At 48.5% G+C, this 47,170-nt stretch carries 43 protein-coding genes and 1 pseudogene (1 of these 44 running past the window's edge); 11 read left to right on the top strand and 33 right to left on the bottom strand.

Annotated features, from left to right (window positions below):
• Nucleotides 1-746: 746 nt before the first annotated feature.
• Nucleotides 747-4,064: a DUF4573 domain-containing protein gene (locus tag K3G25_RS16300; RefSeq protein WP_269770612.1), complete on the top strand. Its 3,318-nt coding sequence runs from the start codon at nucleotides 747-749 to the stop codon at nucleotides 4,062-4,064.
• On the opposite strand, the pseudogene K3G25_RS16295 reads toward K3G25_RS16300, so the two are convergent.
• The 5 genes and pseudogenes from K3G25_RS16295 to K3G25_RS16275 all read right to left on the bottom strand — a co-directional run.
• Nucleotides 4,022-4,402: pseudogene (locus K3G25_RS16295) on the bottom strand (NTTRR-F1 domain); the annotation flags it as partial. The gene K3G25_RS16300 and the pseudogene K3G25_RS16295 sit on opposite strands and share 43 nt — an antisense overlap.
• A gap of 114 nt (nucleotides 4,403-4,516) precedes the next feature.
• On the bottom strand, nucleotides 4,517-5,215 hold the full coding sequence (locus K3G25_RS16290; protein ID WP_029973709.1) for a hypothetical protein: 699 nt from the start codon (nucleotides 5,213-5,215) through the stop codon (nucleotides 4,517-4,519).
• A gap of 105 nt (nucleotides 5,216-5,320) precedes the next feature.
• Nucleotides 5,321-6,757 carry an anion permease gene (locus K3G25_RS16285; RefSeq protein ID WP_007408966.1) on the bottom strand — a complete coding sequence of 479 codons (1,437 nt, stop codon included), beginning with the start codon at nucleotides 6,755-6,757 and terminating at the stop codon, nucleotides 5,321-5,323.
• A gap of 124 nt (nucleotides 6,758-6,881) precedes the next feature.
• Nucleotides 6,882-8,147 (bottom strand): pectate lyase, encoded by a 1,266-nt coding sequence (locus K3G25_RS16280; protein ID WP_053285232.1) that lies wholly within the window; start codon nucleotides 8,145-8,147, stop codon nucleotides 6,882-6,884.
• 163 nt (nucleotides 8,148-8,310) lie between these two features.
• Nucleotides 8,311-8,658, bottom strand: coding sequence for a YflT domain-containing protein (locus K3G25_RS16275; RefSeq protein WP_003155650.1), 348 nt, complete (start codon nucleotides 8,656-8,658; stop codon nucleotides 8,311-8,313).
• A 191-nt stretch (nucleotides 8,659-8,849) separates the two neighbouring features.
• On the opposite strand from K3G25_RS16275, the gene K3G25_RS16270 reads away from it, so the two are divergent.
• Both K3G25_RS16270 and K3G25_RS16265 read left to right on the top strand, forming a co-directional pair.
• Nucleotides 8,850-9,200 carry a DUF3212 family protein gene (locus K3G25_RS16270; protein WP_007610002.1) on the top strand — a complete coding sequence of 117 codons (351 nt, stop codon included), beginning with the start codon at nucleotides 8,850-8,852 and terminating at the stop codon, nucleotides 9,198-9,200.
• 127 nt (nucleotides 9,201-9,327) lie between these two features.
• Nucleotides 9,328-10,347 carry an NADP-dependent oxidoreductase gene (locus tag K3G25_RS16265; RefSeq protein ID WP_021495142.1) on the top strand — a complete coding sequence of 340 codons (1,020 nt, stop codon included), beginning with the start codon at nucleotides 9,328-9,330 and terminating at the stop codon, nucleotides 10,345-10,347.
• A gap of 54 nt (nucleotides 10,348-10,401) precedes the next feature.
• Here K3G25_RS16265 and K3G25_RS16260 read toward each other — a convergent pair whose 3' ends face one another.
• Together K3G25_RS16260 and K3G25_RS16255 are read right to left on the bottom strand one after the other, a co-directional pair.
• Entirely contained in the window at nucleotides 10,402-10,848 is a 447-nt protein-coding gene (locus K3G25_RS16260) for a GNAT family N-acetyltransferase (RefSeq protein WP_029973713.1), read from the bottom strand.
• Between the two features lie 71 nt (nucleotides 10,849-10,919).
• Nucleotides 10,920-12,050, bottom strand: coding sequence for a DEAD/DEAH box helicase (locus K3G25_RS16255; RefSeq protein ID WP_021495144.1), 1,131 nt, complete (start codon nucleotides 12,048-12,050; stop codon nucleotides 10,920-10,922).
• A 171-nt stretch (nucleotides 12,051-12,221) separates the two neighbouring features.
• Here K3G25_RS16255 and K3G25_RS16250 point away from each other — a divergent pair, with 171 nt between their 5' ends.
• A complete protein-coding gene (locus K3G25_RS16250) occupies nucleotides 12,222-13,778 on the top strand; it encodes an ABC-F family ATP-binding cassette domain-containing protein (RefSeq protein WP_012117051.1) in 1,557 nt (518 codons plus the stop codon).
• Between the two features lie 43 nt (nucleotides 13,779-13,821).
• Here K3G25_RS16250 and K3G25_RS16245 read toward each other — a convergent pair whose 3' ends face one another.
• From K3G25_RS16245 to K3G25_RS16235, 3 genes are all read right to left on the bottom strand, one after another.
• Nucleotides 13,822-15,006 (bottom strand): MFS transporter, encoded by a 1,185-nt coding sequence (locus K3G25_RS16245; RefSeq protein WP_007408959.1) that lies wholly within the window; start codon nucleotides 15,004-15,006, stop codon nucleotides 13,822-13,824.
• 63 nt (nucleotides 15,007-15,069) lie between these two features.
• On the bottom strand, nucleotides 15,070-15,492 hold the full coding sequence (locus K3G25_RS16240) for a MerR family transcriptional regulator (RefSeq protein ID WP_012117050.1): 423 nt from the start codon (nucleotides 15,490-15,492) through the stop codon (nucleotides 15,070-15,072).
• Between the two features lie 191 nt (nucleotides 15,493-15,683).
• Nucleotides 15,684-17,573 (bottom strand): ABC-F family ATP-binding cassette domain-containing protein, encoded by a 1,890-nt coding sequence (locus tag K3G25_RS16235; RefSeq protein WP_014417160.1) that lies wholly within the window; start codon nucleotides 17,571-17,573, stop codon nucleotides 15,684-15,686.
• 158 nt (nucleotides 17,574-17,731) lie between these two features.
• On the opposite strand from K3G25_RS16235, the gene K3G25_RS16230 reads away from it, so the two are divergent.
• Nucleotides 17,732-18,799 carry a tetratricopeptide repeat-containing glycosyltransferase family 2 protein gene (locus tag K3G25_RS16230; protein WP_232489407.1) on the top strand — a complete coding sequence of 356 codons (1,068 nt, stop codon included), beginning with the start codon at nucleotides 17,732-17,734 and terminating at the stop codon, nucleotides 18,797-18,799.
• A gap of 47 nt (nucleotides 18,800-18,846) precedes the next feature.
• On the opposite strand, the gene K3G25_RS16225 is transcribed toward K3G25_RS16230, so the two are convergent.
• The 3 genes from K3G25_RS16225 to K3G25_RS16215 form a co-directional block, all read right to left on the bottom strand.
• Nucleotides 18,847-19,746: an SDR family oxidoreductase gene (locus K3G25_RS16225; RefSeq protein WP_029973716.1), complete on the bottom strand. Its 900-nt coding sequence runs from the start codon at nucleotides 19,744-19,746 to the stop codon at nucleotides 18,847-18,849.
• A gap of 128 nt (nucleotides 19,747-19,874) precedes the next feature.
• Nucleotides 19,875-20,279 (bottom strand): methyl-accepting chemotaxis protein, encoded by a 405-nt coding sequence (locus K3G25_RS20905; RefSeq protein WP_369719111.1) that lies wholly within the window; start codon nucleotides 20,277-20,279, stop codon nucleotides 19,875-19,877.
• A 465-nt stretch (nucleotides 20,280-20,744) separates the two neighbouring features.
• The gene (locus K3G25_RS16215; RefSeq protein WP_007408954.1) at nucleotides 20,745-22,202 is read right to left on the bottom strand and encodes a benzaldehyde dehydrogenase; all 1,458 of its coding nucleotides are present in this window, start codon (nucleotides 22,200-22,202) and stop codon (nucleotides 20,745-20,747) included.
• 244 nt (nucleotides 22,203-22,446) lie between these two features.
• On the opposite strand from K3G25_RS16215, the gene K3G25_RS16210 reads away from it, so the two are divergent.
• Both K3G25_RS16210 and K3G25_RS16205 read left to right on the top strand, forming a co-directional pair.
• Entirely contained in the window at nucleotides 22,447-23,832 is a 1,386-nt protein-coding gene (locus tag K3G25_RS16210) for a branched-chain amino acid transporter BcaP (protein ID WP_014417155.1), read from the top strand.
• Between the two features lie 117 nt (nucleotides 23,833-23,949).
• Nucleotides 23,950-25,179, top strand: a complete 1,230-nt coding sequence (locus K3G25_RS16205; RefSeq protein WP_014417154.1) for an MFS transporter — start codon at nucleotides 23,950-23,952, stop codon at nucleotides 25,177-25,179.
• A 29-nt stretch (nucleotides 25,180-25,208) separates the two neighbouring features.
• Here the strand turns inward: K3G25_RS16205 and K3G25_RS16200 are convergent, their stop codons facing one another.
• The 11 genes from K3G25_RS16200 to K3G25_RS16150 all read right to left on the bottom strand — a co-directional run bounded on the left by K3G25_RS16200 (nucleotide 25,209) and on the right by K3G25_RS16150 (nucleotide 38,945).
• Complete coding sequence (locus K3G25_RS16200) at nucleotides 25,209-26,147, bottom strand: putative nucleotide-diphospho-sugar transferase (protein ID WP_014417153.1); 939 nt, start codon at nucleotides 26,145-26,147, stop codon at nucleotides 25,209-25,211.
• Nucleotides 26,148-26,162: 15 nt separating this feature from the next.
• Nucleotides 26,163-27,323 (bottom strand): glycosyltransferase family 2 protein, encoded by a 1,161-nt coding sequence (locus K3G25_RS16195; RefSeq protein ID WP_232489406.1) that lies wholly within the window; start codon nucleotides 27,321-27,323, stop codon nucleotides 26,163-26,165.
• A gap of 28 nt (nucleotides 27,324-27,351) precedes the next feature.
• Nucleotides 27,352-28,263 (bottom strand): putative nucleotide-diphospho-sugar transferase, encoded by a 912-nt coding sequence (locus tag K3G25_RS16190; protein ID WP_014417151.1) that lies wholly within the window; start codon nucleotides 28,261-28,263, stop codon nucleotides 27,352-27,354.
• Between the two features lie 24 nt (nucleotides 28,264-28,287).
• Nucleotides 28,288-29,256: a GDP-mannose 4,6-dehydratase gene (locus K3G25_RS16185; RefSeq protein WP_012117042.1), complete on the bottom strand. Its 969-nt coding sequence runs from the start codon at nucleotides 29,254-29,256 to the stop codon at nucleotides 28,288-28,290.
• A 6-nt stretch (nucleotides 29,257-29,262) separates the two neighbouring features.
• Nucleotides 29,263-30,027: a glucose-1-phosphate cytidylyltransferase gene (gene rfbF / locus K3G25_RS16180; protein ID WP_014417150.1), complete on the bottom strand. Its 765-nt coding sequence runs from the start codon at nucleotides 30,025-30,027 to the stop codon at nucleotides 29,263-29,265.
• 215 nt (nucleotides 30,028-30,242) lie between these two features.
• A complete protein-coding gene (locus K3G25_RS16175; protein ID WP_014417149.1) occupies nucleotides 30,243-32,171 on the bottom strand; it encodes a lipoteichoic acid synthase in 1,929 nt (642 codons plus the stop codon).
• 757 nt (nucleotides 32,172-32,928) lie between these two features.
• On the bottom strand, nucleotides 32,929-33,669 hold the full coding sequence (locus tag K3G25_RS16170; RefSeq protein ID WP_095061168.1) for an ABC transporter permease: 741 nt from the start codon (nucleotides 33,667-33,669) through the stop codon (nucleotides 32,929-32,931).
• Between the two features lie 14 nt (nucleotides 33,670-33,683).
• Entirely contained in the window at nucleotides 33,684-34,574 is an 891-nt protein-coding gene (locus K3G25_RS16165) for an ABC transporter ATP-binding protein (protein WP_095061170.1), read from the bottom strand.
• The gene (locus K3G25_RS16160; RefSeq protein WP_014417146.1) at nucleotides 34,575-34,886 is read right to left on the bottom strand and encodes a winged helix-turn-helix domain-containing protein; all 312 of its coding nucleotides are present in this window, start codon (nucleotides 34,884-34,886) and stop codon (nucleotides 34,575-34,577) included.
• Nucleotides 34,879-35,472, bottom strand: a complete 594-nt coding sequence (locus K3G25_RS16155) for a hypothetical protein (protein ID WP_014417145.1) — start codon at nucleotides 35,470-35,472, stop codon at nucleotides 34,879-34,881. Before K3G25_RS16155 ends, K3G25_RS16160 begins: the two co-directional genes overlap by 8 nt.
• A 290-nt stretch (nucleotides 35,473-35,762) precedes the next feature.
• Entirely contained in the window at nucleotides 35,763-38,945 is a 3,183-nt protein-coding gene (locus K3G25_RS16150; RefSeq protein ID WP_232489405.1) for a bifunctional cytochrome P450/NADPH--P450 reductase, read from the bottom strand.
• Between the two features lie 164 nt (nucleotides 38,946-39,109).
• Between K3G25_RS16150 and K3G25_RS16145 the strand changes: the two genes are divergently transcribed.
• The gene (locus K3G25_RS16145; RefSeq protein ID WP_017419072.1) at nucleotides 39,110-40,180 is read left to right on the top strand and encodes a DUF3900 domain-containing protein; all 1,071 of its coding nucleotides are present in this window, start codon (nucleotides 39,110-39,112) and stop codon (nucleotides 40,178-40,180) included.
• 36 nt (nucleotides 40,181-40,216) lie between these two features.
• Here K3G25_RS16145 and K3G25_RS16140 read toward each other — a convergent pair whose 3' ends face one another.
• Nucleotides 40,217-41,338, bottom strand: coding sequence for an FAD-dependent oxidoreductase (locus tag K3G25_RS16140; RefSeq protein ID WP_100261636.1), 1,122 nt, complete (start codon nucleotides 41,336-41,338; stop codon nucleotides 40,217-40,219).
• 150 nt (nucleotides 41,339-41,488) lie between these two features.
• On the opposite strand from K3G25_RS16140, the gene K3G25_RS16135 reads away from it, so the two are divergent.
• Nucleotides 41,489-42,001 (top strand): MarR family winged helix-turn-helix transcriptional regulator, encoded by a 513-nt coding sequence (locus tag K3G25_RS16135; RefSeq protein WP_017419070.1) that lies wholly within the window; start codon nucleotides 41,489-41,491, stop codon nucleotides 41,999-42,001.
• Nucleotides 42,002-42,039: 38 nt separating this feature from the next.
• Here K3G25_RS16135 and K3G25_RS16130 read toward each other — a convergent pair whose 3' ends face one another.
• The 4 genes from K3G25_RS16130 to K3G25_RS16115 all read right to left on the bottom strand — a co-directional run bounded on the left by K3G25_RS16130 (nucleotide 42,040) and on the right by K3G25_RS16115 (nucleotide 44,458).
• On the bottom strand, nucleotides 42,040-42,684 hold the full coding sequence (locus K3G25_RS16130) for a Bax inhibitor-1/YccA family protein (RefSeq protein ID WP_012117028.1): 645 nt from the start codon (nucleotides 42,682-42,684) through the stop codon (nucleotides 42,040-42,042).
• Between the two features lie 90 nt (nucleotides 42,685-42,774).
• Nucleotides 42,775-43,077 (bottom strand): FMN riboswitch-binding regulator RibR, encoded by a 303-nt coding sequence (locus K3G25_RS16125; RefSeq protein ID WP_232489404.1) that lies wholly within the window; start codon nucleotides 43,075-43,077, stop codon nucleotides 42,775-42,777.
• A 29-nt stretch (nucleotides 43,078-43,106) separates the two neighbouring features.
• Nucleotides 43,107-43,280, bottom strand: coding sequence for a YezD family protein (locus K3G25_RS16120; RefSeq protein ID WP_003155693.1), 174 nt, complete (start codon nucleotides 43,278-43,280; stop codon nucleotides 43,107-43,109).
• 311 nt (nucleotides 43,281-43,591) lie between these two features.
• A complete protein-coding gene (locus K3G25_RS16115; RefSeq protein WP_014417142.1) occupies nucleotides 43,592-44,458 on the bottom strand; it encodes an STAS domain-containing protein in 867 nt (288 codons plus the stop codon).
• Between the two features lie 160 nt (nucleotides 44,459-44,618).
• Here K3G25_RS16115 and K3G25_RS16110 point away from each other — a divergent pair, with 160 nt between their 5' ends.
• Nucleotides 44,619-44,981 (top strand): VOC family protein, encoded by a 363-nt coding sequence (locus tag K3G25_RS16110; protein ID WP_007408938.1) that lies wholly within the window; start codon nucleotides 44,619-44,621, stop codon nucleotides 44,979-44,981.
• Between the two features lie 84 nt (nucleotides 44,982-45,065).
• Nucleotides 45,066-45,392, top strand: coding sequence for a heme-degrading oxygenase HmoA (hmoA, locus tag K3G25_RS16105; protein WP_003155696.1), 327 nt, complete (start codon nucleotides 45,066-45,068; stop codon nucleotides 45,390-45,392).
• 32 nt (nucleotides 45,393-45,424) lie between these two features.
• On the opposite strand, the gene K3G25_RS16100 is transcribed toward hmoA, so the two are convergent.
• The 4 genes from K3G25_RS16100 to cotJC all read right to left on the bottom strand — a co-directional run.
• Nucleotides 45,425-46,114, bottom strand: a complete 690-nt coding sequence (locus K3G25_RS16100; protein WP_017419063.1) for a YetF domain-containing protein — start codon at nucleotides 46,112-46,114, stop codon at nucleotides 45,425-45,427.
• Between the two features lie 113 nt (nucleotides 46,115-46,227).
• On the bottom strand, nucleotides 46,228-46,506 hold the full coding sequence (locus tag K3G25_RS16095; RefSeq protein ID WP_017419062.1) for a YesK-like family protein: 279 nt from the start codon (nucleotides 46,504-46,506) through the stop codon (nucleotides 46,228-46,230).
• 30 nt (nucleotides 46,507-46,536) lie between these two features.
• Nucleotides 46,537-47,070, bottom strand: a complete 534-nt coding sequence (locus tag K3G25_RS16090; protein WP_095061184.1) for a GNAT family N-acetyltransferase — start codon at nucleotides 47,068-47,070, stop codon at nucleotides 46,537-46,539.
• 88 nt (nucleotides 47,071-47,158) lie between these two features.
• Nucleotides 47,159-47,170: the 3' end of a spore coat protein CotJC gene (gene cotJC / locus K3G25_RS16085; protein ID WP_003155700.1), read on the bottom strand. 558 nt of this gene lie beyond the right edge of the window; only the last 12 of its 570 coding nucleotides appear in the window; its start codon lies beyond the right edge, outside the window; it ends in the stop codon at nucleotides 47,159-47,161.

Here is a 47,170-nt window from a genome sequence, read left to right as displayed (position 1 = left end):
CTCCAGTCGGCCCTGTTGCTCCAGTCGGCCCTGTTGCTCCAGTCGGCCCTGTTGCTCCAGTCGAGCCGGTTGGTCCCGTTACTCCTGCTGGGCCGGTTTCTCCAGTAGCTCCGGTTTCCCCGGTCGAGCCAGTTTCTCCGGTTTCGCCAGTAACTCCAGTTGGACCGGTTGGGCCTGTTGGACCCGTGATTCCGGTTGCGCCTGTTTCTCCCGTCACCCCTGTTACTCCTGTTGGACCCGTTTCTCCCGTTGAACCTGTTACTCCAGTTGGGCCGGTTTCTCCGGTTGGACCCGTTACACCTGTTGGCCCTGATGCGCCGGTTAGGCCAATTTCTCCAGTTGCACCGGTTACACCAGTTACTCCTGTTACACCAGTTACTCCTGTTGGGCCAGTTACACCGGTTGCGCCTGTTTCTCCCGTTGAACCGGTTACACCAGTCGAGCCGGTTGTTCCTGTTACTCCGGTTGAACCCGTTGCGCCTGTTATCCCCGTTACCCCAGTTGGGCCGGTTGCTCCAGTTTCTCCTGTCGATCCTGTTGCTCCAGTCGCCCCTGTTACTCCCGTCGCTCCAGTTTCTCCTGTTGAACCAGTTACACCAGTTGAGCCGGTTTCTCCGGTAGAACCAGTTACACCAGTTGAGCCCGTGACCCCAGTCGGGCCAGTAACTCCTGTTGCCCCTGTTACTCCGGTTATACCAGTTGGGCCGGTTGAGCCGGTTGAACCTGCTACCCCAGTTGCTCCGGTTATGCCAGTGGCGCCCGTTGCGCCGGTTGTTCCTGTTGACCCGGTTGCTCCTGTTGGGCCGGTTGAGCCCGTAGTTCCGGTTATTCCTGTTGCTCCTGTTATCCCCGTTGCTCCAGTCACTCCGGTATCCCCGGTCGAGCCAGTTTCTCCGGTTGCGCCAGTTACACCAGTTGAGCCCGTGACCCCAGTCGGGCCAGTAACTCCTGTTGCCCCTGTTACTCCGGTCTCTCCTGTTGCTCCTGTTGTTCCTGTTGCACCGGTTTCTCCGGTTACTCCCGTCGCCCCGGTTACTCCAGTTGAACCCGTTTCTCCGGTTGATCCTGTTACACCCGTTACCCCAGTCGCTCCTGTCGATCCCATTGCACCCGTTGCGCCGGTTTCTCCTGTTGGTCCTTCTGGGCCGATTGCCCCAGTCACTCCCGTTGAACCCGTTTCTCCTGTTGATCCTGTTGCTCCAGTTACTCCCGTTGCTCCAGTTACTCCCGTTGCTCCGGTTTCTCCTGTTACACCTGTTGATCCCGTTACACCAGTTGGACCCGTTACACCAGTTGGACCCGTTACTCCTGCTGGGCCGGTTTCCCCGGTCGAGCCAGTTTCTCCGGTTGCGCCAATTACTCCAGTTGGACCGGTTGGACCAGTTTCTCCCGTTGCTCCGGTTACTCCTGTTGCCCCAGTTGGGCCGGTTGCTCCGATTGAACCTGTTGCTCCGGTTGGACCGGTCTCTCCCGTTGGGCCGATTTCTCCAGTTACACCGGTTGCGCCGGTTTCTCCCGTTGGGCCGATTTCTCCAGTTACCCCGGTTGACCCGGTTGACCCAGTTCCTCCTGTTGGGCCGATTGCCCCCGTTGCGCCGGTTTCTCCTGTTGGTCCTTCTGGGCCGATTGCCCCAGTCACTCCCGTTGAACCCGTTTCTCCTGTTGATCCTGTTGCTCCAGTTACTCCCGTTGCTCCGGTTGCCCCTGTTGCTCCAGTTACACCAGTCAAGCCGGTTGGGCCTGTTATTCCTGTTATTCCTGTTGCTCCGGTTGAACCGGATGCACCCGTCGCCCCGGTTTCTCCTGTTGGACCCGTTGAGCCAGTCGCTCCAGTCGCCCCGGTTTCTCCCGTTGAACCAGTTGGGCCTGTAGCACCAGTCGAGCCGGTTTCTCCCGTCGCTCCAGTTTCTCCGGTTGATCCTGTTACACCCGTTACCCCAGTCGCTCCTGTCGATCCCATTGCACCCGTTGGGCCGGTGGCTCCTGTTGGCCCAGTTACACCGGTCGCCCCGGTTTCTCCCGTTGAACCCGTTTCTCCTGTCGATCCTGTTGATCCGGTTACACCAGTTGAGCCCGTGACCCCAGTCGGGCCAGTCACTCCTGTTGATCCTGTTGCACCAGTTACTCCGGTTGGGCCTGTTGAACCGGTCGATCCCGTTGCGCCGGTTGGGCCTGCTGCGCCAGTTGAGCCGGTTGAGCCAGTTGGCCCGATTTCTCCAGTTGAACCGGTCGCTCCTGTTTCTCCGGTGAACCCCGTTGGTCCAGTCAACCCCGTTTCTCCGGTTGAACCTGTTACCCCGGTTGTCCCCGTTACACCAGTCGCTCCTGTCTCCCCGGTCGCTCCTGTTGGGCCGATCGGGCCAGTAGCCCCTGTGGCTCCCGTTATCCCCGTTGCCCCAGTCACTCCAGTTGACCCCGTTTCTCCTGTTGATCCGGTTACACCAGTCGGACCCGTTTCTCCCGTTGAGCCAGTTGCTCCTGTTTCTCCTGTTGGACCAGTCTCCCCAGTTGACCCCGTTTCTCCTGTCGATCCGGTTGGGCCGATTGCACCCGTTTCTCCGGTTGCGCCTGTTGGTCCTGTTGTTCCTGTTGCGCCTGTTGCTCCTGTTATCCCCGTTGCCCCAGTCACTCCCGTTGATCCCGTTGCTCCGGTTGAACCTGTTACCCCGGTTGTCCCCGTTACACCAGTCACTCCTGTCTCCCCGGTCGGACCTGTTATTCCTGTCGCTCCGGTTGGGCCGATCGGGCCAGTAGCCCCTGTGGCTCCCGTTATCCCCGTTGCCCCAGTCACTCCAGTTGGACCCGTTTCTCCCGTTGAGCCAGTTGCTCCTGTTTCTCCTGTTGGACCAGTCTCCCCAGTTGACCCGGTTGATCCGGTTTCTCCTGTCGATCCCGTTGCGCCGGTTATTCCTGTTACACCGGTCTCTCCTATTGCGCCGGTTGGGCCTGTTACTCCAGTCGCTCCGGTTGGACCGGTTTCTCCGGTTGAACCAGTTACCCCAGTCGCTCCTGTCGATCCAATTGCACCCGTTGAGCCGGTGGCTCCTGTTACTCCCGTTGCTCCGGTTGAGCCGGTTGGGCCGGTTGGGCCGGTTGGGCCGGTTACACCCGTGACCCCAGTCGGGCCAGTAACTCCTGTTGCCCCTGTTACTCCGGTCGATCCCGTTTCTCCTGTTGCCCCTGTTACTCCGGTCTCTCCTGTTGCTCCTGTTGTTCCTGTTGCACCGGTTTCTCCAGTTAATCCCGTCGCACCAGTTGAGCCGGTCGAGCCGGTTACTCCGGTTGTTCCTGTTGCCCCAGTTACACCGGTCGCTCCAATTTCTCCTGTTGATCCCGTTTCTCCTGTTACTCCGGTTGGACCGATTTCTCCCGTTGGCCCGGTTGAGCCTGTTACTCCCGTCGACCCGGTTACTCCAGTTGGACCCACTACTCCAGTTGGACCCGCTACTCCAGTCGGGCCGGTTGCACCAGCTGAGCCAGTCGATCCTGTTACACCAGTTATGCCTGTTACTCCTGTTACTCCTGTTGCACCAGTTATCCCAGTCGCTCCTGTTACTCCCGTTGAGCCGGTGGCTCCGGTTGGACCGATCTCTCCCGTGGGCCCAGTTGAGCCTGCTGCACCAGTAACTCCAGTTGGACCGGTCGAGCCGGTTGGGCCTGTTGCTCCAGTTGAACCGGTCGCTCCTGTTGATCCTGTTACTCCAGTGGCTCCGGTTAACCCCGTTTCTCCGGTTGAACCTGCTACCCCAGTTCCTCCTGTTGCCCCGGTTGAACCTGTTGCGCCAGTTGGGCCTGTAACCCCGGGTGCACCCGTTGACCCAGTCGCTCCTCTTGCCCCGGTTGAACCAGTTGCTCCCGTTACACCAGTTACTCCGGTCGCTCCTCTTGCTCCGGTCACTCCTGTGGGGCCCGTCACTCCTGTGGGACCTGTAATTCCTGTTACGCCAGGTTCACCCCCGGTTTGCGCCAATGAAACATCGTCTATTAAAACCGTGCCGGAAGAAACTTTACTTAATACAATGACGGCAGAGGCCGCGCCAGAAGGCACACTGCTTGTTTTATAGATTTCAGACCATGTGTGAAAGAGCACGTTCGGCAAATTTCCGGGTGTAATATTTTCTTGAATGGAACTGATTTGTTCACCTGCTGCGCTGACATAGATGATCTGGAGAGTTACTTGGGGACTTGGCTCATTTCCGAGCGTTGCGAGTGATACGAATAGAGTCAGTGACTTGGCTGAAATGGGAACGATTTGACTGAGGTAAGCATATGGCTGAGCTCCAATAAATTGCGCGGAATATCTCCCTGAATGTGCAAACAAACTGTTAATCTGGGTATTGGCCGAACTCCACCCCGCTAATGTACCGGTTTCAAAGCTCCCGTTTATAATCGGATTATTCATTCAATCTTTTTCCCTCTCCTTCCCGTTGTTGACCGTCTTACCTATTAAGACAGCATATTAATACGGGCTGTGTTTTGACAACCTAAATAAAAAAGGTGATTTCTATTCATCACCTTAGTCCGGTCCTTGAATGGGGAATCCCGTCGCAATGAGGGAGCGGTTTGCCGCTGCGACTTGTGTTACGAGATTCGAAGAAAGGACGGATAAATAGAGCTGGTACGCGGCTGTTTCATCCGCCTTCATTTCGTCGATGTACGTAAAAGGAATTCCTATGATTTGTCCGCCTGAAGAAAAGAGGTTCCGCTCTTGTCTCTGTGTTTGTATCGATACGCCATTTCTTTGCAGATCGACAGCTAAGACCAATGAGAAATGCGACGCGAGCGGGTCTAATTCCACATTTACTTGTATGACGGCATCCGTTTTCACCAATTGATCTGTCGGCGCGGCTATCACTGTGCTTAACACGTTTATCGGTGTTCCTTCTAACGGAATCATCATCTGGTCTGCTGTATTTTGAAAAGCTACCGCAGGAACCGCTCCCGGCGGCCCCTCAGGCCCCGGGGGACCGGGCGGACCGGCCTCCCCTTGCGGACCGCGGGAGCCGGCGGGTCCTCTTTTGCCTTCGGGACCTCGCAGCCCGGGTACGCACAAGGCAGATCGATTTTCATCTGAAGACGGAAACCGTTTTTCCGCCCCTGTTTCCGGTCTTTCAAGTTCACATGGTAATTGTTCATACCGGCGTTTCATATGTCTGCTCATATATTTGTAAGGTTTCTGTTTCAATATCATGTATTGATTACGGCCGCTGCTCATATTATCACCCCGGCAATATTCTATTCGCACTGGAGTCATCATGTGCAGGCCCTTCCCATTCCCTACAGAAATAAAAAAAGGCAGACCGGAGTCTGCCTTTTTCTTCTACCATAATCCTAATACTTTCCACCATAATCCGCCGATCACAAGCCATGTCACAATATGGACGATTGACAGGATAAAGCCGATGGACCACCATTTGCTTTGCGATATATAACCCGCTCCGAAAAAGACCGGAGCCGCTCCCGAGCCGTAATGCGTCGTAGAACCGAAAAGGTTGCTGAAAAACGCCAGGCTGAGCGCCGCCAACAGCGGCGGAGCGCCTGCCGCCACGATGACGGCGAGAAATGCCGCATACATGGCGCTGATATGCGCGGTTGCGCTCGCAAAGAAGTAATGCGTGTAATAATACACGACAATCAGAATCATAAATGCCACAATCCATGAAAAACCGGAAACAGAAGATTTCATCATATTGCTGAACCAAGACACCATACCGAGCTCATTCAGGAAATTCGCCAGCATCACAAGCGCCGCGAACCAAGTCAGCGTATCCCATGCACCTTGTTCTTTTTTGATGTCCTCCCATGTTAATACCTGTGACAAAAGCAAAACGGATAATCCGATCAGGGCCGTCGTCGTTGCGTCAATATTTAAGCTTCCTCCGAAAATCCACAGCGCAAGCACCAATAAAAAGACGATGACCATGGAGAGTTCGGATTTTTTAAACGGACCCATTTCTTTCAATTTTTCCGTTGCGATTTTAGCCGCATCCGGTGTTTCTTTAATTTCCGGCGGATACAGCTTATAAATGACGAGCGGCGTAATGATTAAGCTCGCCAATCCCGGTACAATGGCCGCGATTGCCCAGCTTGTCCATGTGATGTCCACCCCTGCGACATCGTGGGCCAGCTTGGCGATCAGCGGGTTCGCCGCCATTGCCGTCAAAAACATCGCAGACGTAATCAAGTTTCCTTGAAAACCGGTTTTTAATAAGAAAGCGCCGATTTTCCGCTCTGTTCCGTCTGCCGGCGTTGATCCGAAAGTTTCGGATAATGATCTGATAATAGGAAAAATAATGCCGCCCGCCCGTGCCGTGTTGCTCGGAATGGCAGGTGATAAAATTAAATCACTGAAAAGCAGTGAATAAGAAAGGCCGAGTGTTTTCTTCCCGAACCGTTGTACGAATACGTAAGAAATCCTGGCGCCGAGCCCGGTTTTGATGAACCCCCGGGAAATAAAAAAGGCGATGACAATCAGCCAGATTGTCTTGTTTCCAAATCCGCTTAACGTATTTTCAATAGATAGCGTTCCCGTTAACGCGGTGACTGCCAATGCAAAAATTGCAATTGCGCCCATTGGCAAGGGCTTGGAGATAAAGCCGATAATTGTTGCGACAAAAATAGCGAACAAATGCCATGCTTTAGGTTCAAGTCCGGACGGCGCGGGAATAAACCAAATGATTAATCCCACAGCAACAGTAATAAGCAAAGGAATGATTTTTACTGCCTGCTGTTTTTTTGCGTCTTTTTCTGAAGCCATTACAGGTCTCCTCCTATTTTGTTGTCTTCCATCCCCTATCCCATTTTACTACTTAACTAAGTTAATAAACGTTTTTGTTAATTAAAAAACACAAAGGAATATTTTCCTTTGTGTTTCTTGTTTCTTATTTTAATATGCCCGACCCGGCTTTAGATATAACATCTGATTTTACATTTGATGATGAGCCGATGGAACCGTGCAATGACGGTGTCCAGCCGACGGACTGACTTAATCCGTTGGCTGCTGACGCGTTAATGGAGGCGCCGTTTAAAAGAGTGCCGTCTTCATGAAGCGCTTTTCCGCCGCTGAAGACGCTGATGACTTTATCAGCAGCCAGTCCCGGCACTTCAAAGACATTATTCTGGGCATACATTTTTGACGCGTGGCCCGCACCCCACGCATAGCTGAACGGGTATGCGGCGCTTTTCGAGCCTGCGTAAAAATTATTATAAATATGAACCTGCCCGTACCGGACCCGCGGTGCGCGCTGGACGATGTTCTGATAATAGTTATGGTGAATGGTCACCTTCAGTTTTCCTTCATCCGACGTCTTGCTGTCGCTGTTTCCGATGACGGAGCCTTTGTCATGGTCATGATATTTATTATAGGACAATGTAATATAATTCGCCCCGTTGGCTATATCCGTCTGGCCGTCATGGTGCTGATATTTTCTCCCGTAATAGTAGGGAAAACCGCTGTCGGGATTCGATCCGTCATTAAAGGTGCAATGATCGATCCAGATGTGCGTCGCGCCGTTAATGGTGATATTGTCATATTCCGAGTTCCAGTTGCCGCTGCTGCCGTCCGTCGGGTCCCATTGCGGAAAATAGTCGTAAGCGTCTTGAAATTCAATGTTGCGGATGATGACATTGTCGACGCCGTTCTTTATATTAAAACTTCCGCCTGTCACTTTGGCATTTGAACCCGAGCCGATGATCGTCGTATTTGAAGGAATGTCAACCACGACCCGTGCCTTCTGGTTTTTTTGCGATCGCTGTCTGGCGTCTTCCTGGGTGCCTGACGGCGCTTTTTTTCCCCATTTGTCCGGGTCGTACGCCTTGAGATAGGCATTGAGATCATATGCCGGATCTTTATAATCATTAAAGCCGAGCGTTTTATTGCGGTCGTCCGTATTCATATTGATTGTGCCTTGTATGTAAATAATCTTCGGCGTGCTGTTGGCGCTTCCCCCTAATGCAGAAACGAGCTGCTGTCTGTTTGATACGGTGTATACATTCGATGATGAGGCTTTCGCGCCGCCGGTTGTCCCGCCGGAAGCGGCTCCCCAGCCGTCATTTGTTCCTAACGTCTGCCGTCCCAGATCAGCGGCATAGACGTCCGCAGGGATCATACATAAACAAATCGCCAGCATAAGTAACATTTTTTTCATGAATTGTGCTCCTCCTGATTCCGTATTCCAATTTATTACAATTGAATTGTATCAAATCAGTTGAGAAACAGCACCGAAAATGTACAGAATGTGCCTTTCGGTTTTATTGCGGAAACCGCAAAAAAATCCCAAGGGACCGAAACCCCCTTGGGATCTGTTCAGCTTACGCCCATGATTTCACTTTTTCGTTATCCGTGACAAACAGAAGAACTTTTCCTTCATCTAAGCGCTTTTCAAATTGTGATGCTTCCTCTTCTGAAAAGCCGATTTCGTGAATTTTGTTGCGGAGCTCGTCGCCTTTTTTATTAAACATATTGCCGACCGCGTGTTTAATGCCCGTTTCTTTCGCTCCGATGGTATTGACATCAGTATTATCGGCCAGGCGATCCGTTCTGTCGTCATCATGTGAAAGCACATATACGTCCTCTTTTGCAACACCCAGCTGCTGAAGCTCTTTTACGTCCTGCATCAGTTTTTGATCATTTGTATATTCTCTTACTACCGGTTTCATTGATAAGTCCTCCCTTTTGTTTTTGTATATTGGATGTTTACCCGCTCAATCAAGGATCAAACAAAAGAAAGAGAGTTCCGTGAAAAAACGGGCAGGTTGTCGGTGGATATTTTCTGGCGGGACATGTTACAGTAGGGAAAGCTACTTTTATCAGAAAAATAAAAATCTTCATGAGCCGATTAAGCAGGGAGGTGGTTCCTATTCATTACTTTTCACCGGAACAGCGATTTAACGCTTGGGTTGTCAGTGATTTAGTGAAGCAGGTATTCCGCCGGCATACCCGCTGCCCGGATGGAATAAAAGAGCTTACGGCCTTTGCTGAAGATACTTTTCATATTAATATCGATTTCGTTTTCTCTATCATTATCAATATCGGTGATATCGAATCCGTTCTGCCGAAAGAAATTGAAAATAGGCTGGGTTCTTATCTGACCGCGCTTCAGCCCGTCGTTACCGCTGACATGCTTCATTCTTCAAAAACGAATGCCTATGAATATTTGGAACATGAGAAAAACACCGATGTGTACCGGTTATTCTATTAAATATGCATATAAGGAAAGAAGGGCCCTGGCCCTTCTTTTTTTATGACCGCTGACGGTTTGATTTTGTAATCGGGAAATGGTTCGTGTTACATTTGGAACAACCACTTATCTTGAAGGAGGATTCAGTATGCCGAATAATCAGCAGCAAATTCAATTGGCAAGACGCCCCAAAGGCGTTCCCGCCCATGACGATTTCCGCTTTGAAACGATTGCCGTACCCGAACCGAAAGACGGCGAAGTGCTTGTGAAAACGAGTTATGTGTCCGTTGATCCGTACATGCGCGGACGGATGCAGGATACAAAATCATATGTAGAGCCGTTCGCTTTAGATGAAGCCATAACAGGCGGAGTGATTGCCGAGGTTCTGACAGACGGCGATAAGCTGAAAAAAGGAGATGTTGTGATCGGAAATCTCGCATGGCAGGAATATTCAGCCGTCAATGAGTCCGCCCTCCGCAAGTTGGATACGGATATCGCACCCGCCCAGGCGTATCTCGGCATTTTAGGGATGACCGGACTGACCGCTTACTTCGGGCTGCTCGATATCGGCCGTCCGAAAAAAGGTGAAACCGTCGTCGTTTCAGGCGCGGCAGGCGCCGTCGGCTCAACAGTCGGACAGATTGCCAAAATCAAAGGCGCGCGGGTTGTCGGCATCGCCGGATCTGATGAAAAAATCGCGTATTTGAAAGAGGAGCTTCAATTTGATGAAGCCATTAATTACAAAACGGCGGATGATATTCAAAAAGCGCTGGAACAGGCATGTCCTGACGGCGTCGATGTCTATTTTGACAATGTCGGCGGACCGATTTCAGATGCGGTGATAAACCTGCTGAATGAATTCGCCCGCATTCCGGTATGCGGAGCGATATCATCGTACAATACCGAAAGTGAAGAAGAAGACATGGGCCCCCGCGTCCAGCCGAAGCTGATCAAAACAAAAGCACTGATGCAGGGATTCATCGTCAGTGATTATGCTGACCGCTTTTCTGAAGGCGCGAAACAATTGGCCGAATGGCTCAAGGACGGAAAGCTTCATTATGAAGAAACGATTACGGAAGGATTCAGCAATATTCCTGACGCGTTCCTCGGCCTGTTTAAAGGAGAAAATAAAGGCAAACAGATCATCAAAGTCAGTGATCTAAGTTAACATGATGATGAAAAAAAGGAGGGCTTTGTCCCCTCCTTTTCTGTTTATTTGGGATCAGCCGCGAAGAATCAAAGTAAGAAAGCCGTCTTCATCAGGCTCTGTATCTTCCAAAGTGAATCCCGCTGCTTGAAAGCAGGCTAAACTGATTTGATTGTCTTTTTCGATGCTTGCCGCCCATTCCCGCACGCTGGTAAACCCAGGGTCAGTCAGCAGTTTTTGCAAGATCTGTTTTCCGTACCCTTGAAGCTGGTATAAAGGATTGACGATCAATCCGATATACGCCCGCTCATCCACAAACTCTATAGAGGCCATGCCTGCCGGACACTCCCCGTCATATGCCATAATGACAGTATCGTCTTTATCTTTATTCAATCGTGCATACCACGCGTCTAATGGCAGCATTGCATCCATTCTCCGTTTGATATTATCGTTCTTAAACCAGTGTTCAAGTATTTTCAGCTCGGGTTCCTTCAATATTTGACATCTGTCTATTGAAACCATCTTCCCGCCCCCGCCTGAACATTTTCTATTATTTTACAACAAAAAAAGAAGGGCTTCCCGCCCTCCGTTTCTTATTTCTCAGATAATTTTCCGCCTGAATAAACGGCCTCTTTCAGCTCAATTCCGAGTGATTTGGCCATTTTTTTCAATTTGGATTCTTCCATCGGCGTGACAAGGCTGAGTACGGTTCCTTCTTTACCGGCCCGCCCCGTCCGGCCGGATCTGTGGATATATCCGTCTTCATTCGGTATGTCCGCGTGAATGACGTACGGAAGATCATCGATATCGAGTCCGCGCGCCGCAATGTCAGTCGCCAGAAGCAGCGGAAATTCTCCCCGTTCAAACGCTGATAATATCTTTGCCCGCTCCATTTTTTTCGCTTCTCCATGCAGAATGCCGAGATCCACGTGGTGATAGGCGAGTTTTTCCGCATAGACGCTTAAATTTCCGATATCTCTGACGAACACGAGCGCCTGCATGCCGTTCAGCCGTGACAGCTTTTGCAAAAGCTTCACTTTATCCCGCTGATCGCAGACGAGATATTGATGCGTGACGCGCGCTTTTTCCGCCGTATTCCGCTCCACTTTCAAAACGGCCGGTTCGTGTGCGATGGTATTCAGCACCTGTTCTGTTTCCGGCTGCAGCGTAGCGGAAAAGCTTAAAAGCTGTCGGTCTTTCAGCGTCGTTTTAATAATTTTTTTCATCGTTTCGCGGTGTTCCTGTGTCACGAGCTGATCCGCTTCATCAAGAACGATCGTCTTGACTTCATGCATTTTCAGCTTTTTCGCCTGAATCAATTCGAGCACCCTGCCCGGTGTGCCCGCAATGATATGCGGTTTATTTTTGAGCTTTTCCACCTGCTTTTTCACGTTTGCTCCGCCGATCAAAGACAAAGCGCGAAGATCAGAGCCTTTTTTCCACTCCTGAATCACTTGGAAAATCTGCATCACCAGCTCGCGGGACGGCGCTAAAATGATCACTTGCGGATGTTTCTGTTCCGGGTTGATCCGCTCCAGAACCGGAAGCGTGTACGCCAATGTTTTTCCCGTTCCCGTCGGGGATTCGGCGATGACGTCTTTCCCTTCCATGATCACCTGAGCGGCTTTTTCCTGAATGACGGTCGGCTCCTGAAAACCTGAGGCCTCCCAGTTTTCGGCGATAAATGGTTGTGTATGCTGTAAAAATGGCCATGTTTGGGTCATGTCGTTCTCCTCAATTCTTAAAATCTACTCCATAGTATCTCAAATGCACGCGCCAAACGCAATTTTCTTTTTCCTTCCAAGCCTTTTAACAAACGGTCTCCTCCTTTATAATCATAAATGAGAAAGACACATGATAAATAAAGCGTGTCTGATAACGATAGAGGTGTAATGATGAGTATTTTATCCGTAAAAGATTTAAGCCACGGCTTTGGTGACCGTGCGCTTTTTAACAATGTATCGTTCCGTCTTTTAAAAGGGGAACACGTCGGCTTAATCGGAGCAAACGGCGAAGGTAAATCAACGTTTATGAATATTATTACCGGAAAACTTGAGCCTGATGAGGGTAAGGTTGAATGGGCGAAAAACGTGCGCGTCGGCTACCTCGATCAGCATACCGTGCTTGAAAAAGGAAAAACGATCCGCGACGTGCTGAAAGATGCCTTCCATTACTTATTTGCAATGGAAGAGGAAATGAATGAGATTTACAACAAAATGGGCGAAGCGGACCCTGATGAGCTTGAGCAGCTGCTTGAAGATGTCGGTGTCATTCAAGACGCCCTGACAAACAATGATTTCTACGTGATTGACAGCAAAGTTGAAGAAATCGCCCGCGGCCTCGGCCTGCAGGATGTCGGCCTTGACCGTGACGTCACTGATTTAAGCGGCGGACAGCGGACGAAAGTGCTGCTCGCCAAACTGCTTTTGGAAAAACCGGAAATCCTTCTGTTGGACGAACCGACCAACTACCTTGATGAGCAGCATATTGAATGGCTGAAACGCTATTTGCAGGAATATGAAAATGCGTTCATCTTAATTTCTCACGACATTCCGTTTTTAAACAGCGTGATCAATTTGATTTATCATGTGGAAAACCAGGAGCTGACGCGTTATGTCGGTGATTATCATCAATTCATGGAAGTATACGAAGTGAAAAAACAGCAGCTCGAAGCCGCCTATAAAAAACAGCAGCAGGAAGTGGCTGAGCTGAAAGATTTCGTCGCCCGCAACAAAGCGCGCGTCAGCACGAGAAATATGGCGATGTCCCGCCAGAAAAAGCTTGATAAGATGGATATGATCGAACTGGCGGCCGAAAAACCGAAACCGGAATTCCATTTCAAGCCTGCGAGAACGTCAGGCAAGCTCATTTTTGAAACGAAGGACTTAGTCATCGGCTACGATACTCCGCTGTCACGCCCGCTCAATCTCAGAATGGAGCGCGGACAGAAAGTCGCCCTGTACGGCGCAAACGGCATCGGGAAAACGACGCTGTTAAAAAGCCTGCTCGGTGAAATCCAGCCGCTGGAAGGCACGGTGGAACGGGGCGAGCATCAATACACGGGCTATTTCGAGCAGGAAGTGAAAGAAACCAATAACAATACGTGCATCGAAGAAGTGTGGAGCGAATTTCCTTCCTTTACCCAGTACGAAATCCGCGCCGCCCTCGCCAAATGCGGCCTGACGACCAAACACATTGAAAGCCGCGTCTCCGTTCTCAGCGGAGGAGAAAAAGCGAAGGTCAGACTGTGCAAGCTGATCAATTCAGAAACAAACCTGCTCGTGCTTGACGAACCGACAAACCACCTGGATGTCGATGCGAAAGAAGAGCTGAAACGCGCGCTGAAAGAATACAAAGGCTCCATTCTGCTGATTTCCCACGAACCCGAGTTCTACATGGATATCGCGACGGAAACATGGAATTGTGAATCTTGGACGACGAAAGTGCTGTAAACACAAAAAGGAACTCCCGCCTGTGCGGAAGTTCCTTTTTTTCTTAATGTCCGGCTTTTATTCCGGCGAGATGTTTGCGTCCCATGAGAAGGACAAGCATGCCGACAAAAACGACGATCCCGCCTACTGTATATGGTGTGCTTGCAGTGAAGTGTTCTGACAGCATTCCCGCAATCCACGGAGCGAGCGCACCGCCGATAAAACGGACTGAGCTGTAGGCTGAAGACGCGATTGAACGTTCAACCGGTGCAGAACCCATTACAGCGGTTGTCATGATCGTATTCACCATACCGAGAACAGCACCGGCGACAACGATACACGTAATGATCAACGTCTGATGGTCAGTCCAGATCCCCATGACGATGAGAATGACCGCAAAGGCGATAAAGAGAACGACGAGCGAACCCACTGTTCCCAGCGCTTTGTGCACGAGCGGCGCCGTAAAGACTGACGTAATTGCCAGCAATAACCCCCAGCCGAAGAAGACGTATCCAAGGCCGTGTTCATCTAAATCCAGCACGAACGGAGAATAAGCAAGCAAAATAAAAAATCCAAAGTTGTATAAGAATGCAGATACTGCCATTGTCAAAAGGCCTTTATATTTGAGCGCCTTCATCGCATCAAACACACCGACGCGTTTTGCCGGTTTCGGCAGCTTCGGCAGCATGAGTGAAATCGCGCAAAGCGCTATGAACATGAGGACAGACACTCCGAAGAACGGAGCGCGCCATGAAATGCTGCCAAGCTCTCCGCCTGCAAGCGGCCCGACGGAAATCCCCAAGCCGAGTGCAGCCTCATACAAAATAATGGCTTTGGCGCTGCCGCCGACAGATACCCCGACAATGACGGCAAGCGCGGTTGAAATAAAGAGAGCATTCCCAAGCCCCCAGCCGCCGCGATAGCCGACAAGCTGAGCGATTGAACTTGAGCTTCCGCCGAGAGCGGCAAACACGATGATAAAAATAAGTCCGAGAAGCAGCGTCCATTTTGCGCCGATCCGGCTTGAAATCGCGCCGGAGAAAAACATCATAAAACCGGTAACGAGCAAATAACTTGTAAATAGCAGAGATACTTCACTAGGTGAAGCATGTAATTGTGCGGCGATCGCCGGAAGAATCGGATCGACAAGACCGATTCCCATAAAGGAAATCACACAGGCAAACGCAACCGCCCAAACGGCTTTCGGCTGGCTGAATAAGCCTGTTTTCTGTTGTGATGATGTATCCATTTGACCAAACCTCCTGTTTCATCCATTAAAAGAAACGCTATATCCATAGCGTTTACAGCAAAATCATTCGATTGATTGAATGGCGCGGTCAGCTTTTTCTTTCATTCCGTTAAGGCGCGTTTTAAAATGCTGAAATGTGCTGATCTTCTCATCAATCATCTCAAGCTGGTGGTTCAAAGCCTGCTGAATCTCTTCCAGCTTTTCTTTCCGTTCCTTCGGATCCAGTGACAACAAGTACCCCTCTTTGTTTAATTCCAGCTGACGGCTCATCTCCATAAACTGCTGAAGCTCCTGAAGGGAAAAACCGAGCACTTCTTTTGTGCTGGTTACTTTTTCGAGCTCCTCCATATCATCTTCAGAGTAAAGCCGGACGCCGCCTTCTGTCCGTTTAGGAGCAGGAATCAAACCAATCTCCTCGTAAAAACGAATGGTTCGTTTTGTCAATCCGCTTCGCTTGGCAACTTGATCAATCTTCATCCATTCCAAGGTGAATCCCCCTCTTGTCGTATCTGTTTCTATTATACACCATTTGAACCTTAACGTAAACGTAAACTTTTTATGCCTGATAAACTTGGTTTGGACAAAACGTTTGTCTTTAAAGCGCCGGGAGACATCTGTGCAAGATAAAAAAAAGCCGGTATGACCCGCCATCTTCTCGGGGGCCGTACCGGCTTTTCTTAATTCTCAAGTTCTTCAATCATCAGTGACAATTCGGTCCAGCGCTCCATCGCCGCTTCAAGCTCTTCAGCCGTTTTTGCCTGTTCGGCCATCAGTTCTTGAATCTTTCCGAAATCACTTCCCGCTTCAGCGATTTCCGCTTCCAGACGCTGATGCTTTTCTTCAAGGCCGGCGATTTTGTCTTCGATGCCGTCCCATTCGATCTGATCCTTATATGAAAGCTTTTTGCGCTTTTTCTTCGGCTCTTCTTCCGCCTTTTTCTCTTCGGCCGGCTGTTTTACCGCCGTCTTCTTCGCTTTTGCGTGTTCCATGTATTCACTGTACGAACCTTGGAAACGGGAAATGACACCTTGTCCTTCAAATACGATCAGGCGGTCAATGACGCGGTCAAGGAAATAGCGGTCATGGGATACGGTGATGACGACGCCTGGGAACTGTTCGATATAATCTTCGAGCACGCTTAATGTTTCCGTGTCCAGATCATTGGTCGGCTCATCTAAAAACAGCACATTCGGTTCCTGCATCAGTACATTCAGCAAGTACAGACGGCGCTTTTCCCCGCCCGACAGCTTTCTGATATATGTCTGCTGCATCGGACGCGGGAACAGAAAACGCTCAAGCATTTGTTCCGCGGTGATGACATCGCCTTCCGCCGTTTTGACGATTTCAGCCGTCTCTTTTATATATTCAATGACTTTCATATCACCGTTCATTTCGCTGTGATCCTGGGTGTAGTAGCCGATCCGGACCGTCTGCCCGATGGTGATATTGCCGCTGTCAGGCTGAATTCTGCCGGCGAGGCTGTTTAAAAGTGTCGTTTTCCCGATTCCGTTCGGCCCGATGATGCCGATTCGTTCCCCCGGGATGACAAGCTCATTAAACTGGCTGATCAGCGCTTGGCCGTTATAGGTAATGGAGACGTTATCGGCTTCGATCACCTGTTTTCCGAGACGGTGGGAGCCGATCGCGAAATCGAGTGATCCGGAGACTGCCGGCCCTTTTTGCTCTTTGAGCGCCTCCGCTCTGTCCACTCTCGCTTTTTGTTTCGTCGAGCGCGCTTTCGCCCCTCTTCTGAGCCACGCCAATTCGCGGCGCAGGAGGTTTTGACGTTTTGTTTCTTTCTGCTCCGCCAGCGCTTCCCGTTCGGCCCGTTTTTCCAGGAATACTTCATAGTTTCCTTTATACGTATAAAGGCTGCCTCTCTCAAGCTCGTAAATTCTGTTCGTCACCCTGTTCAGAAAATATCTGTCGTGCGTGACAAGCATAACGGCGCCCGGATATTGCGATAAGTAGCCTTCCAGCCATTCAATCGTTTCATTGTCCAAGTGGTTTGTCGGTTCATCCAAAATGAGCAGGTCAGCCGGCTGGATGACGTTTTTCGCAATCGCGACGCGCTTTCTCTGGCCGCCGGACAGCTCGCTGACATCCTTCATCAGATCGGTGACGCCAAGTTTGGTTAAAACCGTTTTGGCTAACGTATTCGCCTCCCACGCATCATTCGCGTCCATTCGGGCCTGCGCATCAAGCAGCTGTTTCTGGCGCTGGTCATTTTCCGGTTCTTCATTCAGCGCCTGAAGCGCTTTTTCGTATTCTCTCATCGTTCTCATGACGGCTGATCCGCCGGAATAAATATGCTCAAGTACGGTTTGTCCGGCCGGAAGCTCAGGGTCCTGATGCAAAAACTCAATATGCACGTTTCCTGAGGCCGTAATCTCGCCTTCCTCCGTTGATTCAAGGCCGGCAATGGTTTTCAGAAGCGTAGACTTCCCCGTTCCGTTCGGGCCGATTAAACCGATTCTTTCATTCTCTTCAATATGAAAGGAGATATGGTCGAATAATGTCTTATCTCCGTATGTTTTATAAAGGTTTTCCGCTTTTATGATGCTCATGGTCCCTATCAATCCTCACGTAAGTTCATGTGTTCATTTTAAATCAGGCGCTGGAATAAAACTAGTAAAAGGACAGACAAATTTCTTGGAAGAGATCATTTTGTCCGAAGAATGTTTCCGCCTCTCCTTTTATACACTGGAGGGGAAGAGGTGATGACATGATCAGCGTCAGTTTGTGCGTTATCGTGAAAAATGAAGAGGAAGGGCTTGCGGGCTGTCTTGATTCCGTCAAAGACATTGCGGATGAAATTGTGATTGCTGATACGGGCTCGACCGACCGGACGAAAGAAATCGCGGCCCGTTATACGGATAAGATTTATGATTTTGAATGGATCGATCACTTTGCGGCCGCCCGTAATTTTGTGTTTTCGAAAGCGGAAATGGATTATATTCTGTGGCTGGACGCCGACGATATACTGACGGAAAAGGACCGTGAAAAGCTGATTGAACTGAAGGCGTCGCTTTCAAAAGAGGTGGACGCGGTATCCATGTATTATCACGTCGGCTTTGATGCTCGGGGAGAGGTCAGCTTCAGATACCGCCGCAACCGACTCGTCAAGCGTGAAAAAGGGTTCCGCTGGATCGGAGCCGTGCATGAGTATCTTGAAGTATACGGAAACATCATAGAAACCGATATTGCCGTCACACACCGGAAATCCGAGAAAAAGCACTCGCCTCCCTCAGACCGCAACTTGAAGATTTATGAGAAAATGGCGGAAAACAGTGAAACGATGACACCGCGCGATTTGTTTTACTTCGCGAATGAATTAAAGGATCACGGCCAGTATCAGCGCGCCATCACGTATTATCACCATTTTCTTTCCACAAAACAGTGCTGGATCGAAGACGAGATCAGAACGTGCCAATATCTATCCGATTGCTACAGGGCGGTCGGCCATGAAGAGGCAGCCATGACGTCTCTCTTAAAATCATTTCTGATCGATTGTCCGCGGCCGGAGTTCTGCTGCAGGCTCGGCGACTATTTTGCGGAGAAACGGCAATACCGGCAGGGCGTGTTTTGGTATGAGCTCGCCCTATCCGCCAAAAGCAGTGATGCAGGCTTTACCCAGCTCGAGTACTCCACCTGGTATCCCCATCTGCAGCTCTGCGTCTGCCACTGGCAGCTCGGCGACAGAGAAAAAGCGAAGATTCATAACGACAAAGCCGCCTCCTATCATCCATCACATCCGAGTGTCCTGTATAATCAAAACGTGCTCGGCACATAACATCGAAAAAAAGAGCTGCCCTCGTATGAAGGGCAGCTCCTTATTGATTACGCTGTCGGAATTCCTCCGCTTACACTGTAAATCTGGGATGTCACATAGCTCGATTCTTCTGAGGCCAAAAAGACATAAATCCCTGCCAGCTCCGCCGGCTGTCCGGCGCGCTTTAATGGAACGGCCGGTGTTTCCTTGCCGAATTTCGGAATGTTTTCACCGGGCTGTCCTCCCGAAATCTGCAGCGGCGTCCAGATCGGCCCCGGCGCTACCGAGTTGACTCTGATTCCTTTATTCGCCAGCTGCTTTCCTAAGCCGACGGTAAAACCGATAATGGCATGTTTCGTCGCGGCATAATCCAACAGCATCGGGCTTGGATTATACCCTTCTACGGATGTTGTCGTGATAATAGACGCGCCTTCCGGCAGATAAGGGAGCGCCGCTTTGACGAGCCAATACAGTGAGAATACGTTGACTTCAAATGTTTGATAGATTTGTTCTGTGGCAAGATCGCTGATATCATCCACTGCCTGCTGTTTGCCGGCGACAAGAGCGAGCGTGTCAAGACCGCCAAGCTCTTGATACGCTTTTTCCGCCAATTCTCCGCAAAACGTTTCATCGCTTAAATCTCCCGGCAGCAGAACGGCTTTTCTTCCCTCTTTTTCAATTAACGCTTTCACTTCTTCGGCATCCGGCTGTTCCTCAGGCAGATAGTTAATCGCCACATCCGCCCCTTCCCGGGCATAAGCAATCGCGGCGGCCCGGCCGATACCTGAATCGCCGCCGGTGACGAGGGCTTTTCTTCCCTTCAGCTTGCCGGCTCCTTTATAGCTTGTTTCACCGCAGTCCGGCAGAGGCTTCATCTCTTTTTGCAAACCGGGCGGTTCTTGATATTGTTTTGGAAATTCATCATGATCATATTTCGTCAGCGGGTTGTGCAGATTTGCATCAGACATACAAGACTCTCCTTTATCATTGTGATGTATTCGTATGTGTACCCCTTTAGCATGACGGATCAAACGTGTAAGTGCAGTTTTCGATTGATAAAGGGAAAACAAAAAAGGAGCCCGTAAGCTCCCTTTTTTTATGACTCTCCGAGTACGTTTTCAGCCATTTTCGCTAAATGCTGGGCGCTTCCCGAAATTTCCTGCATCGTGGCAGAAATTTGTTCAACCGCCGCCGCTTGGCCGTCCGTGTTCTGGTTGATGGATTCAATTGAGTCCTCCAGCCCTTTCAGCAGGCTGTGGATTTTTTTCGTAATCTGGTCAATTTGGCCGACGTTGTCTTTTGAATGAGTGGCAAGCTTGCGGATCTCATCCGCCACCACGGAAAAGCCCTTGCCGGATTCTCCTGCTCTCGCGGCTTCAATGGCCGCATTCAAACCGAGCAGATTGCTTTGATCCGAGATGCCCTTGACAGTGACGGAAATGTCGGCGATTTCTCCCGCGCTTTCACTGACTTGTTTCGCCTGAGCGGAAATCCCGGTCATCTGTGCTGAGAAACCGTTGATGGATTCTGAGATATCCGCGATGGCCGAAGCGGTCTGTTCCACGACGGCGGACAGGCTTTCAGCGACATCGTGAAGCTTGGCTGATTTTTCAAGGCTCGTGCCGAGACCGACGCCGCCGATGACTTTTCCGTTTTCATCGTGAAGCGGAATCGCTCTGGCGATCAGCGGAAATCCGAACAGCTCTTTCGGCACCATGCTTGTCTTCTTCTGATTCATGCGGATCGCGTCTGTAATGATGTCCCCTTTTTGCAGCGGGTCTCCCGGCTTTACGTTAAGAGAAAACGTTTTAGCCGGAATATTCACGATTAATTTTTCTGTATCATAAATTCCGATGGTGATGTCATCTTGGATCAGGCTGTTTAAAAAAGGCGCAACTTTGACAAAAGCGTCAAGCAGGCTGTGCGTGTGCTGCTCCGTCTGTATACTCATTTCTTTCACTCCTTCTTAATATGGGAATTGCCGTTTTTCATGCTGAACCGAAATCCATTTCAGCGTGGTGAATTCTTCAAGGCTCCATTCGCCGTTCAGCCTGCCGAGACCTGATTGCTTCTCGCCGCCGAACGCGACGTTCGGTTCATCATTAATGGTCGTATCGTTGACGTGAATCATCCCGGTTTCGATCCGCTTAGCAAACTCAACGCCGCGCTCAACGTTTGCCGTATGCACGGCTCCGCTTAAACCGAACGGTGTCGCGTTTGCGATGCTTACCGCTTCATCCTCCGTTTCAAACGGCATGATGCAGACGGCCGGTCCGAACAGCTCCTCCTTCGCGATGCTCATCTCAGGTTTCACATCTTTTAAAATGACGGGCTCAGCGACCGTTCCGCTGAATCGGCCGGACAGCACCGGAACCGCTCCCTCTTCTATCGCTTTTTCGACAGACCGTCTCAGACCTTCCGCCTGTCTCTCATTGATTAAAGGACCGATAACCGTATCAGGGTCCATCGGATCGCCGACTTTCAGCGATGACACTTTCGCTTCGTAAAGCTCTGTAAATTTGTCATATACAGATGTGTGAACGAGCACGCGGTTCGCCGACATACAGATCTGGCCTTGATGCGTAAACCGGCTGAATACGGCCGCATTGACGGCGTATTCAAGATCAGCATCCTCAAGCACGATCAGCGCGCTGTTTCCGCCAAGCTCCAACAGCGGTTTTTTAAAGTGTTTGACCGCAAGCTGTCCGATATAGCTGCCCACTCCGGTTGAGCCTGTAAATGAGATAATCCGCGGCACGGGATGCTCAACAAAGCTGTCGCCGATCTCCCCGATATCCGTCACGATAACATTCAGCAGCCCGTCCGGTACGCCGGCCGCTTCAAAAATTTTCGCGATAAGCGTTCCGCCGCAGATCGGTGTTTCTTCATGAGGCTTCAGCACGACGCCGTTCCCCGCGCCGAGTGCCGGCGCAACAGATTTCATCGAAAGGAAAAACGGGAAATTAAACGGGCTGATCACTCCCACGACTCCGGCGGGTATTCTGTACAGCCTGTTTTCTTTTCCGTCAATCGTGGACGGGAGAATTTTCCCTTCCATCCGCACCGGAAATGTTGCGGCTTCTTTTATCATATTTTTGACAAGTCCGATTTCAAACTCAGCCTTCAGCCGTGTTCCGCCAAGCTCCTCCATGATTAAGTAAATAATCGCTTCTTCGTGCTCTTCGATGAAAGAAACGGCTTTTTCCAAAATGGCCCGCTTTTTAAAAGGGTTTACTTTGTCCCATTCTTGTTTCGCAAGAGCCGCGGCGCGATATGCCGCATCCACGTCATCAGACGTCGCTTTTTGGAATGAGGTGATGACTTTTTGAGTATAAGGATTTCTGTTTTCCAATACGTTCCGGCTGCTCCCATCCCTCCATCGGCCGCCGATAAACTGCTTATTTAGTTCTTCATATTGAAACATGTAAACATCTCCCTTTCACCGAAACTTGAAATTAGTTGATGAGTCATCTTTTGTATCGGTCTTAAGGTGAGAAAATTGAACTATTTCACAATAAAATTCCCGTTCCTTCCGTGCATCGACGCTTTTTAGCTTTGTCCTTTTAAAGTGGAAAATTCTTTAATTGACTGCGAGAAATTTCGACAATATAATACAAACGTCAGTGTATATAATGATAAGAATATTATGAATTTTCAGGAGGACCCATATGTCTTTACTATTTCGGAAAAAGCCGCTGGCCGACTTAAAGGCCCAGAGCAAACAGACCAGCCTGTCCCGCTCGTTAAGCGCTTTTGACTTGGTTTTGCTCGGAATCGGCTGTGTTGTCGGAACGGGGATTTTTGTGATTACCGGGACTGTGGCCGCGACAGGCGCAGGACCGGCTTTGATTCTGTCGTTTGTGCTCGCGGGTCTTGCCTGCGCGCTCGCCGCGTTTTGTTATGCGGAATTTTCTTCCTCCATTCCGATTTCAGGCAGCGTATATACGTATTCATATGTCACTCTCGGGGAGTGTCTCGCGTTTTTAATCGGATGGGACTTAATGCTTGAATATGTCATCGCGCTTGCCGCCGTCGCAACCGGCTGGTCATCCTATTTCCAATCGCTTCTTGCAGGCTTCGGGCTGCATCTTCCGGAGGCGCTGACCGCCGCACCCGGCAGCAAAACGGGTGCCGTGTTCAACCTGCCGGCCGTTATCATTATTTTGGTCATTACCGCGATTGTTTCAAGAGGCGTGAAAGAAAGCACCCGCTTTAACAATGTCATTGTATTGATGAAAATTGCGATCATTCTGCTATTTATCATTGTCGGTTTCGGCTACGTGAAACCGGAAAACTGGTCGCCGTTTATGCCGTTCGGAATGAAAGGCGTCATCACGAGCGCCGCGACCGTTTTCTTCGCGTATCTCGGATTTGATGCCGTGTCAAACGCGTCGGAAGAAGTGAAAAACCCGCAGAAATCAATGCCGGTCGGAATCATCGGCGCGCTCGCCATCTGCACCATCCTTTACATTACGGTATCGCTCGTCCTGACGGGAATGCTTTCGTACACCAAGCTGAATGTCGGAGATCCGGTATCTTTCGCGCTTCAATTTGTCGGCCAGAACAAGATAGCAGGCATTATTTCCGTCGGCGCGATTATCGGGATTACAACGGTCATGCTCGCTCTGCTTTACGCTCAGGTGCGCCTTACATTTGCGATGAGCAGAGACGGCCTTTTGCCACGCATGTTTTCCAAGGTTCACCCGCGTTTTAAAACACCGTTTCAAAACACATGGGTGACGGGGATCATTGCCGCCGGGATCGCGGGTTTTATTGATCTGGGAACCTTGGCGCATCTCGTCAACATGGGAACCTTGGCGGCCTTTACGGTCATTGCGATCGCCGTCATCGTTTTAAGAAAGAAACATCCGGAGATCAAATCTTCCTTCCGTGTTCCTTTCGTGCCTGTTGTGCCGATCATCAGCGCATGCTTATGCCTGTATCTCGCAAGCAGCCTGCCGGGCGTGACATGGATCGCCTTTGTCATCTGGATCGCCGCCGGGATCGTCGTTTATATGATGTATTCGAGAAAACACAGTTTGTTAAATAAATAAAAAGGGAGGCTCTTTTTTCTGTTTGAGAAAGAAGAGCCTTTTTTGCACTTGATAATTCATTCACCTTATGAATAATATGGTGTATGCTTCGTTTACATAAAAAGGAGGAGAATCACTTTGGCAATTGCCGCCCCGCTTAAAGAAAAACCTGTCCATCGTCCCGAAACAACCATGTATTCTATTTTGTTCATTATCGGGATCTGTCATCTGCTGAACGATTCACTGCAAGCGGTGATTCCGGCGATGTTTCCGATTTTGGAACGTTCCATGAATCTTACATTTACGCAGCTCGGAATGATCGCCTTTACGCTGAATATGGTGTCTTCCGTGATGCAGCCCGTCATCGGCTGGTATACGGATAAACGCCCGATGCCGTATGCTTTGCCGCTCGGACTCACCGCAAGCATGCTCGGCATTTTAGGTCTCGCGTTCGCCCCGTCTTTTCTGACGATTTTATGCTGTGTCTTTTTTATCGGCCTTGGCTCCGCCGTCTTTCATCCTGAAGGATCGCGTGTCGCCTACATGGCCGCCGGCGAAAAGCGCGGCTTGGCGCAATCGATTTACCAAGTCGGAGGGAATACCGGCCAGGCGATGGCGCCCTTGATTACCGCGCTGATTCTCGTTCCGCTCGGTCAATTCGGCTCTGTCTGGTTCACGCTTGTCGCCGCAATCGCTGTGCTGTTTCTCATTTATATCGCCAAATGGTATAAAGGCCGCCTTATTCATTTGCGCGCCGTAAGTAAAAAATCACCGGCCGCCGCTGTGCAGACCGTGATTACAAAACCGATTATTCTCGCCCTTATCATGATTATCTTCTTAATTTTCGCGCGCTCCTGGTATGTGAGCGCGATCGGCAACTTTTATACGTTCTATGCGATGAATGCCTATCATGTCAGCATTCAGCAGGCACAGAGCTACATCTTCGTCTTTTTATTTTTCGGAGCAGTCGGAACGTTTCTCGGCGGGCCGCTTGCAGACCGTTTCGGAAAGCGGAACGTCATCATCGTTTCGATGATAGCATCGGCTCCATTGACGATTTTTCTTCCGTTTGCGGGGCCTGTCATCGCCTATGGCGTACTGGCGCTGATTGGTGTTGTTCTGATGTCCAGCTTCTCCGTGACGGTTGTCTACGCGCAGGAGCTTGTTCCAGGCAAAATCGGAACGATGTCAGGGCTTACGGTCGGGCTCGCCTTCGGAATGGGCGCGATCGGAGCCGTTGCGCTCGGAGCTCTTATTGATTCAGCGGGATTGACGCCGACCATGACAGCCGTCGCCTTTCTGCCCGTTTTAGGTCTGCTCGCCTTTGTCCTGCCGAGCGACAAAACATTAAAAGAATGGCATTCATAAAAACAATCCCTGCCGAAAAGGCAGGGATTTTATGTTTCAACCGTATAAAAATGGGTGTCAGGAACCGCATATTTCGGAATAAACCCGTCTCTGAAATCGGGAAATGCTTTTTGAATTTCATCAATCCATTTTTTCACGTTTTTGATGTACGGCACGTAAATCATATTGACTGTCGCCTCGTCATCAATGTGATAGTACCAGCACAGATTGAATTCGTTCTCCGTGACGAGCGTAAAGCCTGAAAAATGATAAAAAATCAGCGGGGTGTCATTGACATATACAGCCCCGTCGCGCAGGCTGACGTCATATTGCTCAATATTCCACAGCGCCGCATTCGCGCCGATCGACTCCGTGACATGAACGTGTTCAAACTGCGCGGGCCACTTTTCAACATACCTTTGGTCACCGTATGTCTTTTTTTCTTCATTCATCTCCACCGTACAATAGGAGATGCAATCCTGTCTCCACTGCCAGACCGCCCGATACGCTTCCCCGGTATTCCGCGCGCCGACAAACCCGGTGTTGTACTGCCCTGTCAGCTTGTAATAAGACGCAAACCGTTCTGAATTGCGGTGATCCGTCAGAAAAAGGGAAGCATCCGGCTTTTCCGCAAACAACTCGCCCGCATCTGAGAAGAAAAAGAGATCGGTGTCCAAGTGGGCAAAATATTCAGCTTCATCATACTCCGTCATCACATGGAACAGAAATGCCGGCTTCAGCGTCCAGCAATATTCATGAAACGTCCGGCCGCCCTTTGCTTCAAGCAGCTCCGGGTCCTCCATTTCATGGAGCTGAACCGCCGTGACATGTTCCCACGGCACCTGCTGAAGCAATTCATACGCCTTCTGGTCGACACACAGCACATACAGATGAAAATCCCGGCAATGCTCATGGAGAGAATGAATCATCGGCATCAGTTTAAAGATATGCGTTCTGGAAACAATGGTTGAAAAATGATATTTACTCACCATATCACATCCAATTTATTTAAGATCCACATGCAGTAAATCAGCAGCCAGCGCTTTGAACGCCCTTGCAAAGTGCGTGACGCCCAGCTTTTTTTCCGCTTTTGCCAAAAGCTTTCCGACCTCCGGCAGATTGAAGCTGTTCGCCGTGATCCGCGGGCTTTTCGTCTTCCAGTCCGGGTCGAGGTTGCGGTCTTTAACCGCGTGCAGCAGTTCGAGAAAAATGTGCAGCAGGCTTTCATATTTCTCATAATCAAGCAGCACTTCGATGTCTGCCATCATGCTGTTGGTTAACTCCGCGTCAAACGGGCCGTTAAACGCGAGGTGCACGTCAAGCGAATGAATGTCATTGTACTTGTCGCACATGTACGCGATGTTCGCCCTGATGTCATCAACGGAAGCGCAGTTGCTCGGATGCTCCTGATGGACGCTCATGATATCGCGCCGCAGCTGAAATCTCATTCCCGACTGATGAAGCCTGATGCCGAGATCATAATCTTCAAAGCCGTATCTGACAATGCCTTCATCAAACAGGCCGAGATCTGCCACGTGCTGTCTCTTGACTGACGAATTGTTCGTAATGAAAAAACGCCACGGCAGACGGTAGCCGTTCAAATAATCTCCATATTTTTCCAAAATGCTTTTCAGCACACGGATAAAGTCGGTATCTAAATCAAAGCATTGGTCAAGAAAACTTCCGTCTCTGATGTCACCTTCTTCAAGGAGCGGCTCTTTATCGCCCGGCAGCTCTTCATACAGTTCGGCGAGTTTTTCCTTATGCTCTTTTTCAAAACGGTCATAATAAAAGCTGTAAATCCGCTTCCAGAACATACCGCATACGACAAGATCGTCCCGGTTCTCATGAGCCTTAATATGCTTCGCCACCAAATCCTTTTCGGCAAGCATGTCGCTGTCATGGAAGATCAAAATATCGCCTCTGGCATTGCGGACCGCCTGATTCCGGCCGTAAGCGATCCCTCTGTTTTCTTTAATTCTCACAAAAATCAGCGGGAAATTCGCGCTGAATGATTCAAGCATGGATAAGGTTCCGTCTTCCGAACCGTTGTCAGCCACAATCACTTCGAACGGCTCTGTGCATTCCTGTTCATTCAGGGACAGCAGGCTGTTATAAAGCCTCTCCTTGGAATTATATGCGGGAACAATGACGCTTGCCTTCACTTTTCGTTCACTTCCTGTATATGATCATTTATTTGTTATCATCCTCAGATGCAAAGCCGCTGAACTCCGGGCAGACGGCGCTGACCGTCCCGATCACCCGCTTCAGAATGTCCTGGTAAAGCTGATGGACAAACGGCAGGTCGGTCCGGTCCGTCTCATGAATCTGCCGAATGTCGCCGGCTGTGACGATCCGGTATCCGCTGAAATGATAGAAAATCAGCGGACTTCCGTCTTCGAGCACAAGACGCCCGTCCTTCCATGAAAACGTGTGGCGGCCGTAATTCCAATGGCCGATATTCACGCCGGGCGTGGTGATGTCACACACGTTCGGGAACAGGCCGGACATGTAATCCAAGTAGCCTTGATCTCCGAATTTTCCTTCGCCCGGCGCATTTTTGCATTCCTCAAGGCAGCGTTCTTTCCACCATCTGAGACAATCTGTGCCGGCACTGTCGGTTTTGAAGCTGAGAAAACCGGAATTATACCGGCCTAAAAGACGCTGCAGCATGTCGATTTCCTGTTTTTCAAATGAGGGAATGACGATATCGCCCCGTGACAGAAGCACCGAACAATCCGGCTGATTGTCAAAAATCGCGCGCGGATCAGCGAAGAAAAACAAATCGGCATCAATGTACGTGACACGCTCTAATTCCGGATGTCCGTCCAGCACGAATTCGAGAAATACCGGCTTCACCGTCCAGCAGTATTCGCTCTGATCCCTCGTCCGCTTCAGTTCAAGGAGCTCCTCATTTTCCAGTGCGGACACCTGAATCAAGGTGACATTATCCGGCCGCATTGCCTGAAGCACGTCATAGGTGTCTTGATCCATACACAAAGTAAAAATGGGGGCGTCCGCCTGAACCGCTTTCAATGAGCCGAACAAAGCGATGGCCTGATACAGCCTTCCTTTTGATAAAACTGTGCAATATGCGCTTGTCACGTCTTTCTCTCACCTCTGTTTCTGTTACTTTTGAAAAAAGGCTTTATACCATTCGATCGTTTTTTCCAATCCTTCATCAATGGTATGCGCGGGCGTCCAATTCAGAAGCTTCCTCGCCTTTTCCGCCGATAAATATTGGTGCTTGATTTCATGGCTTCCCTGGTTGAGCACTTTCGGCTTGAGGTCACTGTCCATGGCCTTAAGAATTTTTTCTACAAGCTCCAGCACCGTCAGCTGAATCTCATTGCTGAAGTTGAACGCTTCTCCCGCAAGATTGAGCTCCTCCATCTTTTCCGCCAGCAAAAGGTATGCCTCGACCGCATCCTCGATGTAAAAATAATCACGGATAAATGTGCCGTCGCTGCGGATTTCCGGCGCTTCACCGTTCAGCACGAGCTGAATCGTCTGCGGAATAATCCGGTTGAAGTTCAAATCTCCGCCGCCGTACAAGTTGCCGCAGCGCGTAATACAGACCGGAAGTCCGTACGTATTAAAATATGTGTGGCTTAACAAATCGGCACAGCTTTTTGATACGTCATACGGATGTTTGCCCTGAAGAGGCATGTTTTCATCGTACGGCAGTGTCGGCTGGTCGCCGTACGCTTTATCACTGGACGCGACGATCACCCGCTTGATGAGCGGATGCCTGCGGCACGCTTCAAGGATGTTCCATGTGCCGAGAATATTGGCTTCAAATGTGGAAATCGGATTGCGGTTTGCGACGCCGACGATCGCCTGAGCGGCTAAATGAAAGACCGTGTCAATTTCATATTCGCCCAGCGCCCGCTCAATCACATCCAGATCCTCAAGCGCGCCCTGCACGATATTCATTTGCTTCACTTGTTCTCCCTGATACAGGTTCGACTTGGGCACAGTGTCACGGACAAGTCCCGTCACATTGGCCCCCTGATCGATCAGTTCCTTCACCAAGCAGCTTCCTAAAAGACCTGTACATCCCGTCACAAACACATTTTTATTTTTCCAGAAACTCAAACTTGATCACCATACCTTCCATACATGTTGTCCCCGGTCCCACATCTTGTTGATTTCCAGCAGGTTTTTATACGTATCGATCGCCGTCCAGAAACCGTAATGCCGGTATACCGCCAATTCGCCGTCCTTCGCCAGCTCCTTCAGCGGTTCTTCTTCAAACATGACGTCCCTGTCTTTCGGCAGATAATCAAATACCTTCGGGCTGAGCACGAAAAATCCGCCGTTGATGATGCCTTCACTTGAGGTTTTTTCAGAAAAGCTTTTCGCCATACCGTCTTCAACCGTCAGCGTTCCGAATTGCGAGGTCTTTTCTATACCGGTGACGGTTGCCGCAGCCCCTTTTGATTGATGATAGCTGATCAGATGAAACAGGTTGATGTTGGCCAGTCCGTCCCCGTACGTCATAAGAAAGGTTTCATCACCGATGATGTCCTTCGCCTGTAAAAGCCGCCCCGCTGTCTGCGTGTGTTCCCCCGTGTCTAAAAAAGTGATTTTCCACGGCTCGGATTTTCCCAATATCCGCACTTCTCCGGTAGAGCTGTCCAGCGTCATGCTGTGATTCTTCCAGTCATAATCTAAGAAATATTCCTTAATCATCTCTCCTTTGAAACCAAGAAGCAGGATAAATTCGTTCACGCCATAGTATTGATAGAGTTTCATAATATGCCATAGAATCGGTTTGCCGCCTATCATGGCGAGCGGTTTGGGACGTTCATTGGTGATTTCGCTCATTCTCGTTCCTTTTCCGCCGCAGAGAATGACTGCTTTCATCTCTACCCCTCTTCTCTGTGAATATTGGATTCGAAACCGCCCGTATAAGAGAAACCAACCCGATAATTTGTCCGATTCTCTATCACCGGTTTCAAAATCTACTGTAAGATATGAGAGATTGGCGCCCTTTGTGACCAAAAGCTCTCTCTTTTTTCAGATTGGTGAAGATACACACAAAAAAAGAGCCTTACGGAAATTCCGTAAGGCTCTTTCTATTATTTATTATCCTGATTCAGCTTTTCTTTGCCGTAATGATATTTAGACGGATCAACCGGCGTAAAGTCGCTCAATTTGTGGAATCTGAGCAGGTCTTTGTACATCACGCTGTCAGACAGCTTCAGCTGCTCTGTGACTCTGGCTTTCAGGTTTTTCGTTTCCTGATTGCCTTTCAGTTCTTTTCCTGTCTTCGTATCGTATACGACATTGGAGATGGAAGTATATTTCGGCGTGACGTAATCTCCGTTACGGAACGCCACCGTATCATCATGGTCTTTCGAGAAGAGATCGGTGCCGAAATTAATATATTTCCTAGAATCGATGCCTTCCAAGTGAAGGATCGTCGGCACAACGTCCATTTCACCGCCGTACGTATGGTTCACCCCGCCTTTTTTGCCGGGGATGCGAATCATAAGCGGCACACGCTGATTCTGCGCGTTTTGATAAGGCGTAATTTCTTTGCCGAGAATTTCTTTCATCGCGCGGTTATGGTTTTCAGAGATTCCGTAGTGGTCTCCGTAAAGCATAATCACCGAGTTGTCATATAAACCGGATGACTTCAGATCTTTAAAGAACTGTTCAAGCGCCTCGTCGAGATAACGCGCCGTCTGGAAATAGTCATCCACAGTCGCGTCGCCCGTTTTCGCTTTTTCGATCGTTGCGTCTTTTTCATCAAGCGTAAACGGATAATGGTTCGTCAGCGTGAGCAAATGCGCATAGAACGGCTGTTTCAGCGATTGAAGCTTCGGAATGGATTCTTTGAAGAATGGTTTATCCTTCAGCCCCAAATTGACAAGGTTGTCATCAGACATATCGTATGTGCTGGCGTCAAAGAATTTATCGTAGCCGATATGTTTGTATATCTGGTCACGGTTCCAGAATGATTTGTAGTCACCGTGTAAAACGGCGCTTGTATAGCCCTCACTTTGGTTAAGGATGGCAGGAAGCGATTGATACGTGTTTTCCCCTTTTGTCACGAAGGCTGACCCTTCAGGCAGTCCGAACAGGCTGTTATCCATCATCAGCTCGGCGTCAGATGTTTTACCTTGGCCCGTTTGGTGGAAAAAGTTATCAAAGTACGTCATGTCCTCTCCGCCGCGGGCGAGTTTATTCAGGAACGGCGTGACTTCTTTTCCGTCAAGTTTGTAGTTGATCAAAAACGTTTGGAAACTTTCCAAGTGAATCTTAATAATGTTTTTGCCTTTGGCCTTGCCGAAATACTCGGCGTTCGGCTTCGCATAATGCGAGGATGTGTAGTTTTCAACGCTCGTCAGGTCATCGCTGCTGGCATATGCCCGCTGTGATTCCGTCTGCGCCGTCTGCACGCCGTCATAAATCGTGTAATTATAAAGGCCTAAGTATTTTACAATGTAATTGCGGTCAAACGTTCTTGTCAGCAGCTCCGGGCGGTCCTCTTCGGCAATCGCCAGGTTCACGAAGAACAAAACAATACCCGTCACGATAATTAATGACGTATACCGTTTTTTCAGCTTGAATTCCTTCAGCTCACGTCTCCACACCAGAAGCGCGATTAAAATAATAATATCAACAAAGTATAAAATATCATGGCCGGACATAATGCTGAAGATGCCGTCTCCCATATTTCCGACATTACCGGATTGCTTTAAGTTCGGGAATGTCAAGAAATCATCGAAGAATCGATAGAATAGGATATTTGCATACAAAATAAACGTCATGATGAAATCAATAATCACCATGATAATCGCTGATTTGCGGCCTTTCGCAAACAATGCCAGTCCTAAAAAGAAAATGGCGCTTGAGAACGGATTGATCACAAGCAGAAACTGCTGCGTCGGACCCTTCACCCCAAGGTTGAATTCAGCATGATAGGCTAAATACGTTTTGGCCCAAAACAAAATAATAGCCAGTACAAAAAAACTAAGTCTGTAAGAAAATAATTTCTTCATGGCAACCTCTACTTTCCTAAACACTTTAAATCTGTATTCTTACTTTTTGCTTCAATTCCTGCTTTCCGAGCAAAACGAAAGCATCACACAGCCCCATAAACACACCATTTTAAAAAACGATATATTTATCATTCGTGTCATGCCCATTGAACATCTTATCCCGCCAGCCATTAGACGCAGGATATCCGTTCTTCGTTTCACATTTTTTTCTGGCATTAAAAGGTACCGTATCAGACCCGGTCTGAAAATAGGAGATACCAAATATAAGAATAACACAAACTTCTAAAAACGAAAAATGAATATCAAAGACAGCCGCCCAACAGGCGGGCTGAAGTTATTGTATGCAAAGGGGTTGAAAAACTTGAAGATTTTTTTGGCTGATGTAAAAAAAGGACTGGAGTCATCCAGTCCTTTACCTGTCCCTAAAGATATACAAAAATGCTTTCTTCACGTATACCTTTTGTTTTTTATAATCCAACCATGCAGCAGAGCTGGCATTTGTGACTGCTTAAACTGTTTTCCAACACCGGTCCTTAACGCGTCTTGCAAATTTCTGTTTCTCATTAGCGAAAAAAATTGTGAACTGGTTTCATCAAACCCGCCAATAAAGGAATTAGCTCCGTTTTTTTCTGTTCAATAACGAGTTTTTTTCATACTTTTTAAATAGAGCCTCGACATACAGTTTTAGTTTTTCACTTATCATTTCCCGCTCTCCTTTTAGTCCCAGCTGCGTTTTAATGACCCATTCTTCAACGGTCTAATTTCTCGCCATTTTAATGTAATGCCGGTATCCAATTAGAGAAACTATAAATCCCAGTATTGTATAGCTCAGTACAACAAGGGTTACCCATATTAGACTTTCTCCTCCCGATATCGTCGAAACCGATTGAATTAACCCTTGATGCGCCCAGTACTGAGGAAAGAGCATTCCAATAGTTTGAAGATAGCTTGGTAATTGATCATAAGGGGTCCATAAACCACATACAACAGCGGTACCTAATGCAATCACATTTGTCATGACCAAGCCGGTATTTTCAGTCTTTGCAAAGACTGAAATGGCAACTCCCCAGGATGTAACCAGTAAAGATATCAACACAACAACCCACATATACGCCGGAAAATTATTAATTTCAATATCATACAGAAATATTCCCACAACGGACAGGAGAAGAATTTGCATAAAAGTTATGACTAAAAAAGGGGTACTTTTTCCTAAGAAGAAGTTATAAGGCTTTAAAGGGGTACTTGCCAGTCTTGATACAATTCCTTTTTCCCGATCCTTTACAAAACTTATAACGATGGAGATAATAATGAATGTTGAAAAGAATACGCTCATGCCGGTTACGGATTGAGAAGCTACTAAAGTTTTGTTTGTACTGTCTGTCGTAAATAGCTCAATCAGCAATATGATGGACACAATAGGTAGTATAATCGTCCAAAAAAACAGAGACTTATCCTTTAACTGTTTTAGCGTTTCAATTTGAGCGAGCGGTAACATGATAAATTCCCCCTTTATTCTTCATCACGCAAATCAGTGCCGGTAAGTTTAAAGAATACATCTTCTAATTTTGGCTTATATAAAAACAACTGATGAGGCACAATATTGTTTTCCTTACTGATCCTAATTAAGCGCTCCATGGTTTCTAAAGGTTCTTGGGTTTTTATTATCAGCCCTGAATTAACGACTGAAAACTCAAAACCATGGCTCTTTATTAATTCATGAGACAATGAGGAGTTAAACATAATAGATGATTCTTCATGTCGTTTAAGCAGTTCATTTATTTCTCCTTCATCGATAATCTGCCCTCTGTCGATAAAAGCCACATAGTCACAAAGAGTTTCAATCTCTTCCATGTAATGACTCACATAAATAATGGTTTTACCGGCTTTTTTGAGTCGATTTACGATGTTAAAAATGTAGCGGCGTGATTGCGGATCCACGCCTACCGTCGGCTCATCTAGAATAATTAAGTCTGGATCGTGCATTAATGCACACCCGATATTTAAACGGCGCTTCATTCCTCCGGAAAAGTTCTCCACAATGTCGTTTGCCCTTTCTGACAACCCGATATCTTCTAACAGTTTTTTTGTTGTTTGCTTTAGTTTCAAGCCATTCAGCCCATGCACCTTTCCGAAAAACTCCATATTGGTCTTTGCAGTTAATTTTTCTTCAAGGCTGATATCCTGTGGAACATAACCCAGTCTGCCATTTTCATTGCCGACAAATTCAACCTTACCGTCATATTCCCGGATGATGCGCGAGATGATCTTAATTAAGGTAGATTTACCGGATCCGTTCGGTCCAACAAGTCCATAGCAGACTCCTTTCGGAATTGTTAAAGCCACATTGTCCAAAGCCAGAGTCGTGCCATAGCGCTTACTTATATGTTCAACTTGCAGCATTTACACCATTCCCCCGCTGTTATTCATCTTAAATATGGATTCAATTGTATTAATGTACTCCTTGTAGGCTGCTTTCCCTTCTTTCGTAATCTGAACAATAGTCTTCGGCTTTTTGGATACGAACTTCTTGGTTAGTTCTATATAAGCTGCATCTTCTAACTTTTTCAGATGCGAACCTAAATTCCCATCTGTGATGTCTAATGACTTTTTCAGGAAAGTAAAATCACATTGATCATAAGTCATCAGTAAACTCATAATTCCCAACCGTACTTTGGCATGTATTAAATCATTGATATTATTAACATTACTCATTTCCTTGCCCTTTTCTTTTCAAAATCATTCCTGTAAGTAATAGGCTGCCTCCGCCAATAAATGCAAAAACAATATTCATTGCATCAGGAAATAAGCAGAATGTAAGCATACCGAGTATGCTCAGCCAAAATCCCATAACAAAAATCTCTTTTGTTAACACGATGCCTAAGAATATGTACATAATAGACACCATTAAAACGATCAAAAACGATAGAAATTCTCCTGTTCGCGGCAATAACCCCATTAAAATCAGAAAAACAAAAATGCATATCACTAATATGAATCCAATCCATGCATATTTTAATTGATTCTTTAAGAAAGTGGGCATGGGATCAAATTGTTTCTGCTTAAGATATGTCTTCAAAGTCAGTATCCACCCTACTATTGCCAGTATAAACCAGACACAAGCGAGGACTACAGAAGGTACCTTACATAAAGAAACGGAATACGCAATAATCCATATACAGCCCCAAATAATGAAATATGGACTGGTTTGCCTTGAGTACTCAGTCTTGTAGTTCGTCAAGACCTTGATATGAGATAAGTTTTCGGCTATCTCTGATTCACGAAAATTCTGATTTGACATAAGACAGGCTCCTCTTTTCGCAAAGTACTTTGTGGAACAGAGTATATTCCAATTCCATATATTTGTAAAGAGGTTTTATCCAAAATAGGCGCAACTATTTTGTCCTGGAAACAGCAGATGGGACTCTTGGCGCTGATATCCTTCCACCACTGTGAGACATCCTTATCTTGTTATAAGATCTCACAACAAAGCCTTCAGATTGCTGACAAACCGAATATATCGATTGGAAAGCAATTCATTTTATTGAAGGAAAAAGGACTGGAGTCATCCAGTCCTTTTCATCAAATCGCTCAAATCCCCGCCCAAACATCTTTTGCGTAAATGCCTTTTGTCTGGAGGTCCAAAAGCCATTCTTGCGCTTGCCGTTCGTCTGTTTCGTGGACCGACTGATACGCTTTTTGCAGCGTTGCCTCTACATCGGGCGCCATTTTGCTGCCGTCGCCGCATACGTAGAGGTGCCCTCCCCGGCCGAGGATGGAAATTAAAGCGCCGGCGTCTTTCGCCATTAAGTGCTGCACATACGTTTTCGGTACGCCTTCTTTGCGGGAGAAAGCCGTATGAAGCGTCACGATTCCGTCTTTTTCATAAGCTTCAAGCTCGTCACGGTAAATAAAATCATGATCGTTTCTGCATCCGAAATACAGATGAGCCTCCCCCAGCTCTTTTCCTTCTTTTTTTAACGCCGCCCGGGCCTGCAGAAATCCGCGGAACGGGGCGACTCCTGTGCCGGGACCGACCATAATAATCGGTTTTTCCGGATCTTCCGGCAGCCGGAATCGTGTTTCCGGAGTGCGGACAAACATCACGATACCATCCTCAGGGCCGCGATCCGCTAAATAATTCGAAGCGACTCCGCGATACTCACCCAAACCGCTCCGGGCGGGGCCGCAAACGACGCCGACGGTAATTGAAGCCTGCCCGGGATGTTTCCGCGGCGAACTTGAAATCGAATAATACCGCGGCTTCAGCGGGCGCAAAAGCTCCAGAAATCGCTCAAACGGAAGTTCACACGCTTCATATTTTTCAAGGAGATCGAGCATCGAGACGCGCAATGTTAAGATTTTCTCCTGATAGACGCCCTCCTCAAGAAAATCTTCCAATTCCCGTTTGTGCGGCGGGCAGACCGTATAAGCGGCCATTTCCCGGATTTGAGCCCTTGATGCCGCTTCCTGCAATTCGACACAGCTGCTCAGAAGATCATGCAGCCTGACCGGCCGATCGAGCGGGAGATGAGCCGCGCTCTGTCCGCTGGCCGTCAGCAGCACTTGATCATTCCCATTCAGATTGAACCGGCGGAGAACACGGCTGACCTGCTCCTTGCTGTTTACCGGCAGCACGCCGAGATGATCCCCTTCATGATAGGCAGCCTCTTTCGGCAGAGTGATTTCGATATGCCTTGTGCTCCGGCCGCTTTCCGGCGCCTGAAGTTCCCTATTTTCCGCAACGGATGCGTAAACCGCTTCATACGTCTGTGCCAAAGGGGACCCGCCAAGCCCGCTGACAAATTGAAGGCCCAGCGCACTCCGCTCTTTTTCGGCATTTTCATTCAGCTTGAGACCGAATGCCTTCATGGCGTCCGTCCACATGCTTTTTTTCCATTCATCAAGCTTTCCTTCAAAATCGCCGCTGACGTCCCCCTCGCCTCGGGAGGAAAAGCGTTCCGCCCCTTTTTCGGCAAGCTTCTCATCAATAAGCCTCGGCACGGCCTGATATGTCGCCGCCCAGTTATGATCACCGCAGCCGAAGACGGCATATCGGACGCCTTCCAGCTCCCCGGGTTTGACTTCTTCAAGCCATTGAACGAATTGTCCCGCGTTGCTCGGAGGCTTTCCGTTATAAGAGGACGTAATGATCAAGAGAGCCCCTTCTTTCGGCAGTTTTCCGATCCGGTCATTTAAAGGCGCCGTTTCAGTCCGGACGCCGTGCATCCCGGCAGTATCGGCAAGCTCCCGCGCCACGCCTTCTGCGGTTCCCGTATCTGAGCCGTACAAAATCAGAAGCGGTCGGTTATCAAGCCCGATAATGGATGCGCCTTTTGTTTCCCGTTTTTCTTTTTCGACGTCTCCCGCCGCTTTTTCAGCCGCCGGGAGGGCTGCCGCAACGGCTCCTTTGTTTCTCGGCCGCACCCGGATATGAAAGTAGCCGGGCTTGATCGTTAGCGTCTGTTTAATATCGAGCTCATAATCGGTGTGATCGATAAAGGTAAAATGCTGCAGAATCATCCCCAGAACAAGAGTTGCTTCATGCAGGGCGAACTGCATACCGATACATGCCCTCTGACCGTTTCCGAACGGCTTGTACGCATGGTGAGGCACTTGATCAGGATGTTCAAACCGCTCCGGATAAAATTCCTCCGCATTGTCTCCCCACGCGTCTTTATCACGGTGAAGCTGGGGAATTAAGACGGAAATTCTGTCTTTCGGCGTGATCGGATATTTCCCGCCGATCACCGTATCCTCTTTCGCATAAAGGCTGAACGCAGGCGCGGTCGGCCATAAGCGCAATGACTCCTGCAAAATCATTCGGATATAAGTAAGATCCAGCACTTGTTTATATGAAGGAACGGGATCGGTCAATACCCGATCGGCTTCTTCATAGGCTTTTTCCAAAACACGGGGATGTTTCAGCAGAAAGTAGATGGCAAAGGAAAGCAGGCCGCTGGTCGTTTCGTGGCCGGCAATTAAAAACGTGATAATTTGAAACCGGATATTTTCATCATCAAGTTTTTCGCCCGTTTCCGGGTCTTCCACATTCAGCATTCTGGCCAGCAGATCCTTTTCATCCCGGCCGCCTGACCGGCGCTCTGCGATAATACTGTCTACTAACGAAAACATCGCCTGAATGTCATGATGAAATTGGCGTTTCGTCCTGATCATGAGCTTATCCTGAACATCAAGGCGCTGCATTTGGTGCATCGCTTCATCAAGGGCGCGCACCATGCTGTTGATAAACGGATGAGGCGTTTCCCTGTAATAGCTGTTAAACCGATAGTTAAAGCCGCAAAGCCCGATCGTATCGAGCGTCAGGCGGGTCATATCAGCAGGCACATCAACGGCCTCATCCGGGTTCAGCCTAGCCCATTTTTGAATCAGCTGCACCGCGATATCAGTCATCATCGAATGATAATCTTTCATCGCGCGCTGGCTGAAGGTCGGCATCAGAATATTATGCGCCTTTCGCCAGTTAGGCTCATGCGTCCAGCTTGTAAACAGCCCGTCACCGGAAAACGCCCGGACTTTCTCTAAAGCCCCTTCAATGCTTTTATCGAACCGCTCTTCATCACAAACCTCTTTCACCAGTTCATGGCCGGACACGACGATAATGGCGCCCGCCGGCGTATGCAGCTGAAAAATAGGCCCCTGCTCGTTTGCCAGTTTGATAAGCGACATTGTAGGCTTGTCTTTATCAAGCAAAGGAAGATTGCCGAGCGGGCCAAATGTCTTCGGCTGCGGAATCGGACCTGTTTCCTTCATGAATAACACCCTTTCTAACACGTTGATGCGTTCCTTCCAACTACATTGCCCTTTTCACCGGCCGATTATCCGCCGTCACGGATCAATCATCGGATTGACGATCGATAACGGTTTTTTCTATACTGGAGAGGCTTGTTAAATACAGAAATAAGGTGAGTTCACATATGGATTTTGAAATCAAGTTTTTATCGTTTTATGTCATTCAAGTGGAAGGAAAAGACGAACAGGCAAACAAACAGTTCAAACATTTCCAGACCCTTGACACGGAAGAATTTGAAAAAAGCGAGCTGAAGGATTTTCTTGACGGGGAATTGAAGAAAATCGTCAAACGGAAAGCCGAACGGCATCCGCAATCCGAGCAGGTCCCCACAAAAATCGGCCATTTTATCACGGAGCCGGGCCATGAGCTTGATTCAAATCCGAATTACAACCTTTTCAACCGCGCCAGACTTGCGGATACGAAGGAAGCATTTATCGAAGCAAGCGAGCAGTTCGTCCGCACTTACCTTGACACGAGCGCCGTGCGCGGCGGTGTTTTTATCGTGGCATCGGCCGTTCCGCGCAAGTATTTTGAAGACAAATTCGTCTTTATGATGAAATGCGATTTCGAGCCGAAGGTCGCCCGCATCTCAGACGCCTCGTCTCTCATTAAAAAGGTCGAAATGGCCATCACGACAAAAAACATGAAAAGCATTCAATATCCGTATATGCCGGAAGAAGGCATGACGGAAGAGCATGAGCTGAAAATCCACCAGGCCTCGCACGCCCGTTATTTCGAAGATTTTCTCAAATTTGTCGAATACGGCGAATCGATGCCGGAAATCATGAAAAGCCAAGTCATGAACATGGTGCAGGAGCACGTGTATGAAACTTTTGAAGAAAACAGCGAAGAGCTTCAGCAGTTTGAGCACGACATTGAAATTTGGGAAGCGAGTGAAAAGCGGGAAATTCAGGAGCGCCTCGACACCCATCAAGTCATCGAGGCATCCGCGCAGATCATTGAACACACGCCGGAAGCCGAGCTGAAAATGAAAGTCGGAGAAACAGAGATTAAAGGATTACTGGCTGATTTCGGCGAATCCATCCATCTCGCAAAAGTGAACGGGCGCTATGTCGCGCTCATTGAGGCGGAGACGATCTCGTTTGAAAAAGGCAGTTCGCCGGTGGAGTTTCACAAGCCTGAGGGGCTGCATGAGGTGATTGAGCGGATACGGAATAAATCTGAACAAGACTGACAAAAGTCCAGACGCCATGTTCTGGACTTTCTTTATTTAATAAGGCTCTTTGAGCAATCGATAGCATTCACTGATGATGTCTTGGACGCCGGGCGTTCCCTTTATCTCGCGGCGGACGATTTCAGATGAGAGATTCTGCACCTGTAATGCCCGCTCCGCCCGTCTTTCGAAGTATGCTTGACATGCAGTTTCATGGTTTTCGTGTTTTTGCAGTTCTTCACTAAGCACAATCGCATCTTCAATCGCCATCGCCGCTCCCTGGGCCAATGTCGGCGCTCCTGCATGGACGGCATCCCCGCCCAGAACGACGCGGCCTCTGTGCCACGGTTCTTTGACCGCCATCTGCTCAATCTTATGAAACAAAACGGGATATTCCTTTGACATATTCTCTGTCACAAACTTTACTCCCGGAAATCCGTGCAGCAAGTCTTTCACCCTTTCAAAACGCGTGTCCTCGTCATCCCTGAAGTCAGCGTCATACGGCCGGATGATAAATACGTATCCTGTTTTTTCAGAGAGCGGCACGACTCCGACCTGCGTCTGCCCCTTTTTATACATCAGTGTTGAATCATGAAAAACCGGCTCGGGAAAAGAAATGTAAAATCTGTGCGCTCCCATGCCGAGATACTCTGTTTTCACTTCTCTTTGCAGCATTTGATTGCGGACAGCGGAGCGGATGCCGTCAAAGCCGGCGAGGATGTCAGCCGTCATCGCGGTTCCGTCTGCACAATGCACCGTTATGTCATCTGCTGTTTCTTCGTAAGACACGACTTTTTTACCGAGAAGAATCGTGACCCCCGCCGCTTCAGCATGCTTTTTGAGGATATCGTTTAACGTTTGCCGCAATATATTATTCCGCCCCGGCAATGAATCATCTAAAAACGCCTCACTCACTTTAAACTGCAGCGTTCCGTTTTCATCATGCTGCTTCAGCCATTCCGTTTGAAAGCCGTGTTGGCAGCATTCATCATACACACCGATTTCCCGCAGCACCCGCAGCGCATTTTGAGGCTGGAGAATGCCCGCTCCGCTTTTTCGCATGCCGGACGCCGCCTCGCAAAGGATCACTTCAAAACCCGCTCTGCCGAGAGAAATCGCTGCGGACAGACCGCCGATCCCTCCGCCCACTATGATGATCTTTTTCACTTCATGGTTCATCCCGATACCGCCTTCTCTATTTATTTATCATTCATTAACTATTAGCCACCTTACTATATAGGCTGAAAAACTGTCAATCTTTATAGGTTGCCTTTTGAATCCGGCAAGCTTATACTTTGAATCACTAAAATGGTACGGAGGCTTACAAAAATGGAGTTGAGACATTTGCCGGATTACTCGCAGATTGCCGGACGCGCTGAGATTTACGCCGATATGGATGCTGAATCCTTGAAAACATTTTTGACGTTATTTGATATGTCTAAAAAAATGAATCAGGTCATGGAGCATTATTTCTCAAGTCACGGATTGTCCGAAGGGAAATTCAAAATTTTAATGTTTCTGTTTGACGCACCCGGCCACAGCCTGAGCCCGACGGAACTGGCGAAAAAATCCAATGTCACCAAAGCGACCATCACCGGGTTGATCGACGGACTCGCACGGGACGGCTTTGTAAACCGCAGCCGGCATACCGGCGACAGACGAAAAATCAGCATCGAACTCACAAAAGAAGGAAAAGAAAAGCTGATGCTGTTTCTTCCCGGCCACTTCTCCAATATTTCAGGAGTCATGGAAAGCTTCACCGCTGAACAAAAAGCGGAATTGACAAAAATGCTTGAAGTATTATTTGATAAGCTTCTGCTGTTTTCCGGCGGCAGAATATAAAAAGGCGCCCCTCTCAGCAGGGCGCCTTTTTCGCGCGGTTAATCATCACTGTTTAAAATCCCGAAAAACCGAAGCAGGTTGATAAACAGGTTAATAAAGTCGATATAAAGCGTCAATGCCATCAAAGGAATCAGGTCAGCCGTGATGTCCCGGTGCTTGATCTGGTTCAGATCGTATAAGATATACATTGAAAACACAATCGTTCCGATGACGGAATACGCCATCATGGCGGCGGAATTCAGCGGGCTGAAAATATTAAAGATCCCCACTGCGAGAAGCGCGATAACAGCGACAAGCAAGAAGGACCATAAAAACGACAAGTCCTTTTTCGTCTTAGCGCCGATCGTGCCGAGCACCGCAAAAATCACAAACGAAGAACCGAATGCCTCCAATACGACATAGGCCCCCGCTGCGGACGCATAATGGCTGATAATCGGAAACAGCGTCATTCCGGAAATGAAAGCGAATGAAAAGACAAACACATATCCGACGGCTTTTTTTCGGCGCAGCCAAAACGCGGCGATGATCATGACGACCTCTAAGATCGACAGCGGCAGCATCAATGCCGGCGGAATGAACTGGCCCGTATACAGGCCGATTGTCGCAACTAACAGTGTAAACACAAATACCGTTATAATGCGCTGCATAATAGATTGTTTGCTCTCATAAGCAGCAGTTTGCATGTCAAAAGTCCTCCCAAAAAATGATCGTGATAGGTCTATTATAAATAAAATGGGAGAAATTTGCATGATTTTAAGAAGATTTTAAGGATATCAGGCCTGACGTTTTGCTGCGCACTCCTGCATATCCATGAAATCATGCAGTTTTTTCGTCAAACCGCCGTGCCCGAATCGGATTTTCCCCTTCTGCCCCGGCGTTTTCGCGTAATCGAGGAATGCCAGCACATAAAGACGCCTGACGGGAATCGGAATGACGCCCGCATCATAAAACCAGCCGTCAATTGTATTGAGCACGCCTTTGTTAATGCCGTATTGCTTCGTGCACCAATGCAGAAAGCGCACTTCGGGCAGGTGCAGATACCGGCTCTCCCGGAAAGGAACAGTTGAATGCTTCATATGTACCGCCTCCTGTCATTGGCTGTTTTTTAAGATTGTTTTACTTCTTTGCTCTTCAGGGAAAATCGATATTTCTCCACCTTATCAATTTGTGTCACTTGGGAATTATGAACCGTAATCTGAACTGTCCCGAAATCGAGCGTTTCCAGCGCGCTGATAATCTTTTCGATCACATGCGGATCTACGTTTCCTTTGGACGTCATCATGCTCCCCCTTTATGTCTGGCCGTTCGTCTTTTGACAATGAGCGTTTTAATTCATACTATTCTGATAAGAAATATATAATTATACTATTATGTTTTCATTCAGAAATCAATAACATTTACACAATTTTTGGATATGTTTTCTTTGCGAAAACTTTCACTTCCTTCGCTTTGACATAAACCGTGTCGCCGACGCCCGCCCCCAAGGCGTCATATTGCTGTTTTTAAGAACACAATCTTCAAGTTCCAACATATTTACATTGTTTCCGCTGACAAAAAAAGCGCTCCGCCTCTGGCCGGAGCACCTTTTTTCTATGCTTTTGCTTCCTCGATCACACATGTGACACCCATGCTGGCGAGCGCCTGCTCCAGGGAGCCGTAAGTTTGATACTCTGAAAAATCAAGCCCTAATTGGATAGAAGTCTGTGCCACATCAGGCCGAATGCCGGAAAACACGGTTCTGATGCCGAGGAGAAATAACGTTTTCGACAGCATATACAATTGCTGCGCCACCATCGTATCGACAATGGGCACACCGGACAGATCGATCACAAGGTTTGTGATCCGTTTGGCGACACAGTTTTCCGGCACCGTCTCCAAAATCACGCGCGCCCGTCTCGTATCAATCGATCCGATGAGCGGCAGAGTGCCGATCGTATCCGCGATCAAAATAACCGGACAGCTCAATTCGGAAATAAGCTCCTGCTGAGATGACAGCCTTGCGATCATTAATGTCTGAAACTGTTCAGTAAAATCCGTCATCAGCTGATCGAACGAGCTGTTGACAAGGTGATTCCAGCGGCGGGCATCCTCGTTTGTTACGATGTCCTGATGCTCATCCATAAAACGGGTGACCGCCTCCCAAAAGACGGTTCTTGAATTGCCGATCGCCTCAACGACCTCATGAACCTCCGCGTCCTGCTCCACTCTGCTTTTCGCTACCTGTGCGGCCCATTTTTCTTTGTTATGCTGAAAAACGGCCGGATCTTCCAAAAAAGCGCTTGCGATGACCGTGTTTGTAAAGGTATGCTGCTCGATCAGCAGCCGTTTCATTTCCTCACTTAATTGATCCGCAGAATAAAAACGCCCTCTCAGCTTCCGTCTCAGCTTGAGCCATTTTTCCGTCAGCTCTGCCGAATGTGTAATAATATAATCATGAAGTAACTGGTCTTTGTTCACTGCCGTCTCCTCTTTCAAGAATATGTACTTTTGTCTAAATTATAAATCGGAATCGCCGATCGCACTAGAGAAATTAAAAAAACCGGCACATTAAAGCTTTTGATTGCTTTTTTCGGCAGGAGGATACACTATAAAAGAAATGAAACAGGAGGTCAGTATGATGATCAAAAAAATCGCGACAGTCGCCGTATACACTGATGATCAGCAAAAAGCGAAAACATTCTGGACGGAAAAAGCGGGGTTTGAAACCGTCGCCGAGCATCCGATGGGCCCGGGCGCCTTCTGGCTTGAGGTAGCGCCCAAAGGAGCCGCCACTCATTTGGTTATTTATCCGAAATCGATGATGAAAGGCGCCGAGCATATGAAGGCTTCTATCGTATTTGAGTGTGAAGATGTCTTTGCCGCATACGAACAAATGAAAAAGAACGGCATCACCTTTTTAGATGAACCGAAACAAATGGAATGGGGCAGCTTCGTGCAATTTAAAGATGAGGATGGTCATGTCTTTCTCCTGAAATCGTAATCCGCCAGGCATCTCAATTGACTTTGAGAATCATTTTCATTTAAAATATTGGATAAAGCGTAGAAATGATTGGAGAGATGCCAGATGTTCGTGCAAATCAGAAAAATGACCGTAAAAGAAGGACATGCCGACAAAGTAATCGAACGCTTCAGTTCAGAAGGCGTGATTGAAAAGCAGGAAGGTTTGATAGACGTAACGGTCCTGGAAAAAAAAGTCCGCCGCGGTGATGAAGAAGTCGTCGTATTAATCCGCTGGGAGTCAGAAGACCATTGGAAACAATGGGAAAAAAGCGAAGACCACATCGCGGCCCATAAAGCAAACCAAGGCAAGCCGAAACCTGATTATATGCTTGGGACGGATGTCGGTATGTATCATGTCAGAGCCGTTAAAACAGGCGTACACGAAAAATAATAAAGAGCATTTGCCCCAGGGCAATGCTCTTTTTATTTTTTCTCCTCATACGGCAGGACAAACAGCGGTTTATCGGGCTTCCATTCCGCATACAGCACGTCCTCCGTTTTTTTGATGTTCAGCTTTTTCAGCTCCTGATTCAGCTGCTTTTCTTCCAGCCCGGCTTCTTTCAGATTTTCATACAGCACTTCGCCGTCAATAATCAGCGTGACCGGCAAAGAGACCTGCTTCGGCTTTATTTGCATGTCGCCGTTTTTCGTCGTATCATATTGAAATTTCGGCAGGACGCTGACCATCCCGTTTGTTTCTAAAATCGCGTACTCCGCTTCCTGTATGGAAAAGCAATTCGCCTGTCTGAGAAGGCTTTGCAATTGATTAATGTCCAGCTTATTCTTTTTCAGCACATCATATTTCAGTTTTCCTTTATGTATGATAATACTCGGCTCGCCTTCCAACAGCTTTCTGGTGCTTTTTACTTTCTGCGTAATCAGTTCGATGAGATAAATTAAAACCCCCCATAACAGGGAAGCAAAAATGATTTCAATAATCCTGACGTTTTTATCATATACCGCATTTCCGACCAGTTCGCCGAGGATGAGCGCAGAAATAAAATCAAACGGCGTAATTTGCGAGAATTGAGTTTTTCCAAGCAATTTTAAAATCACAAATAAAATACCCAAACCGCATACTAACTCCCAAGCCACTGTAAGTAAATGTCCCATATTCGCACCTTCTTCTTAAAAGTCATTACCATTATGGACATTCGCCTGTTTTCTATACAGCTGCCGGCAACACACAAAAAAACGCAGCCGAGGCCGCGTTTTTTCACTTCTGCTTACTGTTTTTGATTCGATCTGACGACCCGTAAACACACCTCAGCGGCATAACCGGCGGCCGCTCCGGAACCCGCAAACATCGCGGCAAGCCCCAAGCCCATTCCTTCCCAGCCGCCGACACCGAAAATGCTGTAAACAACCGTACCGAAAGCAGTCAGGCCCAGCACCGCCAAAAGGCACTCAGGCCACATCTTTTTCGGCCATTTCTTACGGAGCACAGCCGATACGGCAAAGTTAAGACAAAATGCGGCCAGACAGATCAGATAAAAAAACCCCATGTCTTTTGCACCTCCGTCATGAGGAGCTTTTTATTTGCTCATCTTTTTTTCAAACAAATGATAACCCGGCGCGAGTCCTTTTGATTCGTACCCCATTCCGCTGTAAAACGACTGAAGCGCCTTGTTTTCGGACACGCAATCGAGCCGGATTTTCGTTTTTCCCGGACAAGACACACCCGTCTCCGCCCAAGTCATGATTGTCCGGCCGAGCCCCGCCCCTGCAAACTGCCTTTTAATCGCCAGCCGGTGGAGATATACGGACTCCTCATGTCCTTCATCGCCCCAAAGACGTCTGTCCCACCCGCTTGCTTCGGGAAGCAGCATGACGACGCCGGCCAGCTCTTCATTCTGCCTGAATAAAAAAACATACCCTTTGGCGATCGCCTCCCGCATATTGTGGGTATCTTCCCCTTGCAGAAGGCCGCTCCACTGGTTCGACCCTTTATCGCGAAGCCATTCTGCCGCTTGCACGAGCAGATCCATGACCTCTTTTTCATCATCCTTCCGGGCGGGGGTGACCCGGAATGCCCCCGCCTTCTCCTCCGTGATCGTAAATGGTGTCATAAAAGCCTCCTGTAATCAGAATATTCGACACCTTTATTATAGACCAAACGCAGAAAGGAAAAAAACAGCCGTCATGTTTGAGGGCCGTTTAAAAAATTTT

It is taken from the genome of Bacillus sp. FCW2 (genome assembly GCF_021228595.1).
In the GTDB taxonomy this organism is placed as follows: domain Bacteria; phylum Bacillota; class Bacilli; order Bacillales; family Bacillaceae; genus Bacillus; species Bacillus velezensis.
Note: the sequence above shows the minus strand (reverse complement) of the source record. Positions and strands in the feature narration are given on the sequence as shown.

Bases quoted from the DNA above. Each gene is read 5' to 3' on its own strand.
- K3G25_RS16300 (WP_269770612.1), top strand. From the start codon at position 747: ATGCCAGTGGCGCCCGTTGCGCCGGTTGTTCCTGTTGACCCGGTTGCT.
- K3G25_RS16290 (WP_029973709.1), bottom strand. From the start codon at position 5,215: ATGAGCAGCGGCCGTAATCAATACATGATATTGAAACAGAAACCTTAC.
- K3G25_RS16285 (WP_007408966.1), bottom strand. From the start codon at position 6,757: ATGGCTTCAGAAAAAGACGCAAAAAAACAGCAGGCAGTAAAAATCATT.
- K3G25_RS16280 (WP_053285232.1), bottom strand. From the start codon at position 8,147: ATGAAAAAAATGTTACTTATGCTGGCGATTTGTTTATGTATGATCCCT.
- K3G25_RS16275 (WP_003155650.1), bottom strand. From the start codon at position 8,658: ATGAAACCGGTAGTAAGAGAATATACAAATGATCAAAAACTGATGCAG.
- K3G25_RS16265 (WP_021495142.1), top strand. From the start codon at position 9,328: ATGCCGAATAATCAGCAGCAAATTCAATTGGCAAGACGCCCCAAAGGC.
- K3G25_RS16260 (WP_029973713.1), bottom strand. From the start codon at position 10,848: ATGGTTTCAATAGACAGATGTCAAATATTGAAGGAACCCGAGCTGAAA.
- K3G25_RS16255 (WP_021495144.1), bottom strand. From the start codon at position 12,050: ATGACCCAAACATGGCCATTTTTACAGCATACACAACCATTTATCGCC.
- K3G25_RS16250 (WP_012117051.1), top strand. From the start codon at position 12,222: ATGAGTATTTTATCCGTAAAAGATTTAAGCCACGGCTTTGGTGACCGT.
- K3G25_RS16245 (WP_007408959.1), bottom strand. From the start codon at position 15,006: ATGGATACATCATCACAACAGAAAACAGGCTTATTCAGCCAGCCGAAA.
- K3G25_RS16235 (WP_014417160.1), bottom strand. From the start codon at position 17,573: ATGAGCATCATAAAAGCGGAAAACCTTTATAAAACATACGGAGATAAG.
- K3G25_RS16230 (WP_232489407.1), top strand. From the start codon at position 17,732: ATGATCAGCGTCAGTTTGTGCGTTATCGTGAAAAATGAAGAGGAAGGG.
- K3G25_RS16225 (WP_029973716.1), bottom strand. From the start codon at position 19,746: ATGTCTGATGCAAATCTGCACAACCCGCTGACGAAATATGATCATGAT.
- K3G25_RS20905 (WP_369719111.1), bottom strand. From the start codon at position 20,279: ATGACCGGGATTTCCGCTCAGGCGAAACAAGTCAGTGAAAGCGCGGGA.
- K3G25_RS16215 (WP_007408954.1), bottom strand. From the start codon at position 22,202: ATGTTTCAATATGAAGAACTAAATAAGCAGTTTATCGGCGGCCGATGG.
- K3G25_RS16210 (WP_014417155.1), top strand. From the start codon at position 22,447: ATGTCTTTACTATTTCGGAAAAAGCCGCTGGCCGACTTAAAGGCCCAG.
- rfbF (WP_014417150.1), bottom strand. From the start codon at position 30,027: ATGAAAGCAGTCATTCTCTGCGGCGGAAAAGGAACGAGAATGAGCGAA.
- K3G25_RS16175 (WP_014417149.1), bottom strand. From the start codon at position 32,171: ATGAAGAAATTATTTTCTTACAGACTTAGTTTTTTTGTACTGGCTATT.
- K3G25_RS16170 (WP_095061168.1), bottom strand. From the start codon at position 33,669: ATGTTACCGCTCGCTCAAATTGAAACGCTAAAACAGTTAAAGGATAAG.
- K3G25_RS16165 (WP_095061170.1), bottom strand. From the start codon at position 34,574: ATGCTGCAAGTTGAACATATAAGTAAGCGCTATGGCACGACTCTGGCT.
- K3G25_RS16160 (WP_014417146.1), bottom strand. From the start codon at position 34,886: ATGAGTAATGTTAATAATATCAATGATTTAATACATGCCAAAGTACGG.
- K3G25_RS16155 (WP_014417145.1), bottom strand. From the start codon at position 35,472: ATGTCAAATCAGAATTTTCGTGAATCAGAGATAGCCGAAAACTTATCT.
- K3G25_RS16150 (WP_232489405.1), bottom strand. From the start codon at position 38,945: ATGAAGGAAACAGGTCCGATTCCGCAGCCGAAGACATTTGGCCCGCTC.
- K3G25_RS16145 (WP_017419072.1), top strand. From the start codon at position 39,110: ATGGATTTTGAAATCAAGTTTTTATCGTTTTATGTCATTCAAGTGGAA.
- K3G25_RS16140 (WP_100261636.1), bottom strand. From the start codon at position 41,338: ATGAACCATGAAGTGAAAAAGATCATCATAGTGGGCGGAGGGATCGGC.
- K3G25_RS16135 (WP_017419070.1), top strand. From the start codon at position 41,489: ATGGAGTTGAGACATTTGCCGGATTACTCGCAGATTGCCGGACGCGCT.
- K3G25_RS16130 (WP_012117028.1), bottom strand. From the start codon at position 42,684: ATGCAAACTGCTGCTTATGAGAGCAAACAATCTATTATGCAGCGCATT.
- K3G25_RS16125 (WP_232489404.1), bottom strand. From the start codon at position 43,077: ATGAAGCATTCAACTGTTCCTTTCCGGGAGAGCCGGTATCTGCACCTG.
- K3G25_RS16120 (WP_003155693.1), bottom strand. From the start codon at position 43,280: ATGACGTCCAAAGGAAACGTAGATCCGCATGTGATCGAAAAGATTATC.
- K3G25_RS16110 (WP_007408938.1), top strand. From the start codon at position 44,619: ATGATCAAAAAAATCGCGACAGTCGCCGTATACACTGATGATCAGCAA.
- hmoA (WP_003155696.1), top strand. From the start codon at position 45,066: ATGTTCGTGCAAATCAGAAAAATGACCGTAAAAGAAGGACATGCCGAC.
- K3G25_RS16100 (WP_017419063.1), bottom strand. From the start codon at position 46,114: ATGGGACATTTACTTACAGTGGCTTGGGAGTTAGTATGCGGTTTGGGT.
- K3G25_RS16095 (WP_017419062.1), bottom strand. From the start codon at position 46,506: ATGGGGTTTTTTTATCTGATCTGTCTGGCCGCATTTTGTCTTAACTTT.
- K3G25_RS16090 (WP_095061184.1), bottom strand. From the start codon at position 47,070: ATGACACCATTTACGATCACGGAGGAGAAGGCGGGGGCATTCCGGGTC.